The sequence below is a fragment of the Rhizobium sp. KNZ2-6A genome (genome assembly GCF_056755475.1).
The window spans coordinates 57,672-115,342 of sequence record NZ_JBNDIC010000018.1; the positions used below are offsets into that span (position 1 = coordinate 57,672).

Genomic DNA, 57,671 nt, shown 5'->3' on the forward strand with positions numbered 1-57,671 from the left:
GGTGCGGCGACACCGGCGCAGGCCGCGCGTCTGCTCGAGCATCTGAGCGACGAGACGACGTTCGGCGGCGATTTCGTGCTGCCGAATGCGACGCGCGACGACCCTGCCTTCGCCGATAACGTTTACTGGCGTGGCCGCATCTGGCCGAATGTCAATTACATGGTCTGGCTTGGCTTGCGGCGCTACGGCTTCATTGCGGAAGCGAGCAAGCTCGCAAGCCAGAGCTACGACCTCTTTATGAAATCCTGGCGCACGGATCGCATCGCCGCCGAAAACTATAATGCCTTAACGGGCGAGGCGATGGATCAGGGCGATACCGATCCCTTCTACATCTGGGCAGCAATGCTGCCGCTGATGGCGGCAGGCGAAATTGTCGATTTCGATCCATGGACAGGCTTTACCGTCCGTAACACGGGCCGCGATCTGGCGGTGGGGCCGATGGTTTCGCCGTTGGGAGCCTTGGATATGCGGGGCGAGGCTGGCCAGTTGTCTATGACGCTCAATGGTCGAGCAATGTTGCGGACGGACCTGCGAACGACGCTTTCGCGCATCGTGATGACCGATGGGCGGCTTTCCTGCACCGTCGCACCTGTCGATGCAGCCGGCTACATCGACCTGCCGGGCCTGGAGCCCGGCAACGTCCTTGCTGTCCGTCTCGACGGACATGATATCGGCTGTCGTGCAAGTGTTGACGGGCTGCGCCTCACGATTGCGGAGAGCGACGAAGAGCGCCGACTTGACGTCTATTTTTCCGCTGCGAACGCAAGCTGACGCAAGGTAGCGCTTGACACTTGTCAAATCGTCATTGATAGTTTGTGTGCAAATAAAAAAATAAAAGACTGATTGCGAAAATCAGAGGGTTTGAACTGAAGGTCTGCTGACAATCGAATGATTTAAGTGGAACTTTGTAGAAGCTGGGCGCTTTTGTATCGAATGCATGTTGATGTATCGCCTTTCGGCGGTGCAGGCTTTTGCTCGACCTGAAATCTTGCGCTTCGAGCATTCGATCTTCTCTGATTATAGTTTGTATACATACGTTTTGATGTGCGCTTAGCACGTCTTCCGTTTTCGGCTCTGCCGATCCGTTGAGGTCGCTGACCGCGGTCACGATCGTCCATAACCGTGTATGTTCCAGAGGGGTGCCACAATGACTGAACTCACCAGACGCAACACGATGAAGTTGATGTCCGCAGCGCTTGTCGCCGGCGTTAGTTTCTCCAGCCTGCCGCGCAAGGCTTTTTCGGCCGGCACCATCACTGTCCTGAATTGGCAGGGTTACGGCACGGACGAAGCCTGGTCCGTGAAGGCTTTCACCGAGAAGACCGGCATCGCGGTCGTTCACGACTACTACAGCTCGGAATCGGAAATGCTGACCAAGCTGCGCACCAATCCTGGCGCCTACGATCTCGTCGTTCTCAACGCCGCGCGCTGCGCCCAGGCCGTTGCCGAAGACCTGCTGCAGCCGATCGATTTCAGCAAGGTTCCGAACGTCTCGACCGTTGACGAGAACCTGCGCTCCAATCCGAATTTCAACAAGGAGGGCAAGGGTTACGCTGTTCCTTGGGTGTGGGGCATGACCTCGCTTGCCATCCGCGAAGGCATGCCGGTTCCAGACAGCTATGCTGTTCTGGCGGATCCCGCCTACAAGGGCCGCGTCGCGATGGACGACGATGCCATCATCAACATTGGTGTCGGCGCCCTGATGAGTGGCCAGGATATCAACGATCCGAAGGACCTTGCCGCGGTCACGGCCGCGCTGAAGTCGATCAAGCCGAACGTCAAGCTTCTCTGGTCCACCGAGGATCAGTGGAACAAGTCGTTCGCGGCCAAGGAATTCGACCTCTCCCTGTTCTGGTCGGGCGGTTCGGTGCGCTCCAAGCGCAACTCGAAGCTTCCTGTTCAGTTTGTTGTCCCCAAGGAAGGCGGCATCGGCTGGGTGGATGGCCTGGGCATCCCGGCTTCGGCTCCGAACGTCGAAGGCGCGCTCGCTTTCGCCAACTGGATGATCGATCCGACCTTCTACGTCGAATGGGCAACCAAGGTCGGCGCACCGGCTTCGTCGAACTCGGCCGCTCTCGGGGCGTTGCCGGCGGATGACTTGAGCCGCCAGGTGCACAAGCCTGAATACCTGAAGACCATGGGCATCGTCTCGGGCATTCCAGATGATCGCCGGGAAGCCTTCAACAACGTATGGCAGGAAGTGAAAGCCTTCTATGCACAGTGATCAAGCGACATTGGCGTCAGAGCGCGGACCTTCGGGTCCGCGCAGTCGGGGCGCACTCCCGTCTTGGGTTTCGGCGACCGCCTTGCTGCTTCCGACCTATGGTTGGTTGACGCTTGCAGTCTTCCTGCCGCTGCTGACAATGCTTGTGTTCAGCTTCATGTCGGCGACACCGATGGGCAAGGCTCCGATCGTCTTCACACTGAAGCAATATCGCGCTTTCATCGATCAGCCCTACCTGGTCGGCATCGGCATCACGTCGCTGTTGATCGGCTTCTGGACGACGCTGTTTTGCGCTGTTCTCGGTTTCCTGGCCGCCGTGGCGCTTGTCCGTTCGACCTTCGGCAAGACGCGCGAGATGCTGCTGATCCTTATTCTTCTACCATTCTGGACCAATGGCCTGGTGCGCGTCTTTTCGTGGACGATGGTGCTCCGGGAAAACGGTTTCCTCGACAATCTGCTGCACATGATCGCCCCGGATGTCGGCTCCATAGGCTTTCTCTATACGCGATATGCCATCGTGGTCGGTCTGGTTCATGGCTATCTGCCGTACATGATCCTGACCTGCTACATCGCCCTTGTCGCGATCGACGACGCGATAATCGAGGCCGCTGCAAGCCTTGGCGCGCGCTGGTGGACGATTCTGTTCAAGGTTCTGGTGCCGCTCGCCGCTCCCGGCCTCATTTCCGGGTCCGTTCTGATCTTCATCCCTGTCATCGGCTCGTTCATGGAGCCGCGCATCCTGGGTGGTCGTGTCGGGGTAACCATGGGCACGGTGATCGAGGACCAGTTCACGCAGGCCTTCAATTGGCCGCTGGGCGCCTCGCTCTCCTTCACGCTGCTCGCCGTCGTGCTTGCAATCTTCGCAACCTTCTCCGGCGTTCTGCGCCGTGGCACGACAGCTTGAGGAGAAGATCATGAAATCGCTTGGACGTGTCTATCTCATCGCGATCCTGATCTTCCTCTACACGCCCATTCTCGTGATGATGGCGATGGGCTTCAATGCCTCGCCGCTTTACGAACTGCCGTTCAGCTTCTCGCTGCGATGGTATCAGGCGCTGTGGAACAACTCCGTGCTCCTGACCGCAGGCCTGAACAGTATCATCATCGCCTCGATCACCGCCGTGCTGGCGACGGCGCTCGGCACCATGGCCTCGGTGGCGCTGTCGCGGCGGACGTTCCGCGGCAAGAGCTTCCTGCAGCTGATGCTGCTGCCGCCGATCGCCATTCCGTGGCTGATCACCGGCACCGCGATGCTGATCTTCTTCTATTGGAGCGGTATCGGGCGGGGTATGCATGCGCTGCTGATCGGCCACGTGGCGCTTGCGATCCCTTACGTGGTCCTTGTCGTCGGCACCGGTTTCAGGACCATTCGCGCGGACCTCGAAGAAGCGGCGATGAGCCTCGGCTCGACACCGGTTCATGCGTTCTTCTCGGTGACCTTGCCGCTGCTCTATCCGAGTATCCTTGGCGCCGCGCTGTTCGCATTTGCCGTGTCGCTCGACCAGTTCGTTATTTCGTACTTCCTCGCCACGCCCGGCTACACCACGCTGCCGGTGCAGATCTACTCCTCGATCCGCAAGGGCTTCACCCCTGAAATCAACGCGATCTCGACCGTCCTTCTCCTCGGTTCGATGACGATCATCCTGATTTTTGCGCGCTTCGCCAAGCCCGGAGACACCCGTGACAAACGTTAAAGTCAATTCCGTCGCCAAGACCTACGGCACCACGCCGGTCCTGTCCGATATCACCACCGAATTCCCGGAAGGCTCCTTCACCAGCCTTCTCGGCCCGTCGGGTTCCGGCAAGACCACGCTGCTGCGCATCATCGCGGGCTTCATCAAGCCGGACCAGGGCGTCGTGACCATCGGCAATAACGATGTCACCGACATCCCCGTCTGGGGCCGCAACATCGGCATGATGTTCCAGTCCTACGCGCTGTTCCCGCACATGACGATTGCCCAGAACGTGGCCTTCGGCCTCGAGCGCCGGGGCATCAAAGGCGCTGCCGCCCGCAAGGAGGTCGACCGCGCTCTCGATATGGTGCGGTTGCCCGGCTTTGGCGATCGCACGCCCAAGCAATTGTCCGGCGGCCAGCAGCAGCGCGTCGCGCTCGCCCGTGCCATCGTCATCAAGCCAAGCGTGCTTCTGCTAGACGAGCCACTGTCGGCGCTCGACCGCCGCCTTCGCCAGGAGATGCAGGTCGAACTACTACGCATACAGCGCGAGAGCGGCCTGACAACGATCTTCGTCACCCATGATCAGGAGGAAGCACTGACGCTATCCGACAAGGTGGCCATTCTCGACAAGGGCCGCATCGTCCAGATCGGCGACCCGGAAACCGTCTATGAACGTCCGCTGACACGCTTCGCGGCGGAATTCCTTGGCGATTCAAACTTCCTGTCGGGGACTGTCGAGAACGGCGCCGTGCGTCTTGCCGACGGCAAGCTGGTCAAGACTACGGGGACGTTGCCGCCAAGCGGCTCGAAAGTGACGCTCGCGGTCCGTCCGGAAAAGATGTCGATCGTGTCCGGCCCGACAGATGGCAATAGCCTGACGGCTCGGATCACGACGGTCATCTATGCAGGTCCCGTGCTTTCCTATCTGCTTGAGGGGCCTGGTGGGTTGCCATTGAAGTTGTTCGCGCAGAACCGCGACGGCAAGGTCCTGAGCGATGGCGACACCGTCACCCTGAGCTGGGGTCCGGAACACACCGTTCCGGTGGCAGACTGATCATGGCGCCCGCGCCGCTCTCCAAGAATACGTTGCATGTCGTCATCGACATGCAACGTCTGTTTGCCGAGGAAACGGCGTGGCATACACCAGCAATCGCCGATATTCTTCCGAACGTGCTGGCGCTCAGCCAAGCGCGCCCGTTCGACACGATCTTCGTCCGATTTATGGTTCCCCAGAACGCGGAAGATGCAAAAGGCCGCTGGAAGAACTACTATCGCCGCTGGTCATTGGTGACGCTCGATGAGCTCGACGCAACCGTGCTGGATCTGGTCGCGCCGCTGGCGGCGATCGCCGGTCCAGGCTCCATCGTCGACAAAGAAACCTATTCCGTCTTCGGTTCGCCTGGTTTCGCCGCCCGCTTGCAGAACTCGGGAACGGACACTCTGATTTTCTCGGGTGTCGAAACAGACGTCTGCGTCTACGCGAGCGTTCTCGATGCAGTGGACGCGGGCTACCGGGTCATCCTGGCCGAGGATGCGCTGGGAAGCGGTGACATGAAAGCGCACGCCATGGTAACCGAGATCTTGGTGCCGAGGCTTTCGGAGCAGATCGAGATCTTATCGACACAAGCCATCCTGAATTTATGGCGAGACTGAGTTCGACAATGCAATTGCCAATCACGACGAACAGGCAGATTTGAGAGATCCGATGGATGTTCCCTTCAAAGACAAGGGCGGCCGCAGGAAGGCGGCAGTGCCTAAGGTTCAAGGCCAGCAGGCCGAGTATGCGCTTGGCGAACAGATCGGCTTCTATCTGCGGCAGGCAAACCAGCGGCACGTGGCGATTTTTGCGAGCCTGATGGCGGAGAAACTGACCACGACCCAATGGGCAGCGCTGGTCAAGCTCAAGGAGCTGCAGCCCTGTTCGCAAGGCAATCTCGGCCGCGAAACCGCCATGGACATGGCGACAATCAAGGGGGTCGTCGATCGACTGGTGAAGCGCGGGCTGGTCCACACAGCACCTGACGCAACCGACGCACGGCGGCTGGTGCTGACGCTGACGCCGGACGGCGAGGCGATGGTCGATCGCAACCTGGCGGTCGCACTGCAGATTTCGCAGGAAACACTGAGCACCCTGACGCTTGCCGAGCGGATGATGCTGATGGAACTCCTTCAGAAAATCTGCTGACAGACGCCGGCTCGCCAAAATCGGAGAACCCTCATGTTCAACCCCAGCGACGACGAGATCCAGTCGCTTGTCGACCAGATGACGGCTGCCGAGAAGGTCGATCTTCTAAGTGGACGCGGCTTGTGGAAGACGGCGGCGATCGAAAGATTGGGCATTCCTTCGATTGTGATGACCGACGGCGCCTACGGTGTCCGGTACTCGACGACCCAGATCGATGCCGGCGATAACGACGAAGATAGTCTGCAGGCATTCCTAGACGTTGTGGGCCAACAGGGCGATGGATCGGGCGGCATGTTCGGTACCACCCGCCCGGCAACGTGTTTTCCGAACGGCAATCTGCTTGGCTGTTCGTGGGATGTCGATCTGGCCTACCGCATGGGAGCCGCATTGGCGGCCGAGTGCCAGGATTTCGGTGTTCACCTGCTGCTTGGGCCTGGCATCAACATCAGGCGCACGCCGCTGGCGGGCCGGGCCTACGAATATTACTCCGAAGATCCTGTCATCAGCGGCGATATCGCGGCTGCGGTCATTTCGGGACTGCAAGATAATGGCGTAGGTTCCTCGCTGAAGCATTTTGCCTGCAACAACTCCGAAATCGAGCGGACGACCACCAGCTCTGATGTCGACGAGCGGGCCCTGCGCGAAATCTACCTGGCGGGGTTCGAACGCGCGATCGAAAAGAGCGGACCGTGGTCGGTAATGAGCGCTTATAATCCGTTAAACGGCATCCAGGCTGCTGAACATCATTGGCTGCTCACATCGGTGCTGCGCGAGGAATGGGGCTATGACGGCCTGGTCATGTCCGACTGGCATGCGATCAAGGATCGTGGAGCCGCGCTCAATGCCGGCACCGATCTCGACATGCCGGAAAGCCGACCGCGCAAGGCGCGCCTGCTTACGGCGGTCGAAGTCGGGGATGTTCAGCCCGAGGTCATCGATGCCGCCTGCGTGAGGGTTCTGTCACTGGTCGCCAAATGCAAGACGCACGAGCAGCGCGGCATCACGGCGGACCTTGAGGCACACCATGCACTTGCGCGCGACATCGCAGCGGAATCGATCGTATTGCTGCGCAACGAAGGCAGGGCGCTGCCTCTTGATCCCGCTACCTTGGGCAATCTGCTGATCGTTGGTGATGGCGCAATTACTCCCGTCATCCAGGGGTCGGGCTCGGCCACCACGAATCCCTACAGGGTGGATAGTCCATTCACTCAGATCTCCGCGCGGGCGGGACAGGGCTTGAAGGTTCGGCACCTGCCTTTCTCATCATCCGCGCAAGTGGACTCGTCGGCTTCGGTCGACGCGATCGTCGACGCAGCATCGCACGCCGATGTCGTCGTGGTGTTGGCCGAGAACGAGCCAAGCCTGAATGGCGAAGGCAACGACCGTCACTCGCTGAAGCTTGCCCCTAGTCACGACGCTCTCATCGCGGCACTTTCGGCGACAGGTCGCAAGCTGATCGTCGTGCTCTCGATGCCGGACACGGTCGAGATGCCCTGGATCGAGCATGTCGACGCCGTGCTCGCCAGTTTCTACGCGGGGCAGGGCGGTGGCGAGGCACTGGCCCGCATCCTGTTCGGCGAGCAGAACCCTTGCGGCAAGCTATCGGCCAGTATGCCGGTTCGCATGCAGGACATTCCGGGATGGCACACCTATCCGGGCGAGCGAGGCCGTCATCTCTATAGCGAGGGCATTTTCGTCGGCTATCGGTTTTATGATCTGAAGGCGATTGCCCCGGCATTCCCCTTCGGACATGGGCTCAGCTACACCTCTTTCGTCTATGAGATGATCGAGATCGATCAGGACGAGATTGGCGCGGATACCGCGTGCACCGTGCGCGTCACCGTCCGCAACAGCGGTCCGGTCGCCGGCAAGGAAATCGTCCAGCTTTATGTGCGCCCGCATGCGCCAGGCCTGAGACGGCCGGTCCGCGAACTCAAGGCCTTCAGCAAGGTGGATCTGCAGCCGGGCGAGGCGAAGGCTGTGTGTTTCACGCTGACGTCGCGCGATTTCCGCCATTTCGACACGGCGCGCTCCGCCTGGGTTCTCGATGCCGAAGCCTTCGAGATCGAGGCCGCTGCTTCATCGCGCGATATCCGTCTGTCCGCCATCCTGACGTGTCGCTCTGAAGCCGCCGCACTGCCCGTCATCCTACCCAACTCGCCAACTGCGATCGTCTTCTCTCATCCGAAGGCGGAGGCTGCTCTTGTCGATTTCATGGTCTCGGCGCTTTCCATCTCGGAGGTCGAAGCCGCGGCGCTTCTCGCCAAGACGAAAGGGTCCTTCCTCGGCTTCTACGACACGCTGAGCTGGTATGTCGGAGATAGCGTCAAGGAGAGCGACATCGCCCGGATTTTCGCGCACTTAAACGACGACCATGACGCAGGCAGCTAAGGAAATCGCATTCTGACAGCGCAACAGGGGTGAGCTTTCAATCGACCTCTACGTTCGGCGCTGGCGGGATACGAACTCAATGCAGCTTTCTGCTTTCCGACAAGGGGTGAATTTTGGCCGCCGATTGACACGTCGGCTATTTTCCGGCGGACGATATCCGCTACTGGACTTTGGAAAAAGGGCTTTTGTTCACAACCAGGTCGTCGGTTCGGATCCCATCAAGAGCATTAATCATTCCAATTGCTCTCGAGCGAAATTGATCAAGCTTTCAATGTGGTCGGCCACGGCGAGGCGCGTTTGTCGGATATCGCTGTGCTCCAATGCTTCAATTATCAGCAGATGTTCTGTCGAATCCGGCTTGAGCCGGTCTTTCAGCCGATCGATCTCGAACAGGCGCGTGGTGGCGCGCAGTTCCCGCAAGACCTTCGCCATGACCGCGTTGGCGCAATGGTCGATGATGAGATTGTGCAGGTTGTCGTCCGATACCCAATGGGCATCCGTGTGATAGGCCGTTGCGTCGAGAAGATCGTTGATTTCACGCCTGACGACGATCAGTTGCCGGCGCGGGATGTTGGGGATTGCCAACACAGCTGCTTCAGGTTCAATCAAAAGTCGCAGGCGCAGGCTCTGCAGATATTCGCCAATATCGACACGGCGAACAACGTAGTTGCGGCCGTCTCCCTTGCGTACCGAGCCTTCACCTTCCAGCCGCTGCAGAGCTTCACGCAAAGGAGTCCGGGAAATGCCCAGGGCCTCGGCAAGCTTCGCCTCGACGATGACCTGGCCGCCTTTCAGCCGGCGATGGCGTATCATGTCCGACACGGCCTTATATGCGAGCGAGGCGAGATTGTGCTGTCCGCTAGTCGAAGTGGCATCCTGCAGGGTTGAAATGTCGCTCACCTTTTCCTCGCTCTGCGCATAGCCGACATCGCTGGCAACGAACGGCTTTCCTTGGCGCAATTGGTGTTACATAAGATAGCCGAACTCATGAAGAAGCAAAAAGGGGATACATGGACGACCGGATGGACGATGCGGCCGAGGAAAGCCTGGCTGAGGAAACCTATCGGCTGCTTCTGACGGAAATTCTCTCGGCTCGGCTTGCGGGCGGATCGGTGGTGCAGCAAAGGCGGCTGGCAAGTCGATATGCGGTATCCCGCTCGCCGATGCGCCATGCGCTCGGACGCCTCGAAGGCGAGGGGCTGCTTGTCCGCAACGACAAGGGCGTCCTGTGCGTGCGCGTGATTACCTTGAAGGATTATCTCGATAGTCTTGCGATGCGCATGTTGCTGGAACCCAGTGCGGCCGCGGTCGCGGCGGGGCGCATGCCGGCGACGACACTGCATTCGCTGGAAGCGATGCTCGATGCGATCGAGGCGGATGCCGAGCCGGATCCGGAATTTGTCTGGCAATTTGACGACGCCTTGCACATGTCGATCGCCGATGCGAGCGGCAATAGTTTCATGGCCGCCACGATCGGGGAAATGCGCCGCTATACTACGATCTTCGAGCGGCAGATGGCCGTCGTGCGGGCAAAACCCGGCGTTGCCGAGCATCGTTGCATTCTTGCAGCCGTGGCGGGCAGCGATCCCGAGGCCGCGCGTCAAGCGATGACACGTCATCTCGAGGCGGTTCGCCAAGGCGTTCTCACAAATTTCTGACGGCAATCGAGTCATCTCTTGCATCGACGGGAAAGTGTTGTATAAAACTGGGATCCCAGATGAATGCAAGTGTCTGGGCATAACAAAAATAACTCCAGAGGTCAGCATGTTTCGATTTTCAATGTCACGCGGCCTGCTCGCCGCTTCGCTTCTATCCTTGACGACATCAGTCGCTCTTGCCCAATCCTGCACGCCGAAGGTCGCGGCAGGTGATTTGATCACTCCCGGAAAACTCGTCATGTCGACGAACCCGACCTTGCCGCCCCTGCAATTCGTCGATTCCAGCGGCGATCTGAAAGGCATGCGCATCGAACTTGGCACCGAGATCGCTAAACGCCTCTGCCTTGAGCCCGAATATATTCGCATCGAGTTTTCGGCGATGGTGCCGGGCCTGCAGTCCGGGCGCTGGGATATGATCGATACCGGCATCTTCTTTACCGAAGAACGCGCCAAGATCATGCAGATGATCCCTTACGAGGATCAGGCGATCAGTGTCTCCATCGCGCCCGGTTACGACAAGAAGATCGCCGGCAAGGACGACCTGGCCGGTATGACGATCGGTGTGGAAATCGGTGGCTTCGAGGAAACCAAGACGCGCCTGCTCGACAAGGAACTGCGCGATGCGGGCAAACCGGGCCTGACGATCCAGGCCTTCGACAATTTTGCGCTCGCCTACCAGGCCCTTCGCGCCGGCCAGGTTCAAGGCGTAGTCTCGATCGATGCCGTCGCGAAGGACTACGATGCGCGCGGCGACTTCAAGCGCGCCGTGAGCGGCCTCTATCCTGCCCCTGTCGCTGTTGCCTTTAAAAGCCCCAAGCTTGCCGATGCCGTTTCGGCGACCTTGAAGGAGATGAAGGCTGATGGTTCGCTAAAGACGTTGTTCGACAAGTATGGCTTGCCGATGGTGACGGGCGACTATTCCGTGAAGGGACCCGGCCGCTGATTGGACTGATCGGTCCATCGGAAGGGCTGCGCGCGGCTTTGCCGCGCGCTTCGGAAGGAAGGTTACGTTCATGCAGCTTTGGAGCTGGTCGGGTTTCTTCGGATACCTCTTCAACCCCTTCATTCTCGGGGGTGTCTTCACCACTATATGGCTGACGGTGGTCTCGCTGAGTGCAGGCCTGATCCTCGGATTTGCCCTGGCATTGATGCGGCGTTCGAAGGCGCGTCTGGTTCAGCTGGTAGCCAAGGCCTACATCTGGCTTTTCCGTGGCACGCCGTTGCTCGTCCAACTGATCGCCATCTACACGGCATTACCGCAGTTCGGCATCCGCTTCTCGGTTGTCGAGGCGGCGCTGATCGGGCTCGCGCTCAACGAGGCGGCCTATCTGGCCGAGATCATTCGTGCCGGTATCGAAGCCGTCCCCGAAGGGCAGGCGAGAGCCGCTCGCGCGCTCGGCATGACCGAGCGTCAGATCATGCGTCATATCGTTATGCCGCAGGCCTTCAAGGTCATCATTCCGCCGCTTGGAAACTCAGTCAACGGCCTTCTCAAAACGACGTCGGTGACCTCGGTCATCTCCATGGAGGAACTTCTGCGCCGCACCCAGGTCCTCATCCAGGAGCGCTTCATGGTGCTGGAGCTCTTCTCGGTAGCCGCCATCTACTACCTCCTTTTGACCACGCTCTGGGACTTTTTCCAGAGCCACATCGAGAAACGCTTCGGTCAGGCAGACTCCCGGCTGTCCATGACGGAAAAGCGCTAGAAGCAGGATAATCGACATGACCAAGAAATTTCGCGGTGTCTATACCGTGATGATCACGCCGCTGAACGAGCATGGCGCGGTAGATCTGAAGGCGCTTGCCGCCTTCACTGATTGGCAGGTTCGCCAAGGCATCCACGGATTGATACCGTTGGGGTCGACAGGAGAGTTTCTCTCGCTCAGCGAAGACGAGCGCGATGGCGTTGCACGGACGGTGATCGAAACCGTAGCCGGCCGTGTGCCGGTCCTGATCGGCGCCGGCGCGGAGGACACGCGCGAATGCGTTCGTCTGAGCCGCAAGGCGGAAGCGATGGGCGCCGACGGCGTCATGATTATTCCGCCCTTTTATTCGACCCCGACCGACGACGAACTGGTGCATCACTATCGCACCATCGCGTCAGCGATCTCCATTCCCATCATGGTCTACAACAATCCCGCAACGGCCAATGTCGACCTGAAGCCGGAGCTGGTCGAACGGATCGCTGAAATCGACGGCTGTGACTATATCAAGGAGTCGACGCTGGAGGTGACGCGCGTGCGTGATATCATCCGGCTCGCAGGCGACAATATGACGGTTTTCGGCGGCATTCTCGGCTTCGAATCCTTCGTCATGGGCGCGCAGGGCTGGGTGGCGGTCGCTTCCAATATTGCTCCAGGGCCGATGGCGCGCATTTTCGAGCTTGTGGCCGACGAAAAAAAGATCGACGAGGCCCGCGCGCTCTATCTGCATTGGCTGCCGATCATTCAGGCCGTCGGTGGGCAGGCCTATGTCGCCGGTTCGAAGTCGCTGTTGCGGCATATGGGTTTTGGCGCCGGTGCGCCGCGCCCGCCGCGTCTGCCTTTACCTGCCGAACAGGATGCAGCCATGAAAAAACTGGTTCAGGATTTCGGCCTGAAATTCGAGGCCTGAGGATACCGTCCGTGTCAACTGCTCCTCGATCCACGGCTGAACCGACCATCGAATTCTTCGTCGATGGTCGTTCTCTTCATGCCGAGCGCGGAATGACGATTGCTTCAGCGATCGAGGCCGGCGGCCATCACGGATTTTCGCGCGGATTGAAGGGCGAGGCGCGGGGGCTTTTTTGCGGCATGGGCGCTTGTCATGATTGTCTCGTGACCGTCGACGGCAAAGTCAGCCAGCGCGCCTGTATGACTACCGTCGAGGCTGGCATGCATGTTCATAGGCCATCTTCGCGTCCGGCTATCGCGTCCGGACAAATTGCAGATCTCTGTGACGCCCCGATATCTCTCGCAACCATGGAGATCGATCTGCTGGTCATTGGCGCTGGACCAGCCGGCCTTGCCGCTGCGGAAGCGGCTGCTAGCGCCGGTGCGAAGGTAGCGATCGTTGATGAACGCAAGATCGCAGGCGGCCAATATTATAAACAGCCTGCGACGTCGACGGCCGTGGCGCAGCTGGAACACGACGCGCAGGCACGCGAAGGGCTGGACCTGATCCGAAGTGCCAGCAAGGCCGGTGTCACCCTGATCGGCGAAACGGTCGTCTGGGGCGCCGAAAACGGCGAAGGCGGCACCATCATTGCCTGCTATCGCCCATCGGGCGCATTCTATTGCAGGCCTCGAATGATCGTAATTGCAACCGGCGCCTACGAGCGACCATACCCGGTGCCTGGCTGGACGCGCGCGGGCGTCATGACGACCGGGGCAGCACAGACCCTCCTTAGAAGCTACGGTACCGTGCCTCACGGCAGGATCCTGATTGCCGGCAACGGGCCTCTCAACATCCAGGTTGCCAATGAGATCCGTAGGGCGGGCGGCACAGTGGTCGCGCTGGTCGAAGCCGCAGCGCCGCCATGGTCGAAACCTTTCGAGGCTTTGAGTTTATTGAAGCTCGGTGGCGGTCTTGCCGTTTACGGCGCACGGCAGCTCGCGGCTTTGCAGGCGGCCGGCATCTCGCTCCACTGGGAAAGCAAGATCACTTCAATCCATGGTTCCGCTCGCGTCGAGGCCGTCACCATATCCGGCCCAACGGGTGACAGGAGGCTCGATGCCGATACCGTCCTTATCGGCGGCGGCTTTGCTTCCTCGAATGAGCTTTCCCGTTTCCTCGGCTGCGGTCACGAGGTTGCCGGCGGCGAGCTGGTGGTTACGAGTGGTGATGATGGCGAGACTACGTTTTCTCACATTCACGTCGTTGGCGAGGCCGCGCGTTTCGGCGGCGCTCATATCGCCAAGGCGCAAGGCCGGCTGGCCGGGCTTGCGGTCGCGCGCAAACTGGGCCTTGGCGGAACACCCGATCGTGAAGCCGAACGCAGGCTTGCCCGCCATCGCGCCTTCCAGGCCAGTCTCTGGACGGCTTTCAAGCGGGCAACGGTTGATCGAGACGAGGCGCTTGCCGACGAGACGATCATCTGTCGCTGTGAAGGTATAACGGCCGGTACCCTAAAGGCGATCATTGCGAAAGGCGCAGCGGATATCGCCACGTTGAAGCGACTTTCGCGTGCTGGGATGGGGCGCTGCCAAAGCCGCTACTGTGGTCATATGCTGGCTAAGATCGCAGATGAGAGGCACAGCATTGGAGAGACCCACGGGTTTCTGGCGCCGCAAATGCCATTGCGTCCCATTCCTCTGGCCGCCCTTGCCGTTGAAAAACCAGAATGGGGAGGACACAAGCGCGCCATGCTGCCCGAGAAGCAGCCATTGCAGTCGGCCGAGCCCCTGCCGTTTTCACAAACATCGACGTTGGTGATCGGGGCAGGGATCGCCGGTCTGTCGACGGCGCTTTTTCTTGCAGGCGAAGGCGAGGAGGTTGCTGTTGTCGAGCGTGCCTTTGTCAATTCGCTTGCCTCCGGCGGAAATGCCGGAAGCCTGCATGCGCAGCTTCTATCCTTCGATCATGGCGCGCGCGCGGAAGTCGGCGGTGGGCCGGCGGCGCAAACGCTGCCTCTGCAGCGGGATTCCATCGCACTTTGGGGCGCCTTGCAGCAGGAGCTTGGTCGCGATTTCGAGATGAAGGTAACCGGTGGCCTGATGGTCGCCGAGACCGAGGCGCACATGCATTTCCTTGCCGAAAAGGTCGCTGTCGAGCAGCGCGCTGGCATTGATTGCCGGCTGATCGGTCGCGAGGAATTGCGCACTCTGGAGCCAGGATTATCGCCGGCTTTCCTCGGCGCCGCCTATTGCCCGCAGGAAGGCAAGATCAATCCGCTCGTTGCGACCCAACATATCCTCGAGGCCGCGCGCGCGAAAGGAGTCCGCATCATCGAGAAATGCGAGGTTGTCGCCATCGCTGCGGTCGCATCTGGTTTCGAGGTGCGGACATCACGCGGCATGATCAGAGCAAAACGTATTGTCAATGCGGCCGGCGCCTTTTCTTCGCGCATCGGTGCCATGCTCGGGGTCGACATTCCCGTCTTCGGCGCGCCGCTGCAGATGGTCGTCACGGAGGCGGCCGCCCCTTTGATTTCCTGTCTTGTTGCTCATGCCGATCGCCATCTGACATTGAAGCAGGCGGCCAACGGCAATTTCATCATCGGCGGCGGCTGGACGGCTGGTCTTGATCCGGTACATCAGCACCCCCGGCCGCTGCTGTCGAGCCTCGAGGGCAATCTCTGGGTGGCCCAGCATGTGGTTCCGGCGCTGCGCAAGCTGCATATCATCCGCAGCTGGGCGGCCATGAACATCAATATCGATGGCGCGCCGATCCTTGGCGAGCATCCCCAGCAACCCGGCTTCTTCAACGCCGTGACCTCCAACGGCTATACGCTCGGTCCGCTTCTCGGCCAACTCACCGCGCAGCTCATCCTGGGTCGGGAGACTGGACGAGCGCTGCAAGCCTTTTCCATCACTCGTTTCGCGAAAGGCCGCTCATGATCGAGATCAATGGCGTCTCCAAATTCTACGGCACCCATCCGGTTCTGAAGAACTGTACCGTTCAGGTGGCTCGGGGCGAGATCGTCGTGGTCTGTGGACCATCTGGCTCAGGCAAGTCGACCTTGATCAAGTGCGTCAATGGTCTCGAACCCTTCCAGGAAGGTTCAATCCGCGTCCACGGGATCGAGGTAGGCGATCCGAAAACGGATCTGCCGAACTTGCGCACGCGCGTCGGTATGGTCTTTCAGAATTTCGAGCTCTTTGCTCATCTCAGCATCCTCGATAACATCATGCTGGCCCAGAAGATCGTGCTTGGTCGCAGCCCCGTCATGGCGGAAACCAAGGCCATGCAACTGCTGGATCGTGTCGGTTTGACCGACCAAGCCAGAAAATTTCCGAGCCAGCTTTCCGGTGGCCAGCAGCAGCGCGTTGCCATAGCCCGCGCGCTCGCCATGGACCCCTTGGCGATGCTTTTCGACGAGCCGACGTCTGCGCTTGATCCGGAAATGGTGTCTGAAGTGCTTGATGTCATGACCGGCCTGGCAAGGGATGGAATGACGATGATGGTGGTGACCCATGAGATGGGTTTTGCCCGCCGTGTGGCCACCCGCGTCATCTTCATCGACCAAGGCGAGATTGTCGAAGATAGGCCGAGTGAAGAATTCTTCACCTCTGGTCACAATCCGAGAACGGAAGCCTTTCTCGGCAAGATCCTCCGGCATTGATGGATGCTCACGTGCGGTCGAAACCGCACCGCCTCCACCGGAACCGACCACAATAGAGACAACCGAAGCAAGAGAGAGTGGAATGAAACTGAAGATCACTGCCGGCCCATTTGAATTCGATGCCATGCTGGAGATGGTAAAGGCGCCCAAGACCTGCGAGGCCTTCCTGCAGGAGATACCTTTCGAAGGAAAAATCGTACACGTGCGCTGGTCGGGCGAGGGCGTGTGGATTCCGCTTGGGGAACAAGATTTCGGCGTCGCTTATGAGAACCATACCAGCCATCCTGCCCCGGGCCAGATCATTCTTTATCCCGGCGGCATCAGCGAAACCGAAATCCTGCTTGCCTACGGCGGCGTCGATTTCTCGTCAAAGATGGGACAGCTTGCCGGAAATCATTTCATCACGCTTACATCAAACCTCGACAAGTTGCCCGAGCTGGGGCGCCTAGTTCTATGGGAAGGTGCGCAAAACATCCGATTTGAGCAGGTTTCGGAATAATTCGACCCAAGGCGTTATCGCCCTTTTCAAAGGGTACCGCTCAGCTGATCTCTCAGTCACATCCACTTCATGCAGCTGTGACCGGAATTGTTGGGTGTGTGACCCAAACCCTGGTGATCTATCGATGGGTCGGTGAAACGGTTTCGTTATACCGCTCCGTCGTTGCGGCGATGTAATTGCGCCATCCACCATAATGCGTGATCTCCGTCGCGTTAGAGAGTGCCGCGGATTCGACGAGAAAGCCCTTGGCCGAGGTACCGTCCAACAGCATGATGGTGCCGATACCGAGCGGAGTTGGTATTGCCGCGACAAACTGGCCGAAGGCCGACGGGGTCAATTGCCAGACTTCGACATCGATCGAGTTGCCGGATCGGTCCGCAACGCGAATGAGGCCCGGCTTTGGCGGGGTCTGTCCCTGTAGCGCATAAAGCCGGTAGCAATCCGACGTTTGCGTCTTGCGCAGCAATTGGCCTCCAAGATCAAGAAGCTGTCCGTTCAAAGGCATGCCGGAGAGATGGGCTCCAACGACGACGACATCAATCAAGCCGTTCGTCGCAATTCCATCCGTCATTTTCGTGGTGGGCTGGGGCCAACCGGTGGCACCAAGCGTCGGGACACATTCCCGATGAATGTCGCGCGCGAGTGATGCGGCAAGGCCGTCTTTTCCAAGGGGCGAAAGTAGGGTGACGCTGGCTGGGCGACCATCGCCGCGTTCGCCTGTCGGCACCGCAATTCCGCAGAGATCAAGCAGATTGACGAAGTTCGTATAGGTGCCCAGGCGCGAGTTCTCGCGGATCGGCTCGGCTTCCAGCTCCGCGCGTGTGTAGTGGCGCGGGGCGGTCGGTACGCAGATGAGATCGACGGAGGCGATGATGGGCGCGAGCTTCCGCTTCAGCGCCTGCAGGGCATAGAAGCCGTTGAAGGCATCGGCCGCCGAAAGCGTCTTCGCGGCGCCATAGATCTCGCGCGTAACTGGATGGAAACTGGCTTCCTTGTGATCGAAAAACTCTTTCACGGCGGCATAGCGCTCCGCGACCCACGCGCCTTCGTAGAGCAGATCCGCCACCTTGTAGAAGTCGCCGAAGGGTATTTCCACCAGGCTGTGACCGAGGCCGGAAAGCATGGCAAGCGCGGCCTCGTAAGACCTCTGCATCGCGTCGTCGCCGAAGAAGCGGAGATCGCCCTTGGCGGGTACGCCGATCGTCAGCATCGCCGCGGTCGTGCCGAAGCCGGCAGCTGGGATCGTTCGCGAATAGTCATCGCTCGGGTCCGGCTGAGAGGAGATGGAAAAAACTTTCCAGGCATCATCCACCGTCAGCGCGAAGATCGACACGCAGTCGAGCGTACGGCAGGCGGGAATGACACCCGTGGTCGAAATCGCACCGACGGAGGGCTTCAGACCGACGATATTGTTAAGACCGGCCGGGATGCGCCCGGAGCCAGCCGTATCGGTGCCAAGCGCAAAGCTGACGACGCCCTGCGCGGTCGCAACCGCCGAGCCGGAGGAGGAGCCGCCAGGCACGAGATCCGGATCGATCGCATTGCGCGGGATCGGGTAGGGCGAGCGCACGCCGACAAGGCCGGTCGCGAACTGGTCGAGATTGGTCTTACCGATGACGAGCGCACCGGCCTCCTTCAACAGCCGGACAACGGTCGCGTCGGCTTTTGGCATATAGCTGTAGTCAGGGCAGGCGGCTGTGGTCGGCATGCCGGCGACGTCGATATTGTCCTTCACGGCAAAGGGAATGCCCCAAAGCGGTTTTGTCGCGGGGTCGAAGGTACCAAGCGCTTCAGTCTCAACCAGTAGATCTCGGATGTCGGCAAGATGGATGAAGATGCCCGGATCGTTTACTTCAGCAATGCGTGCAAAAACTGTGTGGATCATGCCGGTGGCCGTCAGACCGTTCTGATAGGCTGCGTGTAGGGAGGCGATATCGAAAGCTGGTTCCGCTCTCATGGTGTATCCTCATCGAGTATTTTGACGGGCCGGTCCCACTGGATGAGCACGACGCAGCCGGTGTCGCTCCAGACCGAATGTTCGGTGCCTGCGGTGTTCACCACATAACTGCCCTTGCCGTAGTCGCCGGCCTCGTCCGATTGGGTGCCCTCAAGCACCAGAATGGTTTCAAGCCCCTCGTGGCGATGGCGAGGCACCAAGGCTCCGGCCTCGTATTTCAGCAGCGCCACGCCCGGTTGGTCGCCTTCGAAAGGGCGGATCCAGTGGATTGTCACGTCGGGTCGGAAGGGGCCGAACTCCAGTTCCTTCCAGCCGCCAGACGTCAGGAGTTCGCGGGTAGTTTCAGGCATGAATCGCCTCCAATATGTCGTCCACATGCGCCGTCCAGCCGACGATCGCGCCTTGGGCGCGGATCATGGCGATGGCGGCAGCCTTGAATTCGGGAAAATAGCTCTCGGTCGCCTCCTCGGCGAGCAGGCATTCATAGCCGCGATCATTGGCCTCGCGCATGGTCGTTTGGACGCAGACTTCGGTCGTGACCCCGGCGAAGACGAGCTGGGTTATGCCGCGCCGTTTCAGTATGTCGCCGAGATCGGTGGCGTAGAACGCGCCCTTGCCGGGCTTCTCGATCACCACTTCATCGTCGATGGGTGCCAGCTCGGGCAGGATCGCCGTACCGGATTCGCCTGCTATGAGGATGCGGCCCATCGGGCCTTCGTCGCCGATGCGCAGCGAAGGATTGCCGCGTTCCCGCTTGGCGGGTGGCAGGTCGGAAAGATCGGGCCTATGGCATTCCATCGTGTGGATGACCGGCAGGCCCGCCTTGCGGAAGCCATCGATCAGCCGTTTCACGTCGGGCACGATTTTCGTGATGCGGCTGACATCGTTGCCGAGGCTTTCGCCGAAGCCGCCAGGCTCGGCGAAGTCCCGCTGCATGTCGATCACGATTAAGGCGATGTGATCTGTCTTCGCTGTAAAGGCGAAGGGTTCTGCCTTGATATCGATCATCAATGATGCCCCGCCATGTGGGCGCCGATCACGCCGATATCGGCCGACAATGCCGGCGTCTCGTAGACCAGCTTGCCCTCGGAAATGACCATGATGCGGTCGGACATCTCGAGCAGTTCGTCGAGATCCTCCGAGAGCAGCAGCACGGCGGCGCCGGCATTGCGGGCGCGCATGATACGGGCGCGGATCTCGGCGACGGCGGAGAAGTCGAGGCCGAAGCAGGGGTTTGAGACGATCAGAAGATCGACTTTGCCTGTCAGCTCGCGTGCTAGCACCGCGCGCTGGACATTCCCGCCCGAAAGCGCCGCTATCGGTGACGAAGATGAGACGGTCTTCACCTTGAAATTGGTGATCAATTCGGCGGCGCGCCTCTTCATCTTCCTCGAGTTCAGCCAAATCGCATCCTTGCCGTCTGATTTGACATCGAAGGTGCGGAAGGCGAGGTTTTCGCTGACCGTCATCTTCGGCGCGCAAGCATTCTGCAGCGGCTCCTCGGGAACGAAGCGGACATTGTTCCTGCGCGTCTCCGGCCTGGTCGCGCCGTAGACCTTGCCATTGACCATGACCCGGCCCGCATCCGTCGGACGCTGGCCGGCAAGGATTTCCGTCAGTTCCTTCTGGCCATTGCCGGAAATGCCGGCGATGCCGACAATCTCGCCGGAGCGCACCGTCAGCTTATCGATCTCGATGGTCTTCAGGCCGGAACGATCCGGCGCCTTTACCTGCTCGACATGCAGCACCGCTTTTACCGTATCCGTGACGGGGACGCGCGTGTCGAGCTCAGCGAGCTTGACGTCGCCGATCATCATCGCCGCCATGTCCGCCGTCGAAAGTTCGCCGACCTTACCGCCGCCGACAAGCTTGCCGCGGCGGAGGATGGATACCGCGTCGGCGAATTTCGTCACCTCGTGGAACTTGTGGCTGATCATCAGCACCGTCAGCTCGCCGCGCTCGGTCATGCCGCGCACCAGGCCGAGCATCTCGTCGGCCTCGGCAGGCGTCAGGACGGAAGTCGGCTCGTCGAGCACGAGGAAGGAGCGGCCGAGATAGAGCTGCTTGACGATCTCGAGTTTCTGCTTTTCGCCGGCGGCAAGCTCGCTGACCGGCCGTTCAAGCGGGATTTTGAATGGCATGTGCTCCATGAACGCGGCGAGGTCTCGGCGCTCTTTGGCCCAGTTGATCACAGCGGGCACTTGCGTGCGGCTGATGACGAGATTTTCGGCGCCCGTCAGCGAAGGCACCAGCGTGAAATGCTGATAGACCATGCCGAGGCCGTAGGTCGCAGCATCTCTCGGCGAGGCGATCGTCACCTCTCGACCATCGACCGAGAGCGAACCGGAGGTCGCGTGGTAGAAGCCCATGATGCATTTGACAAGCGTCGATTTGCCGGCGCCATTCTCGCCAAGTAGGGCGTGGAAACTGCCGGCCGGAATGTTGACTGAGACATTGTCGAGCGCGGTGAAGCTGCCGAAGCGCATCGTCATGTCGAGCGTGTCGATGCCGACGGCCTTGCCAGTTTGCGGAAGGGGCGTGTCGCGGATTATGCTCACTTCAATGCTCCTTTTCGACAATAATGGCGACGGGGCCGCCGCCAGGCGGTCCCTGATGTTCGGCGCCGCCGGAGACGAAGAGATCGGTGATGCCGAAAAAGCCGGCAAGCACTCCGCCGACGAAGGCGCGGGCATGGCGCGTGCCAGAAATATCGGAATCGTCCAGCATGGTGTGGCGTTTGCCACCCACCTTGCCGGAGGGGTCAGGTTCGGCTTTGGCGAGGACAGCGGCGAGGTGCCCGTTTGCCGGCAGACGCCCGCGCGCCTCGCGGATTGAGGTCGTATCAATAGCGTCACGCATCACCGCGTGGTCGATCGCCAGCGGCCCGGACCATTTGTCGCTCATGCCCAGTACGATGATTTCATGGTCGGTCAGTTCGACGCCGGCAGAAGTGGAAGCACAGCGCGAGAAAAGTTCATAACGGCTGCATATATCGGTGTCATTTATCGTTTCCGCGCTGATCTCGCCAAGCGCGACGGCTGCACCGAGTGCCGAGGCGCCGCGTGACAGGCCCATCGACTTTAGCGTGTCGCGGGTAGCAAGGGTCTTGCCTTCCGCTTCCAATCCGGCAATGCGATTGAGCGTAAGAAGTGGGCATTTGATCTGGACGAAATGCACGTCACCGGGGTCGTCAATACCTGCGTCGCGCATTGCCTCGCGGACGCCTTCAGCGACGAGTAGCATCTGTTCGCGTCGCCCAAGATGTTCTGGCGGCAGCGAAGGCGTACGTGCAACGCCGATCGCCAGCGCACGCTCGGCAGGCGCTTGCACTACCGCCCGGGCGAACACCGTCCAGTGCGGCGACAGCGCGCCCTCCGTCCCGCCCGACATAACAAGCGAGACGCCCTCGACGCCGTGCTTTTGAAAGAGTGTCTCGAAGCTGCGGGTTGCATAGCCGCGAGAGAAATCGTTGACGCAGCCGTTTCCCTCCGTCTTACCAAGCACGGCCACCACATTTTTTGCCGATAGGCCGCTGGCAAAAAGCGCCTCAACGCCGGAGATGTCGTCCGGTCCGTCGGCGGCTACACGAAAGATTTGCGCGCGCAGCGAGGGCATCAGGGCAGGGCCTCGATCAGCGCCTTGGAATTGGAAACGGAGCCGAAAACACCGCCCTGCATTTTCACCATCTTGATGGCGGCGAGGTGGTTGCCGTAATCGGTCGCGCCGCAACAGTCTTCGAGCAACAGACATTCGAAGCCGCGGTCGTTCGCCTCGCGCATGGTGGTGGAGACGCAGACGTCGGTCGTAATTCCGGCCAGGATGATGTTTTCGATGCGCTTCTGGTTGAGGATCAGCTCAAGGTCGGTCGCGCAGAAAGAGCCTTTGCCCGGCTTGTCGATAATCGACTCGCCTTCGATCGGATAGAGTTCGGGAATGATGTCCCAACCGGGTTCTCCGCGCACGAGAATACGGCCGCAGGGACCGCTGTCGCCGATGCCGGCGCCGATGCGCTGCGAGCGCCATCGCTTGTTGGCCGGCAGGTCGGCGAGATCCGGCCGATGGCCTTCCCGCGTGTGGAGGATATGATAGCCCCTGGCGCGCATGGCGGATAACACGGACTTGATCGGCGCGATCGGCGCCTGGACTAGAGACAGGTCGTAACCCATGTGGTCCACGTAGCCGCCTTTACCGCAGAAATCCGTCTGCATGTCGATGATAATGAGCGCGGTGTTGTCCGGCCGAAGATCGCCGTTATAGGGCCAGGGATAGGGATCGGCATCGATGTGGCTCAGCGACTGGCCGGCCAATTCCGCTTTGGGAAGGCTGTTCATGGCGGATCTCCTATTTGGTCAACGAAAGCGCGCTGGGCGCGCCCACAAGCGAGCGGGTCGACGATGACGTGGCGATAAGGATGACGAGTGTCAGCGCGTAAGGGGCGGCATAAAAGAGGTAGTAACCTTCGGTGACGCCGACCGATTGCAGAGCAGGACCAAGGGCGCCTGCGCCACCGAAAAGCAGAGCTGCCAGGAAGCAGCCGATCGGGTTCCAGCGCGCGAAGATAACGAGAGCAACCGCCATCAGGCCCTGACCGGATGAGATGCGCTCGTTCCAGGAGCCGGGATAGTAGAGCGACAGATAGGCGCCGCCGACCGCCGCAAGCGAGCCACCGACGGCGGTTGCGATCAGGCGGACGCGATCGGGGTGAATGCCCATGGCGCGGGCCGCGTCGGTGCTGTCGCCGACGACGCGGAGGATGAGGCCGATCCTGGTATTCCGGAAGGCCCACCAGAGCAGGATCGCGAGCGCGATGCCAATCAGAAAAAGAGCGTTGACATCGAGCGCGGCCCGCACGGGTGCAAGCGTCGACCAGAAGCCGAAGGGGATGGAGGGAAGGTGGGGTGCTGCCGGCTGAATGAAGGGCTTGCCGAGGAAGAAGGCAAGGCCGAGCCCGAATTGCATCATGGCGATGCCGATTGCGATATCATTCACCTTCGGCCATTTGCAGATCCAGCCGTGCACGGCGCCGAAGACGGCACCCGTTGCCATGGCGGCGAGAACACCGAGCCACGGGGAACTCGTCATGACATCGATGGCGTAAGCGGTCATGGCGCCGAATACCAGCGTGCCTTCGAGGCCGAGGTTGATGCGGCCGGAGCGCTCGGTGATGGTCTCGCCGAGGCTGACGAAAATGAAAGGCGTCGAAACCCGTATCGCGCCGGCCAGGATTGCAAGCGGGACACCCCAGATGCCGATGGTTGCGTCTTCCATCATGCTTCTCCCATTTTGAGGCCCCTGGTGTTCCAGAGATCGGGGTTGAAAATTCTGAACCGGCCGTAGAAGGTCTCGCAAAACAGGATGACGATGAAGAGGGTGCCCTGCAGAACGAGGACCGTTGCATCGGGCAGGCCCATGCGCCGCTGGATCAGTCCGCCAGCGGCATCGACGCCGCCGAGAAAGAAGGCGACGGGAATGATCGCCAGCGGATTGTGGCGCGCCAAGAAGGCGACGAGGATGCCGGTATAGCCGTAGCCAGCGGCGAGCGAGGCATTGGCACTGCCCTGGACGGCGGCGACCTCGACCATGCCGGCGAGACCCGCGAAACCGCCTGCGATCGCCGTCAGCCCGCCGATCAGCTTGCCGACCGGCAGACCCTGGATCTGGGCGGCGCGCACATTGCCGCCGGCGATGCGCGCCGCAAAGCCGAAGCTCGTCATTTCGATCAGCACCCATGAGAGGATGCAGGCGACAATTCCGATCACCAATCCCCAATGCACGTCCATGCCGGGAATGTTGCCGAGCATATAGTCCGCGGGAAGCGGCTTGGTCGAAGGCTTGTTCAGGCTGGCGGGATCGCGCAGCGGTCCTTCGACGAACTGGTTCATCAGGGCGATGGCGATATAGGCGAGCAAAAGCGAGGAAATGGTCTCGTTGACGCCGCGATAATGACGCAGCAGACCCGCGAGACTGATCCAGATACCGCCGACGACAAAGCCGGCTACGGCCATCAGGATCAAAACGACGAGGACCGGCGCCGTGCCGACGAGCGGCAGGGCGATCGCAGCCGCCGCGACGCCACCAAGAACGACGGCACCCTCGCCGCCGATGATGACCAGCCCAAGGCGGGCCGGCAGTGCGACGCAGAGTGCGGTCAGAAGCAGCGGCGAGGCGCGGCTCAGGCTGTTCTGGATGGAAAACCAGCTGCCGAAGCCGCCAGTATACATCAGCTGATAGAGCACGACCGGCGACTTGCCGAGCGCGAGAAGGAAGAGGGAGAAAAGCGTCAGGCCGGCGAGAATGCCGCCAAACGTGATGACGACAGGTTCGGCGCGCCGCGCCAGCCATTCCAGGACAGGGCGCAGCGATGTCCGCCTCGCGGTGGAAAGAGAGATTGCCGGATCATCGACCTTGACCGTCATGATGCTTCCCTCCCCTTGGGATCAGGCCGTGGACCCCACCACGCCTCCGACCAGGTAATCCATGCTTTCCAGCTCGATCGCGCCCTCGGCGTAGGTCTTGCCGCCATCGATGACCTGCTTGCCCTTGTTGTCCTTCAGCGGACCCTTGAAGACGGAGAAACCGCCGGCCATCATTTCGGCCTTCGTCGCCTCGAACTTCTTGCGGGCCTCGTCGGAAACTCCAGGACCAAGCGTGCTCATCTTGACGAAGCCGTCCTTCAGGCCGCCGCGAACAAAGTTCGGCAGGGCTTTGCCGGCCTGCGCTTGGCTGATGAAATTGCCGTAGACATTGCCCCAGGCCCATTCGGCGCCGGTCAGGTATTTTTCCGGTGCAAGCGGGCTCTGATTGGCGTGGTAGCCACAGACAAACGCGCCGCGGCCGGCGGCTGTTTGCACGACGACCTTGGGGCTGTCGACGTGGCAGGTGATGACGTCGGCGCCCTGGTCGACGAGCGCGTTGGTTGCCTCCGCCTCCTTGACGGCAAGCGACCACTCGCCGGTGAAGATCACTTGGCAGGTGATAGTTGGATCTACCGAGCGGGCGCCGAGCAGGAAGGCATTGATGTTCTGAAGGACCTGAGGGATAGGCTTTGCCGCGACGAAACCTATCTTCTTGCTTTTCGTCGCGTAGCCCGCCGCAATGCCGTTCAGATACTGGCCCTGGAAGATGTAGCCGAAGTAGGAGCCCGTATTCAGCGGGTGCTTGCCCTTCTGCCAGAGCCCGCCACAGTGGCGAAACTGGATGTCGGGGTATTTTGCAGCCATGGCCAGCATGTGCGGATCGAAATAGCCGAAGGACGTCGGGAAAAGCAGCTTGGCACCGTCGAGATTGATCATCGATTCCATGGTCTTTTGTACGTTGACCGTCTCTGGAACGTTTTCTTCCTCGACAACGGTGACGCCCGGCAGCGCCTTGATGGCGGCAGCGCCTTCCGCATGCGCCTGGTTATAGCCGTAATCATCCTTGGGACCGACATAGATGAAGCCGACGGTCAGTGCCGCCTGTGCGGAGGCACGAGTTGCCAAAAGCCCGGGCGCAAGGCCGACAAACATGCCGGCGGCGGATGTCTGAAGGAAATTGCGACGGTTCATTGAAAGGAGTTTGGTCATCACGATGCTCCTTGCGGCGAGGGGGGCCGGTTAGTGTGGGTGCATAAAAGTGTATGCAATAGCTATGCCAGACGATAGTTTATTGATTTTATTAGATTAAATATATTGCTACTGACATTTTTCTAGAAAGTGCATACAATTTAATTTCCATTCAGCTTAAAATATAAGCGAAGCCTATAAATAGAGCATAATGCGCGACCACAACATGCGGCCTTCTAAAATATTCCTGAGGCCAAAGAGTTTTCTGTGCTTGAAATCAATATGTTAAATCGAAGTTTGACTTTAGTTCCCAGGAAAGGCATCTGTATACAGAAGGCGAAAAGGCAGAATCAGTGTTGGGACAAGTCAGGCGCAGACAGGTCGTCCGGGCAGGAAAGACCGTCGAACAGATGGTACGGGCGATTGCCGATATGATCGTGACCGGGCAAATTGTGCCGGGCGAAAAGCTTGACGAAATATCGCTTGCGACACGTTTCGACGTATCACGCACACCCGTGCGCGAGGCGCTGCGCGAGCTGGGAGCAATGGGTCTTGTCGATCGAGAACCGAACCGTAGCGCGGTCGTTACCAACGTCACCGGAAGCTATCTGCACTCGATGTTTGAGGCGATGGCGGAGCTCGAGGGGATATGCGCGCGGCTTTCGGCAGAGCGCATGACTGTGGATGAGCGGCGTCTGCTGGAAATTGAGCATCGGGCTTCAGCCCGGCTCGTTCACAAAGGAGCGGACGAGGATTATGCCGCCTACAACGTCGAATTCCACACTCGGCTTTATCGAGGTGCGCACAATGAGCATATTTGTGAACTCGTGACGCAGAGCCGCGCGCGGCTTGCGCCTTTTCGTCGAGCGCAGTTCCGGCTGCCGGGCCGGTTGACGAGATCTTATGCCGAGCATGAAGAGATCGTGACGGCCATCATGCGGGCCGACGGGATGGCCGCGGCGCAGGCAGCCTATGCGCATGTCGAAATTGTGAGCGGCGTCAGCGCCATCTTTGCTAGCGCAGATGACAAATAACACTGCCTGCGGCCTTACGGTGGATTGGCCAAATTCTTTTTTGAATTCAAGAGCGAGAATGTCTGACGGATCCGGGATACGGTTCTTCGTCGTCAGTGGAAAGACTTTCGTCAATAGATCAATGCGTTACCGTGCTTCGGAACAATTGGATGCGAAGGTTGGCGATCCAAATCTCATCAAGGCGACAGAGGTAGCATCCTATCTTGCGAGCTATCCTCTCGACCGTTATACTGTTTTTGAAAAACAGTATAACGCCGGAGTCGAGCTTATGAAGCCCATCGACCTCATGTATCAGACGATGCTCGCCGAGCTAGGTCAACGCTCGCTTGACGCCGCTTGGACCGCCGATTTCCCTCCGGAGGGTCGGTTCACCCCGGCGAACATCAAGGGGCGCAAGTACTGGTATTTCGACATCCCGGATGGACATGGTGGTACAAAACGTCGTTACGTCGGTTCCGCTGAAGATCCGGTTGTCGCGCAGCGCGTAGCTGATCATAAGCGGGACAAGGACGATCTACGTGCTCGCAGGCGTTTGGCAAATACCCTGACCCGGGAAGGCGGTATGATCGCCCCTGACGCTATGTCGGGCGACATCGTCGAGGCTCTTGCCGATGGTGGTCTCTTTCGGCTCCGGGGTATTCTCATCGGCACAGTGGCCTTTCAGTGCTATTCAGGACTGCTGGGCGTCCGCCTTCCCATGGCTGCGATCCTGACCGGCGATGCGGACATCGCCCAGGACTATGCCATCAGTCGGGAGGTTGAAGATAGTCTGCCTCCGATCCTTGAGCTGCTGCAGGGCGTCGACGCCAGTTTCCGGCCAGTTCCACATCGATCGGGATCCGCGGCCTCGTCGGCGTTTCAGAATGCCGACGGCTACAAGGTTGAGTTCCTGACGTCGAACCGTGGTTCGGATGATTATATCGACCAGCCGGCGAAAATGCCCACCCTTGGCGGCGCCAGCGCGGATCCACTGCGCTTTCTCGACTTCCTCATAAGGGAACCCGTAAGGACCATGATGCTCCACCGAAGCGGTGTCCCAGTCGTCGTCCCTGATCCCTCCCGGTATGCGGTCCACAAGCTCATCGTCGCCAGCCGCCGAAACACTGACGGGCAAGGGCCGGCGAAGCGAGAGAAGGACCTTCGTCAAGCTGCGCTGCTCTTTGAAGCCCTGGAGCAGACAAGGCGATCTGCCGATTTGGCGCTCGTCTACAACGAAGCATGGGAGCGCGGGCCCGCATGGCAAGAAGGTATTCGAACCGGGGCGGGAATGCTGCCGGCACAGGATGCCGAGCGGCTCAACATGGTCCTGATCGAAGGCGCAAAAAGAAACCGCGAAGAAATTGAACTTCCGTTTGGAGGATAGACCGTCTTCCGCTTCGAAAGCCAAGCAGTTGATTATGCTTTGAAGTCGCAAAGACCCAAATATGGTGCCGAGAGTTCGAATCCGCTCAAGAGTGTAAAACGGCGAACGGCAGTGGACAGCTATCCCTTTATTCCCGCCGAAAGCATGATGGCGCCGGTGATTTGCCTTTGGAAGAGAAGGTAGAGAATAGCGACCGGCAAACCTGCCAATACCGCTGCAGCCATGTCTTTGGCGAAACGTACACCGAAGACGTCCTTAACCTGAGTGATACCAACGGGAATGGTGATTGTCGCATCCGACGTCGCCACTAGGAAAGGCCATAGGAAATTGTTCCATGCCGCGATAAATGTGGTGATGCCGAGCGCAGTGATAACACCCCAGTTCATCGGCACATAGATCTTCCAGAGCGTTCTCAAGTGCCCGGCATTATCGAGCATTGCCGCCTCGCGGAATTCCTTTGGGATCTGGTCGAAGAATTGCTTGAGGATAATGATGACCGATGGCACCACCAGCTGCGGCAGTACGATGCCGCCCCAGCTGTTGATGAGCCCGAACGTGTTCATCAGCACGAAATGGTTGATGATGAGCGCCTCGGCCGGCACCATCACCGAGGCGATCAGCGCCCCATAGATCACGCGGCGTCCAGGAAACTGGATTTGGCTGAGCGCATAGGCGCAGCAGAGGCTCATCGCAAGCACCAGAACCGCGACAATCGCCGAGGTACCGACCGAGTTTATATACCATTGGACGATGCTCGATCGCTCGATCACGTAGCGATAGGGCTCGAGCGTCGGTGCCTTCGGGAAGAGCCCGGGCGTGCGGCTGACCACTTCGGTGTCCGATTTGATCGACGTCATGACCGCCCAGTAGAGCGGAAAGAACCAGATGAGAGCGCCGAACGCCGTCAGGGCGGTCAGTGCGTGCCCGCTCCAGCCTCGGGAGGCGACATGGCTCTTTGCCGCGGTCAGGTCCGTTTGCGCCTTTGTGGTGAGAACACTCATCTTTCACCTCGCGCCCGCAGGAATTGATATTGGAGGACCGAGGCGATGAGAATGATGACGAACAGGATGGTCGCGACAGCCGCACCCTCGCCACCCTTGTTCTGCTTGAAGGCGAGATCGTAGATGACCGTCATGACTACGGCCTGCGCATCCGCCGGCGTATGGGCGAAATAGCCGAGCAGATAGGGCTGCGCGAAGATCTTGAACTGCGCAATTAGCTGCAGCGTCAGCACCAGCGCTGTGACCGGCCAGATGAGCGGCCATGTTATTCTCGTAAACACCCGCCAGCGCTTGGCGTTGTCGAGCGCGGCCGCTTCGTAGACGTCGGGCGAGATGCTGCGCAGTGCCGCGAGGAACAGAAGGATGTTGAAGCCGATCGTCCACCAGATCGTGACGATCGCGACGGAGGGCATGAAATAGGTTGGCGAACGCAGCACCGGAAGCGGCCGCCCGCCGGTAAACAGTCCGATAACAGTCTGGATTACGCCGTATTGCATGTTTGCGATCCAGGTCCAGATCTGCGTCACCACCGACACCGGCAGTATCGAGGGCAGGAAAAAGCAGGCGAGCACCAGCATCTGCATGCGTCCGCTTAAGCGGTTGATCCCCATGGCGATGAAAAGCGCGAGAAACGTGCCGGGGACAACGGTCAGGGCGATGAAATAGAGCGTATTCAGAAGTGCCTTCTGGAACTGGGGTGAGGAGAGCTGGCGCGCATAATTGTCGAGGCCAACCCATTCGCCGGGGCCGATCAGCGGCGCATTGGTCAGGCTCATCGCCACCATCCGCCATGTTGGATAGGCGAAGATCACCAGAAACGCGATGACCGCCGGTGCGACCAGCAGCGCTGCAACCACATTATCCTGCTTCCTGCTGCTGACGGCGGCCATCCCATCACCTCTCGTTCGTGCAGCCCCGAGACCGGGAGGAGTCCCGGAGCTGTAGAAGAAAACGTCACTGAGTGTTCATGTGATCGCGAAACTTCTCGAGCGTTTCCTTCACATCGCCTTCGCCGTTCAGCGGCCCTGACGCCATGTTCTGCCAATCGTCGTCGAATTTCGATGCTGCACCCGTCAGCCGCGTCTTCGGCATATAGAAGGCATTGAGCGCCATGGCGGCGTAGTCCGCCTGTGGCTTGAGTGCCTTGTAGGCGGCCGACGTGCTGACCGGCAGATAGGCCGGGATATGGCCGGCGGCGGCCCATTCCAGCGAGTTGACATTCATCCATCGGATGACCTCGAGAACCGCGGCGCGTTTTTCCGGGGTCATAGGCTTGCCGACATTGTTGGGGATCACGAAGGAATGAGAGTCCGACCAATTGGCGGGTTTGCCCATCCAGGCCGGAATGTTGACCATGCCGTAATCGAAGCCGTTGCCCTTGGCGACTTCGGTTTCCATGGTCGGCAGTTCCCAATTGCCGTTCAGGAAGAACGCGGATTGTCCGGCGAGAAAAGTGGGAGTGATGGTTTCGGTGTCGATATAGGGCTGCGCCCAGCCCTGCTTCACCCAATCGGCGACTTCATTGTAGGCTTTTTCCATCTTGTCGAAATTGTCGCCCTGCAGGAACTTGCCGTCGGCTGTCAGTTGGCCGCCCTGCTGGCCAAACAGGGTGTAGATATCGCGCAGATCGCCGTTGGATGAGGAGATGACGACGCCGTTCTTGCCGGCGTCCTTGGCCTTGGCCAGCACCGCGCGCCAGCCTTCGAGCGTGTCGATGCCGGTCGGCTTACCGTCGTTGCCCAATGCGCCGAGCTCTTTCAGTACAGTCTTGTTGTAGTAGAGCACTTCTCCGTGCACGTCGAAGGGGACGGCATAGCGGACATTATCGACCGTCGAGGCGGCGATTGCGTTCGGCGGATAGTCGCTATCCTTCAGGCCGACGGCCTCGAGCTCCTTCGGATCGATCGGCGAGATGGTCTTGGCCGCGACTGCGCCTGCCAGGCGAGACAGGTGGTAGGTGGCAATGTCAGGCCCCTGGCCGACGGCGGCGGATGTCTGCAGCTTTGTGTAGTAGGGGATACCCCATTCGAGCGTCGTGCCCGTGATCTGGATCTTGTCCTTGTGCTCATCGTTGAAACGCTGGATCAGCGCCTTCATGCGGACGCCGTCACCTCCGGACAGAAAGTCCCACCAGACGACATTTTCGACCGCGAATGCCGGAAAGGCAGTCATCAAGGCTAACGCCGCAATCGATGTTCTCAACAGGTTACGCATTTCTCTCCTCCAGGCTGTTTTGTTTTCCTCCCAGCCGCCCATTGGCGGGTGGCCCTTATGCTCTGCACCGCGGCGAACGAGCCGCGTGATATCTCGTGCCGGTCTATCCGGCTGCCGTCTCGATGATGCAGTCAAGCAAGGTCGCCGCCACCGGATCGACGCCTGCCGCCTCGCGCATCAGGCCGAAGGTCGTGGCGACGATGCGGCCGGCGCCAACCCGCCGTTCGGCAATGGTTGCGCATGGCTTGTGGATCCAGCCCACCATCGTGCCGGCATGGACCAGACCGTCGAAATGGATCGGCCGGAAGCCGGTGATGACGCGGTTTGGATTAACGCCGACGAAAGAGAGATCGGTCAACGGGCCGCCTGGTATGCGCTCGAATTTTCCCGAACGCTTCACCCAGCTGAAGCCGGTGACCCAATTGCCTTTCCAGATGGTGCCGTTGCGTTCGGTGACGCGCATCTGCGGCATGGATTGCCCACGATCGCCCCCGGTCGGGTAGTTCCAGTTCGGTTGATCGTTGCGCAGATTGCCGAATGGCAGCGGCGCCACATCGGCAAGCGACACATAATGGGCGCCGTGCTCCATGGCGTTGATATCGGACTGGCTGAGGGAAGACGCAACCCGCACATCCGCCTTGACGGCCTCGACAACCTTATAGCCAAGCGCAGTCAGATAGTGCGCGATCTCGGGTTCGGCCGAGAAGACTGAAAGGGATGGCTTGGAGCGGCTGCCATAGACGCTGACCTCGAGGCTGTTGCGCGCAATCTCCTTGCCGCCCGCGGTGATCGTAAACTGGACACTGACCTGCCTGCCGGCCATGGCCGCGGCAAAGGGCAGAGAAAGTGCCGGCAGATGATGCACCGACGTCGCGTTTATGGTTGGGATTGCCATCTTTCCGGCCGCCGCACCATCGATGCTCCAGCTTAGTTCGGCTGTAGGGATCGCCTTGCCGCCGGTCGAGATTTCGAGCGCCACGCTCGCTGTATCGCCTGCCCAGGCTGCATAATGCTGCATGCGCGGGATGATGACGACATCGGTATTAATTTCGTGGAAGCGGTGGTGATAGGCGCGCGTATTGCGCTGCATGTCCATCAGGCCATTGGCTTCCCAGTGCAGATCGGTCAGCTCGGTGATGACGTAACCCTGGATGGAGGCATGGCGGCGCATCTCCTCGATTTCGAACTTGAGGGCATTGAACTGATGCCATTGAGTGTCCTGGATGAAGGAGCCGAAGGACGGAAAGACCTTGTCGAACTGATAGGTGCGGAAGCGCTGTTCGACACCATGCGGATAGGTCGCACCGTCGCTGTCCCACTCCAGGCCGTTGATGAACCAGAAGGGCTCCTTGCCGTCCTGTTTCAGCTTGTCGGGATGCGGAAGACCCCAGACACCGAACTCGGAGACGACCAGCGGCTCGTCGCCGCGCCGCTTCGCATCGCCGTTCGGCGAATAGGACCAGTCGGGCCGCTTGGCGAAGGCCGATACCCAGTCAGTCCATTCGCGCGCCATTTCGGGAACCGAGGCGTAATAATGGTAGTCGTCGATATCAGAGACGACATGGAAATTCGGGATGCAGGCGGAGTTGTCGACGACCGGCCGCGCCGGATCCTTCTTCTTTAGCCAGTGATAGGCGTTTTCCAGCCAGGCTCGCTGGTCCGCGCTTTCGACAAGGCGCGTCCCCCAATCCTCGTTGATGATGGTCCAGATCACGATGGAGGGGTGGTTGCCGTCGCGGCGCAGGATGCCTTCCATCGTGTCGAGCAGACGTTTGGCCGACTTCTCGGTGAAGGTCTGAATGTTGGGGATTTCCGACCAGACCAGCAGGCCAAACCGATCGGCGACATCATAGTAGCGCGGATCGGGAACCTTGATGTGGCAGCGCAGGAGGTTGAGGCCGAGCTCCTTCGCCTTGCGCGCTTGATCTTCCAGGAACTCCAGCGACGGCGGCGTGTAGATGCCCTCGGGATAATAATCCTGGTCGAGTGCGCCGCGCATGTAGAACGGCCGCCCGTTCAGGAAGAACTTTCCATCTCTCGCCTCGAAGGTGCGAAAGCCGAAATTCTGCTCGGCGGCATCGATAACGGCGTCACCCTCGGACAGCTCGGCAACGGCCCGATAAAGCGCGGGATCATCGAGCGACCACGCCTCCACATTGGCGACTTTAAGCGCGACCGAAGCGCGGGCCTCCTTGTTGAGCGGAAGTTCGGCCGAAGCTGCGACTGAACCGTTGCGGTCCAGAAGTGTGATCTTCAAGGCGCCGGCAAAGGCCGCGGCCAGCTCTACATCGATGGCGACGTCGCCCGTGGCGAGATCGGCGCCGATGGTCTGGTGGGTGATATGGGCCTCGTTGCGGCATTCGAGCCAGACCGATTGCCAGATACCACCCAGCATTCCATACCAGCTCTGCTTGCCGTGCGGGATCTCGTCGAACGGAAAATCCGGGAAGGCCCGGGCATCGGCGCTCGGCAGCGTAACCTTCACATCCAGACGCAATTCGCCGGCAAGCAGATCGGCGGGAATGACAAATTCAAACGGCAGATAGCCGCCTTCATGAGAGCCGAGCGCGTGGCCGTTGACTGACACTTCGGCAAAATAATTCACGGCACCGAAATGCACGATGACCTGACGGCCGAGCCACTCCTGTGGCACGTTGAAGCCACGGGAATAGGTTGCCACGCCAGCTGTCGCCCGCAGATCCGGAAAATGCGCTTGCCAGGGTGCGGGCACGGCAATCGTCGTCGGCGCTTTTCCTTCCAGCTGAAAGTCCCAGGTTCCGTCGAGAGACAGGCGCGCACGCGGCCCGGAACGGGTGTCGGCGAAACGGCGGGAAGCGATGGTCATAGCCGCAAGCTTTCTGGTTTGAATAAGTCACAAAATAAGTTACAAGTAAGTTTCGTAACTTATAAGCATAACTTCCGCAAGGGCCGCAGCTTCACATTGTCCGTCAGATTTTCTAACGTGCGTGTAGAGTACCCTTGAGTCCGAGAAAGAAACCGAGTGAACGACAAGACGACGAAACGACCGACCATGTCCGATATCGCCTCGCAGGTCGGCGTTTCGCATGCGACGGTTTCGCTGGTGCTGAACGAGGCGCCCGGCAAGAGGGTATCGGAGAAAGTGCGCGAGCGGGTATTGGCTGTCGCCGAGGAGCTCGGCTACCAGAAGGCTGCGCCGGCCAGTGACCCGATCGGCGGGATCATCGTTCTCCTGATCGACGATCTCATGGCCTCGCAGCATGCCGCGCCGCTGATAGAAGGTGTCCGGAGCGCGGCGGAAGAGCAGGGCTTGGCGGCACTCACCGTCGTGACCGGCGGACAGGTCGAATTCGCCGAATCCATCCTCGACTATCTCGGACGGCGCCCGATCGTCGGCGTAATTTATGCCACACTTATCACCCAGCTGGCGCCGGTGCTGCCCTCCAAGCTTGGCAACTATCCGGCCGTCCTTCTGAATTGCCACCAGCAGCGAGCCGAGTTCTCTTCGATCATTCCGGGCGATCATGCCGGCGGCTATGCGGCAACGGAAGCCTTGATCAAGGCCGGCCATCGCCGCATAGCCATGATCGACGCAGGCAGGCAGAGGCTTGAAGCGGCTCGGGACCGTCTGAGCGGTTATCGCCAGGCGCTGACGACCTACGATATCGCCGTCGATCCGGAATTAATCCTTTCGGGAGCCTGGTCGCTCGATCTCGGCCGGGAAAAGATGCAGCAGCTTCTCGATCTGCCGTTGCCGCCGACGGCGGTATTCTGCTTTTCCGACCGCGTGGCGATGGGTGCCTATGATGCGATCAGAATGCGCGGCCTGAAAATCCCCGACGATATTTCCGTCGTCGGCTTTGACGATGAAAGCCTGGCTCGAAAAATCCTGCCGCCTCTTACAACTTTGAAGCTGCCCCATGAGGAAATGGGCCGCTGGGCGGTCGCCGAGCTTCTGGAAAGGGTGATGCAACCAAAAAAGCCGCCAGTGCGACTGAAAATGGAGTGCCAGCTAATCCGACGCGGTTCGATTGCTCCACCACGTTAAGGGGCGCGCGGTTCTGATAAACGAATGTGAATGGCGGGAACTGAGAGGGCATCTCTCCGTAGGCATGAATTGCCGGATCGCAGGTTCCGATCTCTTCAAGAGCTTCGAAAACTGCTCGGCGTTGGTCACAGGGGGAGCCAATACCCGGTGCTTGCGTTGCTCATCCGGCCGATATAGGCGAATTGGCCGCAGCAAGGACGGTCAGATTCGGCCCATGGCGCCGAATGTCTTCGATCGGACGCAGCTGTGCCCGTAACCAGGGGTTATATCAAGCGCGCAGCAGAGACGAGAAGTTTGCCTGCGAGAGCGTCATGTTTTCTATTATAGTTGCGGTCGCGATGCCATTAGCGCTTGGCGAATGCGCGCAGAAAGGTCTTCGTTGCCTCTTCTGCCATACGGTGGACCTCTTCCTCTTGAGTTGGACGGCCGATCTGTTGGTTGATCCGCAGATCTGTTGCGAGCAACGCCATGTACTGGCGCGCGGCAAGTGCCGGATCCTCTATGTCGAGATGGCCAGCCAGCGCGAGCTGCGCCAGGCGAGCCGCGATGGCGGGATATTTCTTGCCCGGTCCATATTCCTTCCAGGTCTCAAACAGTTCGGGAAATCTGCCGCCTTCGGTCTCGAGGAGCTTGCGTAGCCAGCGACCATTCGGATCGCAGACCGCCTTGCGCAGGAGAAGCGCTGAAAATTCGGTCAGTTCCTTTTCGAGATTGATAGGCGCCACGGGAAATGTGTCCAACACCCGAAAGAAATCGGCGCTCGACTTCTCGGTGATGGACGATCCAGCAGCGCCGCCCGTGCTCGGGCCGCTTGCCGAACAGGAAATCCTCTATCGCCTGCTCGCCGGTCCGGATGGTGCCAGGATGCGCCAGATCACTTCCAGCCAGGGGCGGGTGGCCCAGGTCGGCCGCGCCATCGCCCGGATCGGGAAGAACTTCCGGGAACGGCTCAGCATCGAGCGGCTTGCCGGAGAAGTTGGCATGAGTCCGTCGAGCCTGCACGAGCATTTTCGCGCCGTGACAGCGATAACGCCGCTGCAATTCCAGAAGCTGCTAAGGCTGCAGGATGCGCGCAGCCTGATGCTTGTCAATGATATCGACGCCACGACTGCCGCCTTCCGTGTGGGCTACGAAAGCCCGTCGCAGTTCACTCGCGAATATAGCCGCCACTTTGGAGAACCGCCGGCGCGCGACATTGCCCGCTTGCGCGCCTCGCCAAGCTTGGCGGTAGCAGCTTGAGTTCAGCTTACCGGCGAGCGTAGGTGTAAGGCACTTCTCCTTTTTTCACTAACGTCTCCGAAGCCTGTCGTTTTGTTCGGGACGCCTGTTTACGCCCCTGCGGAGAAACCTACATAGACGGGTACGTGACACCTGGTTTTCATTAAGCCGGAACCAGGGATAGGGATGAATACCGGCCACCCGTCCTAGCCGCTCATGCGATAAGTGCCGTCCCCAGCTCGAATTAGCGGGATCGACGGGTCTGATCTCTTTAACTGCAAACCCAATTGCCGGACGGCATTTTGGAGGCCCCAATGCAAACCGCAGAGTTTCAAATCGATATTGGCGATGATGCCCTTGATGATTTGCGCCGTCGCATCACTCAAACCAAATGGCCTGCCTCCATCGACCCAGAGGGTTGGGATGACGGAAGCAGCCTGCGCTTCATGCGTGAGCTCGTTGACTATTGGCAAGGCGAATTCGATTGGCGGGCTCAAGAAGCACGCCTGAACCTGTTGCCGCATTTCGTTGCCGAGATCGATGGTTTCAAAATTCACTACATCCATGTCAAAGGCCGGGGACCGTCACCAACTCCACTGATCATGACTCATGGCTGGCCGGGGTCTTTCCTGGAGATGGAGCGCGTCATCCCGTTATTGACAGATCCTGGCGCACATGGCGGCGATCCCAAGGATGCATTCGACCTCGTTATTCCTGCGCTTCCCGGCTACGCCTTTTCATCGGCGCCACCCAAAGCCGGCGTCAGCCCATTTGAGATAGCGGGCCTCTGGCGCAAGCTCATGCTTGGATTAGGATACGCAAATTTCGGTGCTCAGGGCGGCGATATCGGCGCGGCTGTTTCCAGCTGGCTTGCCTTCCGGTTTCCAAAGGACGTGGTCGGCATTCACCTGAACTACATTTCTGGCAGCTTCAGCCCACCCATTGGAGATGGTCTGCCGCCTCTTACTACTGAGGAAGCGGAGTTCAGGAAAGTTGCGGCGGAGTGGACGGACAAAGAGGGCGCTTATGCGCATGTCCAAGGCACCAAGCCGCAGACGCTGGCCTATGGATTGTCCGATTCACCCGTCGGATTGGCTGCCTGGATCGTTGAGAAATTCCGATCGTGGAGCGATTGCGAGGGCAATGTCCTCGACGTCTTCAGCATGGATACTCTGCTGACCGAGATCAGCCTCTATTGGTTCAGCGGCTCGCTCGACGCCTCATTCAGGCTCTACAAGGAGAGCCGTGGGCATCCTCTGTCATTCGAAAAAGGACAGAGGATTCTTCCCCCCGCCGCCATCTCGCACTTTGCCAAGGAGCTGCCGCAGCCGCCTCGGTCTTGGGTTGAACGGGTCTACAATGTTGTCCGCTGGAGCGAGCATGCCGCGGGCGGCCATTTTGCCGCGATGGAAAAGCCGAGCGAGCTGGTCGCGGATATCAGGTCACATTTTCGCGCCTTGCCTCGGTAAATGCGCTTGCGCCTTGCCAGTTTGAAAGGCAGCCGCTTGCCGTAAACGGACCGCTTTGGCGCATCGACGCGGCCATAGCTCGTGACGACATCCGAGCGGCAATACGGGTCATCGACTTCAATTCGGACAAAGCCGACGCGGAGCTCCACCCGCCAGACGGCGTTTTGGATGAAGGTCTGGCCAGCTTTTTGTTCCATTGGTGCGCCGGGTCGCAGTGTCAGCTAGGCTGAGACATTGGAATTCTACGACGAGGGTCAGCTGCTCCCATTCCCATTGATGACCTCAGAGCCGGTCACACTGATGCCGACTTGCAGTCCGGACGGTCGGCATATAAATTATCCCAATGCTTGATCGTTCATCCCAGTCTCCGACGCAAATTCCTACGGACGCACTAAGCGAAGTTCTACAGGACTTTCGCCTGAGTGGAGTCAACTACGGCCGCTGCGAGCTGCGTCATCCATGGAGCATCGCCTTTCCGCAGCAACAGCTGCTTCGCTTTCATTTCGTTAGCGAGGGGCCATGCTGGATCCATACCGAAGCCCAAGGATGGCAGGAGTTGCAGGACGGCGATCTGGCGTTGTTGCCACAAGGTGTCGAACACCGACTGGCCAGTAAGCCTGATGTTGTCGGGGACTCGCTTAAGAGCTGCCAGGTAACCAAGTTGGGGGGCAATGTCTGCGAAGTGGTGCACGAAGGAACAGGAGCGACGAGCACCTTGTTCTGCGGTTCCATGGCATTGGGTGCGAATGCCCTCAACCCGCTGATCGCTCTGATGCCACCGGTTATCAAGGGTTGTGATGTTGCTGGCAATGATCCGATCGTCGGCCCCCTCCTCGCCGCCATGACGGCAGAGGCGTCGCAGCCCCAGATAGGCAGCGCCACGGTCTTGTCACGCATGGCGGACGTACTCGTCGCGCGGCTTATTCGCTGCTGGGTCAATTGCAGCGGAGCCTCGACCAGCGGCTGGCTCGCCGCGATCCGTGATCCCCATATCGGTCGTGCGCTGGCAGCCATGCACCGAGATCCCGGCCATGACTGGACACTTGAGACCCTTGCTGGCGTGGCAGGTCAATCGCGCTCGATCTTCGCGGAACGGTTCAGCGCCATCTTAGGGGAAGGCGCGGCACGGTATCTGGCCCGTCTGCGCATGCAGCTTGCACGAGAGTTGCTCGGTCAAAACATGTCGGTTGCCGCGGTTGCTTCTCAAATGGGCTATGAATCTGAAGCTTCTTTCGCTCGCGCCTTCAAGCGCATCACCAGCGTTTCACCTGGCGTTGTGCGCCGCACTATTTCCGGACGAACGGACATAGAATTCGGACTTTAGGACACATATCATCCTGGAAGACTCCGTTATTAAGACCTCTAAACCTTGGAGGTACTTCAATGACGGACACAGCATCACAACTTGACGGCCCCGCGATTGGCCTCGATTCTACCGTTCCGAGTACATGGAGCGCCACGACCTGGTTTGCCGTTATTTCAATGGCGGCCACAAGCTTTGCCCTGGTGTCAGCTGAATTCCTGCCGGCAGGTCTGTTGACGCCAATGGCGCGTGACCTTGGCGTCAGCGAGGGAACCGCCGGTCAGGTTGTCACCGCCACCGCGTCTGTTGGCGCGGTGACGGCCTTGTTGAGCAATGTTCTCATCGGCAAACTGAACCGGAAGACTGTCCTGGTTGGCCTAAGTGCCTTGGCTATCGCCTCCAATCTCGTGGCTGCGCTCGCGACGGATTTTTGGCTATTGTTGTTGGGCCGAGCCGGGCTGGGCATCGCGCTCAGTGGTTTCTGGGCGCTTTCAGTTGCCGTCGTGGCGAGATTGGTTGGCACCAATGCGACAGGTCGGGGTATGGCGATAGTCACCCTCGGCGTCTCTCTCGCCACCATAGCTGCACCATCTATGGGTGCCTTGATTAGCGATTGGCTCGGCTGGCGTGCCGCCACGGCCATCACTGCAGGGCTCGCAGCGATTGCGATGCTGCTGCAGATACTCAGCTTGCCGACGCTACCCGCAAGCACAAGCAATAGTCTTTCCGACGTCTTCCGCCTGACGAAACGGCGCACTGTTCAACTTGGAATGCTTGCCATCCTCTTGCTGATGACGGGACATTTTGCCGGCTCGGTCTATGTGCGACCCTTCCTCGAACAAGTAACGCTCCTTGGCACCGGGCCGATTGCCTTGGCGCTCCTCGGGTTTGGCATCGCCGCTGTGATCGGCAATGTCGCCGGCGGCCGACTGGCAGACGCAAATATCCGGATGGCGCTCGCTGTCACCGGCGTAGTTATGGCGTTTTCGGCGTTTGCTCTCGTACTCTGGGGTGCATATAGCGGCATCGCGTTTGCCCTGGTTACACTTTGGGGTTTCGCTTTTGGGATGGCTCCGGTGGTACTTCCTACCAACTTGTCCCGGGGCGCCTCGGACGCCTTGGAGGCTGCTGGCAGCCTGATGGTCGTTTCGTTCCAGGTCGCCATCAGCATCGGTGCACTGTTCGGCGGCTATGTGGTCGATCACTTTGGTGCCTCCGCGCCATTGACATTTACAGCCGTCTTGGCGGCATCGACTATCGTTCTGGCGTTGCTTCAGCCCCGCAGCTGACTCTTTGAGCTCCGATCCGACACTAACTGGTCCGAGTTTTAGAGCAATTCCAGGAAAAGTGCATAGCGGTTTTCCGTCCGGAATTGTGGAAAAACAAAAAGATAGAGCCTTTTCGCGATTCGAAGAAAAGCGGAAACGCTCTAGGGGTATCGGTTACGATGCCGATCAGCGCAATAAACAATTGTTTTTTACTACGTGACTGGGTCATCGCGCGGAATTTGCTTACACCGATCGTGACTGCATTCTCATATGTATTTGTTTTTTCTCAATAAACTCGCTGCGTTTTGCGCCGCTGCGGATTTTGAAACCCTTCAACGCATTCTCGGCTGGGGCTAAGAAGCTAATAGTAACTTCTGTTCGCCAGTTGTCCGCGTTCGAATGGCCCCCTTTTAATCTCCCACTGCCAAGTCGTATTCAATTTCGCCCGCGAGGTGGCAGGCGACCTTGCCGCCGCCGGTGCGGACACGCGGCATCGGTGCGGACGTTCTGCAAATAGCTTGTGCCAGCGGACAGCGCGGGTGAAATGTGCATCCCGCCGGCGGGTTGAGAGGGCTGGGGGGCTCGCCCCCCATCAGCGTGCGCGCCCTGTTTGGCGCCAGCACATCGGGTATCGTCTGAAGGAGAAGCTGCGTGTAGGGATGTTGTGGATTGGCAAAGAGCGCTTCCGTTTCCGCCTCCTCGACAATACGGCCCAGATACATCACGGCAATTCTGTCGGCCATGTGACGCACGACGGCAAGATTGTGGCTGATGAAAAGATAGGTCAGTCCGAGTTCGTCCTGAAGTCGGCGCATTAGATTGAGAATTTGCGCCTGGACGGAAACATCCAGCGCGGAGGTGGGCTCGTCGCAGACAAGGAATTCCGGCTCGCCGGCCAATGCGCGGGCAATCGAAATTCTCTGTCGCTGGCCACCCGAAAACTCGTGTGGATACCGCCTGGCGTCATCGGGCGAAAGCCCGACGATGCGCAGCAGCTGCGATACTCTTTCGGTAATCTCGGCAGTCGACTTTCTCAGTTTGAACTCACGGATCGGCTCGGCGATGATATCGCCCACGCGCCATCGGGGATTGAGGCTCGCATGAGGGTCCTGGAAGATCATCTGCGCTTCCATTGGCTTGCCGCCGGCAGAGCTGCCGAAGACAATCGCGCCTTCCGTCGGCTCATGCAGTCCTGTCACCAGACGCGCGACAGTCGACTTGCCGCAACCGGATTCGCCGACAAGCGCAAGGCACTTGCCCTTTTTCACGGTGAAGGTCACGTCTTGAACGGCTTGCAGATATCGTCTGGGCTTGCGCTCGATCACCCGGTTCAGCCATGGAGCCGAGACCTCAAACACACGGGTCAACTGGTCGACTTCGAGAGCGTTTTCGATATCTCTCATTGGGCACCTCCTTCGATCAGCCAGCAGGCGGCAGCACCATGCTCATCCGTCTCGGCGAGCGATGGTCGTTCGACGCGACAGCGCGGCATGACATCCCGACAGCGCGGATTGAACGCACATCCGGCGGGCATGGCATTCAGGCGCGGCATGGCGCCATCGATCTGTGCAAGTGTCTCAAGCCGAGCGCCAAGCGCCGGGATCGAAGCCATGAGCCCACGCGTATAGGGGTGCTTGGGGCGTGCGAGGACTTCCGCCACGGGGCCGATCTCAACGACGCGACCGGCGTACATCACCGCAACGCGGTCGGCGGTCTCTGCAATGACGCCCATGTCGTGGGTGATCAACATGACCCCCACCCCCTGTTCGACGCAAAGGCGACGCAGCAATGCTGTGATCTGCGCCTGGATCGAAACGTCCAGCGCCGTTGTCGGCTCGTCGGCGATGATCAGTCGAGGGTTGCCCGCCAAAGCCAGTGCAATAACAACGCGCTGGCGCATTCCGCCCGAAAACTGATGCGGATAGTGGTCCACCCGTTCTTCCGCGCCGGGAATGCCGACATGCTTCAGCAGTTCGATAGCCCGAAGCCGAGCGGCGGCTTTTTCAATGTCGCAATGCAATCGAACGGTTTCGACGATCTGCTGTCCGACGGAAAAGAGAGGGTTGAGCGATGTCAGAGGGTCCTGGAAGATGGCTCCCACCTTGCGTCCCCGAACCTTCTCCATCTGCCTCTCGTTCAGGCTATCGGTGCGCTGCCCGGCAATGCTGATTTCGCCGGCGATGACGCGACCCGGCGGTTCCAGCAGGCCCAACACCGCCATCCCTGTCATCGATTTGCCTGCCCCGGATTCGCCGACGACGCCGAGAATTTCTCCAGGAGCGATCGTCAACGAGACATCGGACAAAGCGGCAAGCGTTCCCCGCCGAGTCGGAAATTCGACCGAGAGTCCGGATACCACAAGTGCTGGTTCATGAGCCGTTTGAATCTGAGCCGTTTGGGTCATTGCTGTTCCAGGGCTGGGTAGCTTGGTGGGAAGATAGAATTGACCGGCGGGTGTCGATAGGTTCGCTCCGGATATCGGGAGACCAGGCCGTCGAATTGGGCCTGCGCTCTGGCGCGCGCAGTCGCCAGATCCATTCCGGCAACTGCGCCATCGCGCATCGAGATGCGCCCGTCGACAATCGTCGCCTTGGTGACGCGGCCGGTCGCTCCATAGATCAGCGTCTGGACTGGATCGATGCGGGGCGCGATCATGGCGTCGCTCATGTCGAAAACGGCGATATCGGCCTTTGCGCCGGGTGCAATTCGCCCGAGATCGGGGCGCTTCAGCGCATCGGCGCCGGCAATTGTTGCCGAGTCATAGAATTCGGATGCGGATGCAGCGTCACCTTTGCCCTCGGTGATGCGATTGGCCATCAGGCCGACGGCAAGGTTCAAGACCATGTCCGGCGGCGCAGTGTCGGTGCCCATGCCGATACGGATGCCCATCGCCTTGAGGCGCGAATAGGATTTGAGCGCCGATCCGTGGCGTGCCGACACAAGCGGACAGTGCGCGACCGTTACGCCATTTTCGGCATAGAGGGCGAGATCCTCATCCGTAGCAACCGTTGCGTGCGGCGCGATCAGGCGAGAGGAAAGCAATCCGAGATCGGCGAGCCAGCGGGGTGCCGTGACGCCGTGCAGTCTTTGCACGGTCTGGAGTTCCATTTCGCCCTGGGCCATATGCAGTCGTACCGGCAAGTCGAGGTCGTCCGCTCGGGCGAATGTCTGCCTGAGCAGGCTTTCCGTGCACGTCTCGACTCTGTCGGGTGCAAACATGCCCGAGATGAGACCATCCGCATGGCCATGGATACGGCGGGCAAAGTCTGTGGCTTCAGTGAGTTCCGCAAGGCCTCGGGCTTCATCGAAGACCGTCTGCATGGTGCCGGCCTCGTCGAGGACCACGCCGCCGCTGCGATAGGCCGGCCCTAGCCAGACACGCAGCCCGAGATCGTCGGCTGCCTGAGCGGCGGCTTCGAATTCGGCAACGGTCTCTCCCCAGGCCCGGTAGAAAAGCGATGCGATCGGCAGCGCGGACGTGATCCCGTTCAGCAAAAGTTGTGCGAAGGCATAGCGTTTCTGGAATGCCAGTTCTTCGGCGGTGTACATCTCGCGGGATTGCGCCGCATAATCGGCGGGCCAGACCCGCCCTTTCTTCCAGCCCGGCTGGTTGTCCATGGCAAGCACGGTGGTATCGAGGTCGGAAAGCGCGTCGAGATCCACGAAGCCAGGGCCAATCAGGGCCTCCCCCATGTCATATCTGGCTGCAAGCTCACCCGCGAAGCGGTGTCCGGCCCAGATGACACGATCCCGCTCGATGACGACTTCGCCGTTCTCGATCAGCCGCCGCCCGTCTGGGGTGTCCGCGATGACAAATCGCGCTGCCAGCGCCCAGCGTCCTTGCGGACGGTGCCCGAGTGGAAGATCTGACCAGCTCATGGGCGTTCTCGCAGGCTTTTGCCATCACGGGCGACGACGTTTCCGGCGGTGATGACCAGTTTTCGCGGAGCATGGGTGACGATTGTCTCGGCAAGCGTTTCCCCTTCGACCAGCACGATGTCACCACGTCCGCCCGAGGCGATTTCATGGCCGGCCCTCCCCATCACAACGCCGCCGCCGGTTGTGCAGACATGCAAGGCCAGCGGGAGTTCGTCATCGCGGCGCAGATTGTTTTTCATGCCGAGAAGCATGGCGCGCTCAAGCATGTCGCCGTTGCCATAGGGACCCCAGGTGTCGCGGAAGCCGTCGACGCCGGCGCCAAAGCGGACGCCTGCCGCCAGAAGCCGCTTCAGGGATGGCGTCTCGCGGGATGGCGGCGCCGTTGTTAGGATCGGGATGTCGAGTTCGGCGCATGTATCGATCAGCCCCTGCGTCATGTTCCAATCCGGGTGGCCGAGGCAGAAGGCGTGGCTGACGGCGACCTTGCCCTGCAGCCCGAGCGCGCGGACGCGTTCGAAAATCATCTCCATGGAAAAAGCGCCGAGTTCGCCGGACTCGTGCAGATGAATGTCGATACCCTTGCCATGCCTTTCCGCGATGGCGAAGATCGCATCGAGATGGCCCTTGGGGTCCTTATCCATGCCGCAAGGGTCAAGGCCGCCGACAAGATCCGCACCCATTGCCATCGCCCGATCCAGCAACTCAGCCGTGCCTTGTCGGCGCATCAGCCCTGACTGGGGAAATGCAACGATCTCGATTTCGACAGTGCCGGCAAGCTGCCTGCGGGTCTCCATGACGCCTTCCAGCGCAATGAGGCCCTGGTCGGTGTCAATATCGACATGGGTCCGGATCAGAGTGGTGCCGTAGCCGACGGACTGCAGCGACTGGCGCATGGACTGGATGTGGGCATCCAGCCCGAGATCACGTTTGACCTGGCGCTCGTTGTCGATCTTGTCGATCAGCCGCGGCCCGACTTCGTTGACATACCAGGGATAGCCGAGCAGTGACTTGTCGAGATGGGTATGGGCATCGACGAGGCCGGGAATGGCGATGCGCCCGCGGGCATCCTCGACCGTTGTACCCTCGGCTGCGATGTTCTGGCCGACAGCGGCAATACGACCGTCCACGATCAGGATATCGGCGAGGTCCTTGCCCATCGGGCGCGTGTTGGTGATGAGAAGCTTGTTCATGTGACGTCCTCAGCGCAGTTTGGGGTTGAGTGCATCGCGCAGCCAATCCCCCAGGATATTGATCGAGACAACCAGCAAGCAGAGCTGAATGGCCGGGAAAAGGACGATCCACCACAGTCCCGAGAACAGGTATTCGTTGCCGATGCGGATCAAGGTGCCGAGCGATGGCTGCTCGACGGGCATGCCGACACCAAGGAAGGAAAGTGTCGCCTCGATGAGAATACCGAAGCCGAAATTGAGCGTTGCGGTTACCAGCAGCGGCGTTGTGGTATTCGGAAGGATATGCCTCAGCATGATCCGCCGCGCCGGCACGCGGATCAACCGGGCCGCCTGCACATACTCCTTGTTGCGCTCGACCATCGTCAGGGCGCGCACGGTGCGGGCATATTGCACCCAGGCCGAAAGCGAAATGGCAAACACGATCACTGACGATGCGCCGGCGTCGCGCAGTCCGGGCGGCAGCATCTGGCGCGCCATGGCCGAAACTAGGATGGCGATCAGCATCGTCGGCATCGAAAGAAGGACGTCGCCCGCCCGCATCAGCAAACCGTCGGCCCACTTTCCATAATAGCCGGCGATGAGACCGAGCGTGGCCCCGACCGCCAGCGAAACGGCGACGGAGGCCGCGCCGATCACGATCGAGGCACGAGATCCATAGAGGATTGCCGAAAGTACATCGCGGCCTTGAAGATCCGTGCCCAACAGGTAGGGCCACTGGCCATCTGCGCTCCAGATCGGCGGCAACTGGGCGTTCAGCAGATCGAGAGATGCCAGATCATACGGATTCTGCGGTGCGATCCATGGTGCCAGAAATGCCGATGCCAGCAGCAAAGCCAGGACAACGGTGGCAACGATGGCGGAGGTATGCTTCTTGAAGCTCCACCACAGATCCGTATCGGCGATGCGGCGAAGGAGAGAGGGGCGCCGGGACACGGGTTTCGTCGGATTGGCCGTTTCGATGCCGCTCATGGGGTGTTCCTCTCGGTCAGGCTTTGCGCAGACGCGGATCGACGACGGCATAGGCGACATCGACGACTGTGTTCAGGACGACAAAGATGAAGGCCACGATGCAGAGATAGGCGGCCATCACAGGGATATCGACGAAGGTGACTGCCTGCATGAACAGCATGCCCATGCCGGGCCACTGGAACACGGTCTCGGTGACCAGGGCAAAGGCGATGAGATTGCCGATCTGCATTGCCGTCAAAGTGATGACCGGCATCAGACAGTTTTTCAGCGCATGACGAAACCACAGCGACCGGCGCCGAATGCCGCGGGCGCGGGCGAACTTGATGAAGTCCGAACGAAGGGTTTCCAGCATCTCGGCGCGAACAAGGCGCATGACAAGCGTGATCTGAAAGAGCGATAACGAGAGTGCCGGCAGCACCAGCGCGGCGCGCCCGGAAGAGGTGAGCAGACCCGTGGACCACCAGCCGATTTGGACAATATCGCCGCGCCCATAGCCGGGTAACCATCCAAGAGACACGGAAAACACCAGGATCAAGAGAATGCCGACAAGAAAGCTCGGCAGGGAAATTCCAATTACGGAGGTGAATTGAAGTCCTTCCGCCCACCATCTTCCGCGCCCGATGGCGGTGAAGACACCAAGCGGAATACCGACGACAAGCGAGATGATCGTGGCGATCAGCACAAGCTCGAATGTTGCTGGAAACCGTTCGCCGATCAGCTTGATGACATCCTGCTGGTTTCGATAGGAAAGCCCGAATTCGCCCTGCGACGCTTTGACGACGAAGCGGGCATATTGCGTCAGGAATCCGTCGTTCAAGCCGAGCCTGGTGCGCAGTTCGTCATGTTCGGCCTGCGTGGCACTTTCATTCATCATCATTTCAACGGGGTCGCCGACGAAGCGGAAAATCATGAAAGCGATGAAGGTGACGGTCAACATCACGAGGATCGCATTGCCGATGCGCTTTACGAGGAAGGCGATCATTGCGCTTTACGTCCCTGGTTTTGCTCGAGCTCGATTTTTCGTGAGGAAGGCCCGCCGCCATAGGGTGCGGCGAGCCCGATCGCATCGTTACTTCTTCACGAGCCATAGACGGGGAAGGTTGTCGGCAAAGAGCGGCAGGTCTGCAACCTTGTTCGTCGTCGCCCAGGTCAAGGGCTGCTGGTGCAACGGGATCATCAGCACATGCTCCTTGGCAACTTTGAGGGATGCCGCTTCAAGTGCCAGGCGCTTGGTTTGATCGAGTTCGATTGCCGAGGCCTCCGTCAGTCTGTCGAATTCGCTGTCCGACCAGCCGCCCCAGTTAAAGATGCCATAGGTGCCGCCCTTTGTGTGGAGGACCTGCGAGGTGAGGCTGTAGGTGTCGAGCATCGGCAGCGTCGCCCAGCCGAGCGTGTAGACATCGACCTGCCCATTCGAGCGCTTCGGCGTCTGGACGGCGCGGGGTCCTTGGTCAAGCTTCGGCTTCAGCCCTATACGTGACCACATGGAAGCCACGGCCTGACAGATCTGCTCTTCGTTGACGAGCGTGTCGGCGCAGTTGAAGTCGAAGGCGAAATCCGCGGCGCCCGCCTCCTTCAGGAGCGCCTTTGCCTTTTCCAAGTCGACCTGCAGCGGCGTATCGAGAGCGGCAGCGTAGCCCGGAATCTGTGGTGCCACAAGCGTGCCGGCGTTGCGGGACTTTCCACGCATGACCTTCTTCTTGATGAGGTCAAGGTCGATCGCGAGCTGCATCGCCTGACGAACGCGCATGTCTTTCATCGGGTTGGGAGCGCCGGAAAGGAGCGTGTCGCGCTGGCTGAAGCCGATCATGACCGTGCGCAGGTCGGTGCCCTCGAGAAGCTTGACGTTCGGCGAAGCCTGCAGGCGAGGGATGTCCTGAACGGGCGCCTTGTCCGTGAAGTCGATGTCGCCGGCCAACAGCGCCGCCACGCGTGTCGCGTCGGAGGCAACCGGTGTGAACTCAATCCGGTCGATATTGTGCTGTGGCTTGTCCCACCAGCCATCGAATTTGACAAAAACGGTCTTGGCGTCGGGCTGTCGGCTCTCGATTTTGAAGGGACCGGTGCCGTTGGCATGATAGGTCGCGTAGCCTTCGACGCCCGATCCGACGTCGGTCGGGGCCTCGGTATTGTTGTCCTTCAGCCAGCCGGCATCGAAGATGTAGATTGTCGTCAGGTCATTGAGAAGGAGAGGGTAGTTCGGCGTGACATCGATTTCGATCGTATGGGCGTCGATGACCCGCGATCCCTTATAGGCAGGAATGTTGCCCTTGAGCGGTGATTTCGGATCGCTGGCGCGCACCAGCGACGCCTGAACGTCTTCCGCCGTAAAATCGGCGCCGTTGTGAAACTTGACGCCGTCGCGCAGCTTGAAGCGCCAGGTCGTCGGCGAAACAACTTCCCAGGATGTGGCAAGTGCAGGCTCGATCTTCAGGTTACGATCGTAGCGCACCAAGCCTTCGTATACGTGATTGAGTACTCCGAGCGTAAAACTGTCGCCATAGGAATCGGGATCAAGCGAACCCAGATCGCGTGATGCGCCCCAGCGAAATGTCTCTGCTCCAGCTGGCATGGCCAGGCCGAGTAGCAAGGCTCCGGCGAGAAGTAGTCTTCCAGTTCTGATCATACTGTTCCCTGTTCTTTATATTGTATGCAATATTTGCTAGAAATCCGCGCGGATTTCCTAACGAATGAGGCTTAATCGCACCAAAGTCGACATCGGTATTCTGGCGATAATCTTAATTCGCTTGCAGATCGTATTAAAATTCGTATTCGAGATCGTATTCAATATCAACATAAATTTGCATGCGATTTTTATCGTTTATGGAAGACAAAAATTGTGCATATAGAAGCGCAATGAAAAGCGTCGCCAAACCACGGGATGGAGAGCTCTATGTCCACGAACCAGACGCGCAGTGATGCCATTTACGCTTCCCTGAGACGGGCGATCCTTGAACAGGCGCTGAAGCCTGGGGTTAAGTTGCCGGAGGATTCCATCGGCGACACGTTCGGCGTCAGCCGTACGAGCGCTCGCAATGCGCTTGTGCGCCTGGTTTCCGACGGTCTGGTCGAGATCAAGCCCAACCGGGGTGCTTCGGTTGCCATGCCGACATTGGAGGAGGCACATGAGGTCTTCGCACTACGTCGTTGCCTGGAGCGCGAGGTCATCGAGCGGCTCTGCACGCGCATGCCGAAAGACGGGATTGATGCACTGATATCGCATGTCCGAGAAGAGGAGCGCGCGCTGCGGTCGTCCTCGCCGCGGTCGATCCGGCTGGCCGGAGAGTTTCACATTCTGCTGGCCGAACTGACCGATTCGAAGCTGTTGATCGACTTCATCAGCCGGGTCGTGTCCCGCTCCTCACTCATTCTTGCCCGGTTCGGCCGACCCCATTCCGCCGAATGCGGCATCGACGAGCACATCCAGCTTATTGAGGCTCTGAAGCAGCTCGATCGCGCGCGCGCTACGGAAATCATGGATCACCACCTCCACGCCGTCGAAGACCGCGCGCGTGTCGATGAGGATGATGCGCCCGATGTCGGGGAGATATTGAGCCGTTATCTGGCGGTTTCCGACTAACGACAAAGACATCTCGGCATCGTTGTAAAAGTGGGCCATGCCGGAGACGACAAGGAAAATATGACAATGATGGTTCCCGCCGGAGGTATAGGCGTCAGGGTTCATGTCGAGAGTAAAGCCCTGCGTTTGTGGATTGAGATACGGCAGCACCCCGGGGATCGTCGATGAAGATATCGACGTCGAAACTCTCACGGGTGGCCGATCTGAAGCATCAGCGCAGTGCCACCGCCGAAACTCCAGCTGTCGAGAACAGTGAGCTTTGAATTGGCTTGGCTTCGCTGGTTCGATTGCTTTCAACTGCAAGGGCCTTGCGTCGAATGAAGGTCGCCTTGGATTCTGTTCCCAGGCGCGAAAACGCCTGTGATCAGCGACATACTGGCGCACTGCGGATCTAGCAAATCTCAACGCGAGGGCGCTGAGTGTCGCCCGGAATGCGGCGGCGCGCGGCGTTAACAGCGAACTTCGGTTGGCCACCGTTACGCCTCTCTAGTTTCGCCGCGAGCAATTGAATGGGATTGACGAATACAAATGACGGGTTGCCGGCGGTCGGTTAGTGCCTATTTTGCCCTTCGACATTTCGCGCCAGGAAAGAATGGATCTGCGCGATGACGGCCGCTCCCTCACCGACGGCGGCGGCGACCCGCTTAACGGAGCCGGCGCGCACGTCTCCAATAGCAAAGATGCCAGCGCAGCTCGTTTCCAGCGGTAGCCGATCGCCGTCGCCGACGCGTTCTCCTGTAAGAACGAAACCCTTTCCATCGATCGCGACGCAGCCGTCGAGCCAGCCGGTGTAAGGATCGGCGCCGATGAACAGAAAGAGGTGGCGCGAGGCACATTCCTCGATCTCTCCGGTTCGAACGTCACGGAAGATGGCACCGGTCAGACCTGTCTCTTGGTCACCATGCAAGCCCATAATCTCGATACCCACATGGAGTTCGACATTGGGCAATGCCGCTATCCGGTCGATCAGATATTGGGACATGGTCTGTTCGAGCGGTCGCCGGACCACGAGGTGCAGGCGGCTTACCTGCGGTGCGAGATAAGCAACGGCCTGGCCAGCTGAGTTTCCGCCGCCGACCAGAGTGACTTCCTCTCCGGCACAGAGGCGGGCCTCAATCGGAGATGCCCAGTAGGAGACGCCGGCCCCCTCCAATTCTTCGACATTGGGAATATTGGGCCGACGGTAGCGCGCTCCTGACGCGATCACAATGGAACGCGCGCGTGCAGCATATCCATTGCTAAGCTCAAGGGAGAATGGAGCTGCCGAATCGGTTCCATGACAGCAAAGCTTTCCGACGGTCAGCGGGATCGCAACTTCGGCGCCGAATTTCGTCGCCTGATTGAAAGCCCGACCTGCAAGAGCCTGTCCCGAGATGCCCGTGGGAAAGCCAAGATAATTTTCGATCCGGGCGGATGCACCCGCCTGGCCGCCGAAGGCCCGCGAATCGAGAACGAGAACAGACAGTCCCTCGGATGCTCCATAGACGGCAGTGGCCAGCCCAGCCGGTCCTGCCCCGACAACTGCCACGTCATAGACATTCGTTGGATCGAGATCCGGCATGATGCCGAGACAAGACGCCGCATCGGCGTCGCTCGGGTTTCTGAGCAATGTGCCGTTTGGACAGATCATCAATGGCAGTTCTTCTGGTGCGATGCCGAGCCGTTCGACCAGTTCGCGCCCCTCGGCCTCGCATGCGGCGATTAGGGCGTGGGGATAGCCGTTGCGCGTGAGAAATCCAGACAATCTCACGATACCGGGGGCATCCCGGCGCCCAACCAGAACGGACCCCGCGCCACCAATCCGCCCTTCTTCGATCAGCGAAACGCGACGGAGGATAAAGGCGCGCATGATCGCTTCACCAACATCCGCCGATCCGATCACAAGCGCGCGAAGATGTGGCGCATCGAAGGGTATCGCCAATACGCCCTTATCGCCCGCGACCACCGATGCTAGGGTTGCGTGACCAGACAATTGATTGGTCTCGCCGGTGAACTGACCGGGGCCGTAGGTGCCGATCACGGACGACCTCCCAGTCGCGCCACCCTGAATTGCATCGGCCGAGCCCTCTAGAACCAGCCAAGCGGGGACGTTGCGAGTGCCAATCTCATAGAGCACCTCACCTGGGCCGAAGCGGTTCGGCTCACCACTGGCAAAGCGCCGCGCGACACTGATTTGAAGAGCCGAAAGTGTTGGATATGTTTGCTCCCGCCGAGCTTCGCTGATCGCCATGATGTGAACTCCGTATCGGCCTACACTTGTATGACAACATCCGGAACAGTTCGCCAGTCTTCAGTCTACATTTCGCACCATCAAAGCCAACTCTTTCGAGGGGCCACTGCCAACCGATATTCACACGCATTGCATGATGGATCATGCTGGGGCAAGTCGAGGTTTCCTCCGCAAAGTGAGTAGCTTCCCAGCGTGGAATAGGATTCTCCTCGGTCTGATGCCGATTGGGCAAGATCATTCACTCCGTTCGCCATCACTCAACCGAGCCTCGTCATAACAATCGTTGCCTTCCAATCAATCTACGGCAGTCCGCCAAACAATGCGTGACGGCAAACTGTCTTGCGCGACCGATGCGCCGAACGTCGCTGGACTACCTAATCTCGCCTCTAAAAATTATAGGCCCCAGGGTTCGGGTCCCTTCAAGGCGCGGGATTGATATCGTCGGTTTCCGGACATTTGATTTCCGCACGCACTTTCCGAACATGTCGACAAGAACAGGCTGAACGCTGATCTTCTGGCATTCCTTCGCGGCTAACGCCGTGCATCATTTGAAGTGGGGAACGGTGCCCATCCCGATCGCCCGTCCTCAGCGGAAATTCATTGGGAGGCGTTCAAAGTGGCCGTTGCGATTGAGCCGCTTTCCCGAGGAAAGGATTATGCTTCAGCGCCGCCAGCACGGCCCATGCCGTCGCCCCTATGTGAGGCAGGCGGTAGTACTTGAAATCGCCGGGTTCCGAGGTCGGGCCGACCTGAAGGCCGGTGGAAAGCTGTCCCTGGTCGGTCGCATAGACCAGGCCATCCGGTGCGATCTGCGTAGAGATCGTCTCGAACAGCGGTCCTGCCTTGTCCTCCTGGCCGACGAGACGGAAGACAAGCGCAGCCTGCGCGGTGCCTTCCAGCCAGATGCCGTCGCGATCATCGTTGAAATCGAAACCGCCGGCGACACCATGATTGCGCTCGGTCCATTCCAGCACCCGGCGGGCTTTGTCCGCATAGGCCGGAACTGCGATCAGCGGCCATAGTTCGGAATCGAGGCCCGACGTGCTGGTATTCCGCGCGTTGCTGCCGGGCACGCTGCCGATGTAAAAATGACCGGCCGCCTCATCCCACATTGCGTCCAGGAACAAGCGGGCGACTTCGGCATGGCGCTTCCAGTCGCCGCTGGGATCAAGGGCGGCAAGCCAACGGTTTGCGGCATAGACGTCGAGATTATGCTCGGTGGATTTCCATGTCATGCGATCGGGCGTGGGCTCTCCGCCGAAGAAGCCGCCGAAATAACCGACATTGTCGGGATCCGCGGTATTTTCATTAACCCACGCCATGACCGCGCGCGCAGAGTCGAGATAGGCCGGATCGTTGGTTTCGTCGTAGGCGGTGAGCAGCGCCAGCGCGCCCCACGCCGTGCTGCCCGTGGCACTGCCGACCTGATATCCATCCTCGAGCCAGGCATTTTTCGCAGCGCTCCAATAACCGGGCAGCAGCATGCCGTTCGTACCCGCGATAACGACGCCGGAGCGATACGCATTCCGCAGCCGGCCGTCGCGATAATAGCGGTCGGTATACAGAGCCAGCACCAATGCGTCGGCAACGCGTTTTGCCTCAGGCCTTCGGCCGCAGGCGTAAAGCGCCACGATCACCAGCGCGTTGTCGTAGGTGAACCCGGTATTCTCGAGCGCCGGATGCAGCGCCGAATTTTCGTCGAAAGGCTCGAAACTGCGGAAGATAAAGGGCTGCGCGGGGTCACCGATCATACGCGCGACAAGGCCGTCGCAGAGCTTGGCCGCAAGCTTCGCATGCGGGTCCTCACCACCGGCCCTTGAGCCTGAAATCCCAAGAGCAATAAGCGTGCCGAACACCAGAAGCCACCTCGCAACAGCGATCATCAGACCTCCTTTGACGATGCTTTGGCCGACCTCAAGAGAAGGCTCGCGAAAGCAGCATCTGAACCGATCGCCTGAGATCGCCCTTTTCCGCGACATTGTCTGGCGCGGTCCTGAAGAGCAGTCTCAGGATGGCATTGTGCTGATCCGGCGTCGGCGACAGGGATAATTGCGTGGAAGGCATCGGGCTCAGGCCTATCAGAACCCAGCCGACCTCCGGGATGAACATCGCCTCGTCCTCCGCGCCGCAGGCGATCAGTCCGGGGACAGAAGCCCCCTCTGTGGACAAGGCCGATATCGTAACGTCCTCGATCCGACCGTTGGCCCGATATTTCGCGGGGATCGTCATCTCGATGGGCTCTTCCTGGCCAAATCTTGGAAGCTCGATGCAGCAGATCAAGCTGGTGAACGCAATCAGCATCGCCACCGACGACCAGATCAGATTGAGGCATTCGCGCGCCGAAAATTCCACCGGCGCGTCCCAATCGTAAACCGCCCGGATGACGGAGAAGGCGGACATGGCGGCGACGAAGCCGAAAAACAAAGCCGTTGGCCGGTGAATGCGGATCGTCGACCGGTCTCCGCCCTTCTCGGTTACCTTGAAAGGCCGGCCGAAGGGTTTACGGATCGCCTGGAACAGACTGATGGTGATCGGCACCGCCGTCAATGCATGGGTGACCTCGGTAAAGAGCGGCAGCGTCCGTCCTTCCGAGATCCAGGTCGAATAGGCCCAGAAGATGAAGAGCGAGCTCAGCCCATATTTCATGAACAGCAGTTCGTCGGCCTGCAGCACCGAGACTCCGGTCAGCCAGTAGATCGAAGGTGCGAGCAAGAGGCAGAGGATGAACGGCTTCGACAGCCAGCAAAAGAGACCGTGCAGGTAGTGTAATCGCTGCGCCAGCGTGAAATTGCCGCGCCAGAGCGGCCCGTTGCGCAGCAGTCCGATCTGGATCGTGCCGAGGCACCAGCGAGTTCTCTGCGTGATATATTCGGGAATACCTTCCGCCGAGAGCCCGACGCTCAGTTTCTCGTTGAGCCAGCGTGTCACGTAGCCTCGCTCCATCAAGCGATAGGTCAAGAGCATATCCTCGGACAGCGCATCGTGTGGGAAACCACCGATCTCGTTGACCGCTTCCCGGCGCACGACAAAGCTCGTGCCGACACAGAATGCGCAGCCGACGGCATCCTTGGCCGGCTGGAAAGTGTCGAAGAAGACCCGCTGATCGTCAACGAAGGAGCGCCTTATGCCGAGATTGTGCTGGATGGGATCGCTGTTGAAATAGAATTGGGGCGTCTGTACGACGGCGATCTTGCGATCGCTGAAGAGACCGACCACCCGGTTGAGGAAATTCGCCTGCGGGGCAAAGTCAGCATCGAGAACCATGATAAAATCCGAAATCTCGGAGAGGGCGTTCGTATGGTTCAGGGCATTGTTCAGATTTCCGGCCTTGGCGTGCTTATTGTCAGGCCGTGTCAGATAACTCACCCCGATCCGCTCGCAATAGGCCCGGATCTCGGATCGGCGCGTATCGTCGCAGACGAAGACCCGCAGATTGCGATAGTTCAGTGCCTGGGCTGAAATGACCGATTTTTCCAGGATGTTGAGCGGCTCGTTGTAGGTGCAGATGAAGACGTCGACCAAAGGAACCCGGATAGCAGCGGCCAGCTCCTGCTCCCCGCGGTCGGCATCGCGAGACCAGTCCGTCGTTCGCAGCAGGATCACGACCGAGCCGATGGCATAGACAACCGAGATCGCCTCGAAGAGGAAGTAGACATAGTTCCAGACCACATCGGGTGAGAGATCGAAGGGAGGAAGCGTGTCGAGGGCGCGCCATGAGATGTAGAGCCCGAGGGAGGCCAGCATCAGCAGGCTGAACACGGCCCTATCGAATGTCCGTTTCGGATCGGCAAGCAAAGCGAAAAGGATCGCACAGACGGCAATCACGACATCGAAGGTGAGGACGTCGGACAGGTCGTCGCCGGAGCTGAAAAACATGGTTGCTGCCCTTCTCGGTCTTGGTTCGATGGATTGGGCATACTGTCGCTGGCGGCATGTCTGCGGCCGCCGAGTTCGTCGGAAATAGTCGATGTCTGGATCATGTCGGCAAACGGCGGTCCGAGCGGCCGTCAGCCCTTCCGCGGCAGAATTCCCATCCGGTCGTTCAGCAGATCGATGGCATTTTCGTCCGCATGGCCGATCTGGATACGATCGCGATCAACCACAGGCTGCCCATTTCGCCGGCTCTTACTGCGCTGATCCACGGACGCCATCAGGCCGACCCGCTCGGCCGATTGCCGGACCATGCCGCTCAACTCGGCTCGCGCTGCCGGCCATTGTGCGGCCGATGCCTGCGCAATGCCCAGCAGCGATGTCGATGCCTCGCGGATGTAATCCTCGGTCCGCTGCACCCACTCATGGGGCATGGTCACGTCGACCCATGTGCCGACCGAGCAGAACTGCTTGCTCTGGACGGCCGACCGAGCGAATTCGGTCAGTCGGATATAAGCGTACAGCTCGCGCCGTTCCGTCGGCGGAAAGGGTACGGCATAGTCGAGGTCGACCCTCTCGGTCGTGCGCGGAATCAGCCGCTCGACGACACCATCGACCGGCTGCTCCCAATCCTCCGCGCTAACCTGGACCTTGGAGCTA

At 59.7% G+C, this 57,671-nt stretch carries 49 protein-coding genes (2 of these 49 cut by a window edge); 23 read left to right on the forward strand and 26 right to left on the reverse strand.

All coding sequences use genetic code 11. The annotated features are described in order from the left end of the window. From ACPYOP_RS14700 to ACPYOP_RS14735, 8 genes are all read left to right on the forward strand, one after another. Positions 1 to 771, forward strand: partial view of an MGH1-like glycoside hydrolase domain-containing protein gene (locus tag ACPYOP_RS14700; protein WP_481411101.1) — the end only. Its footprint begins 1,467 nt before the window's first position; only the last 771 of its 2,238 coding nucleotides appear in the window; the start codon falls outside the window, past its left edge; it ends in the stop codon at positions 769 to 771. Positions 772 to 1,147: 376 nt separating this feature from the next. Further along, positions 1,148 to 2,224: an ABC transporter substrate-binding protein gene (locus tag ACPYOP_RS14705; protein WP_481411102.1), complete on the forward strand. Its 1,077-nt coding sequence runs from the start codon at positions 1,148 to 1,150 to the stop codon at positions 2,222 to 2,224. Then, complete coding sequence (locus ACPYOP_RS14710) at positions 2,214 to 3,128, forward strand: ABC transporter permease (protein ID WP_481411103.1); 915 nt, start codon at positions 2,214 to 2,216, stop codon at positions 3,126 to 3,128. Before ACPYOP_RS14705 ends, ACPYOP_RS14710 begins: the two co-directional genes overlap by 11 nt. A gap of 10 nt (positions 3,129 to 3,138) precedes the next feature. After that, positions 3,139 to 3,918, forward strand: coding sequence for an ABC transporter permease (locus tag ACPYOP_RS14715; protein WP_481411104.1), 780 nt, complete (start codon positions 3,139 to 3,141; stop codon positions 3,916 to 3,918). After that, positions 3,905 to 4,954: an ABC transporter ATP-binding protein gene (locus ACPYOP_RS14720; RefSeq protein WP_481411105.1), complete on the forward strand. Its 1,050-nt coding sequence runs from the start codon at positions 3,905 to 3,907 to the stop codon at positions 4,952 to 4,954. Before ACPYOP_RS14715 ends, ACPYOP_RS14720 begins: the two co-directional genes overlap by 14 nt. A gap of 2 nt (positions 4,955 to 4,956) precedes the next feature. Next, positions 4,957 to 5,553, forward strand: a complete 597-nt coding sequence (locus tag ACPYOP_RS14725; RefSeq protein WP_481411106.1) for a cysteine hydrolase family protein — start codon at positions 4,957 to 4,959, stop codon at positions 5,551 to 5,553. Between the two features lie 52 nt (positions 5,554 to 5,605). Next, entirely contained in the window at positions 5,606 to 6,085 is a 480-nt protein-coding gene (locus tag ACPYOP_RS14730) for a MarR family winged helix-turn-helix transcriptional regulator (RefSeq protein WP_481411107.1), read from the forward strand. A 33-nt stretch (positions 6,086 to 6,118) separates the two neighbouring features. After that, the gene (locus ACPYOP_RS14735) at positions 6,119 to 8,476 is read left to right on the forward strand and encodes a beta-glucosidase family protein (RefSeq protein ID WP_481411108.1); all 2,358 of its coding nucleotides are present in this window, start codon (positions 6,119 to 6,121) and stop codon (positions 8,474 to 8,476) included. Between the two features lie 231 nt (positions 8,477 to 8,707). On the opposite strand, the gene ACPYOP_RS14740 is transcribed toward ACPYOP_RS14735, so the two are convergent. Beyond that, positions 8,708 to 9,376, reverse strand: coding sequence for a GntR family transcriptional regulator (locus ACPYOP_RS14740; protein WP_481411148.1), 669 nt, complete (start codon positions 9,374 to 9,376; stop codon positions 8,708 to 8,710). A 110-nt stretch (positions 9,377 to 9,486) separates the two neighbouring features. On the opposite strand from ACPYOP_RS14740, the gene ACPYOP_RS14745 reads away from it, so the two are divergent. From ACPYOP_RS14745 to ACPYOP_RS14775, 7 genes are all read left to right on the forward strand, one after another. Beyond that, a complete protein-coding gene (locus tag ACPYOP_RS14745; protein WP_481411109.1) occupies positions 9,487 to 10,134 on the forward strand; it encodes a GntR family transcriptional regulator in 648 nt (215 codons plus the stop codon). Positions 10,135 to 10,240: 106 nt separating this feature from the next. Then, complete coding sequence (locus ACPYOP_RS14750; RefSeq protein ID WP_481411110.1) at positions 10,241 to 11,077, forward strand: ABC transporter substrate-binding protein; 837 nt, start codon at positions 10,241 to 10,243, stop codon at positions 11,075 to 11,077. Positions 11,078 to 11,147: 70 nt separating this feature from the next. Continuing rightward, positions 11,148 to 11,840, forward strand: a complete 693-nt coding sequence (locus tag ACPYOP_RS14755) for an amino acid ABC transporter permease (RefSeq protein WP_075854636.1) — start codon at positions 11,148 to 11,150, stop codon at positions 11,838 to 11,840. A 16-nt stretch (positions 11,841 to 11,856) separates the two neighbouring features. Further along, entirely contained in the window at positions 11,857 to 12,747 is an 891-nt protein-coding gene (locus tag ACPYOP_RS14760) for a dihydrodipicolinate synthase family protein (protein ID WP_481411111.1), read from the forward strand. An 11-nt stretch (positions 12,748 to 12,758) separates the two neighbouring features. Next, the gene (locus ACPYOP_RS14765; RefSeq protein WP_481411112.1) at positions 12,759 to 15,671 is read left to right on the forward strand and encodes an FAD-dependent oxidoreductase; all 2,913 of its coding nucleotides are present in this window, start codon (positions 12,759 to 12,761) and stop codon (positions 15,669 to 15,671) included. Then, a complete protein-coding gene (locus ACPYOP_RS14770) occupies positions 15,668 to 16,396 on the forward strand; it encodes an amino acid ABC transporter ATP-binding protein (RefSeq protein WP_481411113.1) in 729 nt (242 codons plus the stop codon). The genes ACPYOP_RS14765 and ACPYOP_RS14770 overlap by 4 nt, the downstream gene beginning before the upstream one ends. An 82-nt stretch (positions 16,397 to 16,478) precedes the next feature. Beyond that, entirely contained in the window at positions 16,479 to 16,895 is a 417-nt protein-coding gene (locus tag ACPYOP_RS14775) for a DUF3830 family protein (protein ID WP_481411114.1), read from the forward strand. 118 nt (positions 16,896 to 17,013) lie between these two features. Here ACPYOP_RS14775 and atzF read toward each other — a convergent pair whose 3' ends face one another. From atzF to ACPYOP_RS14820, 9 genes are read right to left on the reverse strand one after another with little or no spacing between them, the layout of a single operon-like run. Further along, positions 17,014 to 18,852, reverse strand: a complete 1,839-nt coding sequence (gene atzF, locus ACPYOP_RS14780; protein WP_481411115.1) for an allophanate hydrolase — start codon at positions 18,850 to 18,852, stop codon at positions 17,014 to 17,016. Next, positions 18,849 to 19,202, reverse strand: coding sequence for a cupin domain-containing protein (locus ACPYOP_RS14785; protein WP_481411116.1), 354 nt, complete (start codon positions 19,200 to 19,202; stop codon positions 18,849 to 18,851). The genes atzF and ACPYOP_RS14785 overlap by 4 nt, the downstream gene beginning before the upstream one ends. Next, positions 19,195 to 19,860: a cysteine hydrolase family protein gene (locus ACPYOP_RS14790; RefSeq protein WP_481411117.1), complete on the reverse strand. Its 666-nt coding sequence runs from the start codon at positions 19,858 to 19,860 to the stop codon at positions 19,195 to 19,197. The genes ACPYOP_RS14785 and ACPYOP_RS14790 overlap by 8 nt, the downstream gene beginning before the upstream one ends. Then, on the reverse strand, positions 19,860 to 21,410 hold the full coding sequence (locus ACPYOP_RS14795) for an ABC transporter ATP-binding protein (RefSeq protein WP_481411118.1): 1,551 nt from the start codon (positions 21,408 to 21,410) through the stop codon (positions 19,860 to 19,862). Before ACPYOP_RS14795 ends, ACPYOP_RS14790 begins: the two co-directional genes overlap by 1 nt. A gap of 1 nt (position 21,411) precedes the next feature. Then, a complete protein-coding gene (gene atzD / locus ACPYOP_RS14800) occupies positions 21,412 to 22,467 on the reverse strand; it encodes a cyanuric acid amidohydrolase (protein WP_481411119.1) in 1,056 nt (351 codons plus the stop codon). Beyond that, positions 22,467 to 23,183 carry a biuret amidohydrolase gene (gene biuH / locus ACPYOP_RS14805; RefSeq protein WP_481411120.1) on the reverse strand — a complete coding sequence of 239 codons (717 nt, stop codon included), beginning with the start codon at positions 23,181 to 23,183 and terminating at the stop codon, positions 22,467 to 22,469. Before biuH ends, atzD begins: the two co-directional genes overlap by 1 nt. A 10-nt stretch (positions 23,184 to 23,193) precedes the next feature. Beyond that, complete coding sequence (locus ACPYOP_RS14810; RefSeq protein WP_481411121.1) at positions 23,194 to 24,120, reverse strand: ABC transporter permease; 927 nt, start codon at positions 24,118 to 24,120, stop codon at positions 23,194 to 23,196. Next, complete coding sequence (locus ACPYOP_RS14815) at positions 24,120 to 25,268, reverse strand: ABC transporter permease (protein WP_481411122.1); 1,149 nt, start codon at positions 25,266 to 25,268, stop codon at positions 24,120 to 24,122. Before ACPYOP_RS14815 ends, ACPYOP_RS14810 begins: the two co-directional genes overlap by 1 nt. Positions 25,269 to 25,289: 21 nt before the next feature. Continuing rightward, positions 25,290 to 26,417, reverse strand: a complete 1,128-nt coding sequence (locus ACPYOP_RS14820; protein ID WP_481411123.1) for a BMP family ABC transporter substrate-binding protein — start codon at positions 26,415 to 26,417, stop codon at positions 25,290 to 25,292. 389 nt (positions 26,418 to 26,806) lie between these two features. Between ACPYOP_RS14820 and ACPYOP_RS14825 the strand changes: the two genes are divergently transcribed. Together ACPYOP_RS14825 and ACPYOP_RS14830 are read left to right on the forward strand one after the other, a co-directional pair. Then, positions 26,807 to 27,430, forward strand: coding sequence for a GntR family transcriptional regulator (locus ACPYOP_RS14825; RefSeq protein WP_481411124.1), 624 nt, complete (start codon positions 26,807 to 26,809; stop codon positions 27,428 to 27,430). A gap of 268 nt (positions 27,431 to 27,698) precedes the next feature. Beyond that, entirely contained in the window at positions 27,699 to 28,793 is a 1,095-nt protein-coding gene (locus ACPYOP_RS14830; RefSeq protein ID WP_481411149.1) for a nucleotidyltransferase family protein, read from the forward strand. A gap of 119 nt (positions 28,794 to 28,912) precedes the next feature. On the opposite strand, the gene ACPYOP_RS14835 is transcribed toward ACPYOP_RS14830, so the two are convergent. From ACPYOP_RS14835 to ACPYOP_RS14850, 4 genes are all read right to left on the reverse strand, one after another. Continuing rightward, positions 28,913 to 29,650 carry a carbohydrate ABC transporter permease gene (locus ACPYOP_RS14835; protein ID WP_481411150.1) on the reverse strand — a complete coding sequence of 246 codons (738 nt, stop codon included), beginning with the start codon at positions 29,648 to 29,650 and terminating at the stop codon, positions 28,913 to 28,915. Between the two features lie 140 nt (positions 29,651 to 29,790). Continuing rightward, positions 29,791 to 30,684, reverse strand: coding sequence for a carbohydrate ABC transporter permease (locus ACPYOP_RS14840; protein WP_481411125.1), 894 nt, complete (start codon positions 30,682 to 30,684; stop codon positions 29,791 to 29,793). Positions 30,685 to 30,748: 64 nt separating this feature from the next. Further along, on the reverse strand, positions 30,749 to 32,008 hold the full coding sequence (locus ACPYOP_RS14845) for an extracellular solute-binding protein (protein ID WP_481411126.1): 1,260 nt from the start codon (positions 32,006 to 32,008) through the stop codon (positions 30,749 to 30,751). A 103-nt stretch (positions 32,009 to 32,111) separates the two neighbouring features. Next, on the reverse strand, positions 32,112 to 34,853 hold the full coding sequence (locus ACPYOP_RS14850) for a glycoside hydrolase family 2 protein (RefSeq protein WP_481411127.1): 2,742 nt from the start codon (positions 34,851 to 34,853) through the stop codon (positions 32,112 to 32,114). Between the two features lie 156 nt (positions 34,854 to 35,009). Here ACPYOP_RS14850 and ACPYOP_RS14855 point away from each other — a divergent pair, with 156 nt between their 5' ends. Further along, entirely contained in the window at positions 35,010 to 36,035 is a 1,026-nt protein-coding gene (locus ACPYOP_RS14855) for a LacI family DNA-binding transcriptional regulator (RefSeq protein ID WP_481411128.1), read from the forward strand. A 344-nt stretch (positions 36,036 to 36,379) separates the two neighbouring features. Here ACPYOP_RS14855 and ACPYOP_RS14860 read toward each other — a convergent pair whose 3' ends face one another. After that, positions 36,380 to 36,760 (reverse strand): TetR/AcrR family transcriptional regulator C-terminal domain-containing protein, encoded by a 381-nt coding sequence (locus tag ACPYOP_RS14860; protein ID WP_481411129.1) that lies wholly within the window; start codon positions 36,758 to 36,760, stop codon positions 36,380 to 36,382. A gap of 7 nt (positions 36,761 to 36,767) precedes the next feature. On the opposite strand from ACPYOP_RS14860, the gene ACPYOP_RS14865 reads away from it, so the two are divergent. The 4 genes from ACPYOP_RS14865 to ACPYOP_RS14880 all read left to right on the forward strand — a co-directional run bounded on the left by ACPYOP_RS14865 (position 36,768) and on the right by ACPYOP_RS14880 (position 41,314). Continuing rightward, a complete protein-coding gene (locus tag ACPYOP_RS14865) occupies positions 36,768 to 37,274 on the forward strand; it encodes a helix-turn-helix transcriptional regulator (protein ID WP_481411130.1) in 507 nt (168 codons plus the stop codon). Positions 37,275 to 37,567: 293 nt separating this feature from the next. Beyond that, positions 37,568 to 38,722 (forward strand): epoxide hydrolase family protein, encoded by a 1,155-nt coding sequence (locus ACPYOP_RS14870; protein WP_481411131.1) that lies wholly within the window; start codon positions 37,568 to 37,570, stop codon positions 38,720 to 38,722. Positions 38,723 to 39,065: 343 nt separating this feature from the next. Beyond that, entirely contained in the window at positions 39,066 to 40,046 is a 981-nt protein-coding gene (locus tag ACPYOP_RS14875; RefSeq protein ID WP_481411132.1) for a cupin domain-containing protein, read from the forward strand. 59 nt (positions 40,047 to 40,105) lie between these two features. Continuing rightward, a complete protein-coding gene (locus ACPYOP_RS14880) occupies positions 40,106 to 41,314 on the forward strand; it encodes an MFS transporter (protein WP_481411133.1) in 1,209 nt (402 codons plus the stop codon). 389 nt (positions 41,315 to 41,703) lie between these two features. On the opposite strand, the gene ACPYOP_RS14885 is transcribed toward ACPYOP_RS14880, so the two are convergent. The 7 genes from ACPYOP_RS14885 to ACPYOP_RS14915 form a co-directional block, all read right to left on the reverse strand. Then, positions 41,704 to 42,696 carry an ABC transporter ATP-binding protein gene (locus ACPYOP_RS14885; RefSeq protein WP_481411134.1) on the reverse strand — a complete coding sequence of 331 codons (993 nt, stop codon included), beginning with the start codon at positions 42,694 to 42,696 and terminating at the stop codon, positions 41,704 to 41,706. Next, the gene (locus ACPYOP_RS14890) at positions 42,693 to 43,697 is read right to left on the reverse strand and encodes an ABC transporter ATP-binding protein (RefSeq protein WP_481411135.1); all 1,005 of its coding nucleotides are present in this window, start codon (positions 43,695 to 43,697) and stop codon (positions 42,693 to 42,695) included. The genes ACPYOP_RS14885 and ACPYOP_RS14890 overlap by 4 nt, the downstream gene beginning before the upstream one ends. Then, positions 43,694 to 45,172 (reverse strand): amidohydrolase family protein, encoded by a 1,479-nt coding sequence (locus ACPYOP_RS14895; RefSeq protein ID WP_481411136.1) that lies wholly within the window; start codon positions 45,170 to 45,172, stop codon positions 43,694 to 43,696. The genes ACPYOP_RS14890 and ACPYOP_RS14895 overlap by 4 nt, the downstream gene beginning before the upstream one ends. Further along, positions 45,169 to 46,362: an amidohydrolase family protein gene (locus ACPYOP_RS14900; protein ID WP_481411137.1), complete on the reverse strand. Its 1,194-nt coding sequence runs from the start codon at positions 46,360 to 46,362 to the stop codon at positions 45,169 to 45,171. The genes ACPYOP_RS14895 and ACPYOP_RS14900 overlap by 4 nt, the downstream gene beginning before the upstream one ends. Before the next feature lie 9 nt (positions 46,363 to 46,371). After that, entirely contained in the window at positions 46,372 to 47,331 is a 960-nt protein-coding gene (locus ACPYOP_RS14905) for an ABC transporter permease (protein WP_481411138.1), read from the reverse strand. A gap of 16 nt (positions 47,332 to 47,347) precedes the next feature. After that, positions 47,348 to 48,313 carry an ABC transporter permease gene (locus ACPYOP_RS14910; protein ID WP_481411139.1) on the reverse strand — a complete coding sequence of 322 codons (966 nt, stop codon included), beginning with the start codon at positions 48,311 to 48,313 and terminating at the stop codon, positions 47,348 to 47,350. 87 nt (positions 48,314 to 48,400) lie between these two features. Then, positions 48,401 to 49,957, reverse strand: a complete 1,557-nt coding sequence (locus tag ACPYOP_RS14915) for an ABC transporter substrate-binding protein (RefSeq protein WP_481411140.1) — start codon at positions 49,955 to 49,957, stop codon at positions 48,401 to 48,403. 267 nt (positions 49,958 to 50,224) lie between these two features. Between ACPYOP_RS14915 and ACPYOP_RS14920 the strand changes: the two genes are divergently transcribed. Beyond that, complete coding sequence (locus ACPYOP_RS14920) at positions 50,225 to 50,911, forward strand: GntR family transcriptional regulator (RefSeq protein ID WP_051696709.1); 687 nt, start codon at positions 50,225 to 50,227, stop codon at positions 50,909 to 50,911. Between the two features lie 550 nt (positions 50,912 to 51,461). Here the strand turns inward: ACPYOP_RS14920 and ACPYOP_RS14925 are convergent. The 4 genes from ACPYOP_RS14925 to ACPYOP_RS14940 all read right to left on the reverse strand — a co-directional run. Next, a complete protein-coding gene (locus ACPYOP_RS14925; protein ID WP_481411141.1) occupies positions 51,462 to 53,141 on the reverse strand; it encodes an FAD-dependent oxidoreductase in 1,680 nt (559 codons plus the stop codon). 611 nt (positions 53,142 to 53,752) lie between these two features. Beyond that, the gene (locus ACPYOP_RS14930) at positions 53,753 to 55,024 is read right to left on the reverse strand and encodes a hypothetical protein (RefSeq protein ID WP_481411142.1); all 1,272 of its coding nucleotides are present in this window, start codon (positions 55,022 to 55,024) and stop codon (positions 53,753 to 53,755) included. Positions 55,025 to 55,055: 31 nt separating this feature from the next. Next, positions 55,056 to 57,017: a glycosyltransferase family 2 protein gene (locus tag ACPYOP_RS14935; RefSeq protein ID WP_481411143.1), complete on the reverse strand. Its 1,962-nt coding sequence runs from the start codon at positions 57,015 to 57,017 to the stop codon at positions 55,056 to 55,058. Between the two features lie 131 nt (positions 57,018 to 57,148). Beyond that, positions 57,149 to 57,671 carry the 3' portion of an HlyD family secretion protein gene (locus ACPYOP_RS14940; protein WP_481411144.1) on the reverse strand. It continues 869 nt past the right edge of the window, so only the last 523 of its 1,392 coding nucleotides appear in the window; its start codon lies beyond the right edge, outside the window — the gene reads right to left on this strand; the stop codon is at positions 57,149 to 57,151.

What these genes read in the sequence shown, in the direction of transcription:
- ACPYOP_RS14890 (WP_481411135.1), bottom strand. Translation starts at nt 43,697, where the DNA reads ATGACCCAAACGGCTCAGATTCAAACGGCTCATGAACCAGCACTTGTG.
- ACPYOP_RS14920 (WP_051696709.1), top strand. Translation starts at nt 50,225, where the DNA reads ATGTCCACGAACCAGACGCGCAGTGATGCCATTTACGCTTCCCTGAGA.
- ACPYOP_RS14775 (WP_481411114.1), top strand. Translation starts at nt 16,479, where the DNA reads ATGAAACTGAAGATCACTGCCGGCCCATTTGAATTCGATGCCATGCTG.
- ACPYOP_RS14730 (WP_481411107.1), top strand. Translation starts at nt 5,606, where the DNA reads ATGGATGTTCCCTTCAAAGACAAGGGCGGCCGCAGGAAGGCGGCAGTG.
- biuH (WP_481411120.1), bottom strand. Translation starts at nt 23,183, where the DNA reads ATGAACAGCCTTCCCAAAGCGGAATTGGCCGGCCAGTCGCTGAGCCAC.
- ACPYOP_RS14735 (WP_481411108.1), top strand. Translation starts at nt 6,119, where the DNA reads ATGTTCAACCCCAGCGACGACGAGATCCAGTCGCTTGTCGACCAGATG.
- ACPYOP_RS14710 (WP_481411103.1), top strand. Translation starts at nt 2,214, where the DNA reads ATGCACAGTGATCAAGCGACATTGGCGTCAGAGCGCGGACCTTCGGGT.
- ACPYOP_RS14790 (WP_481411117.1), bottom strand. Translation starts at nt 19,860, where the DNA reads ATGATCGATATCAAGGCAGAACCCTTCGCCTTTACAGCGAAGACAGAT.
- ACPYOP_RS14770 (WP_481411113.1), top strand. Translation starts at nt 15,668, where the DNA reads ATGATCGAGATCAATGGCGTCTCCAAATTCTACGGCACCCATCCGGTT.
- ACPYOP_RS14930 (WP_481411142.1), bottom strand. Translation starts at nt 55,024, where the DNA reads ATGATCGCTGTTGCGAGGTGGCTTCTGGTGTTCGGCACGCTTATTGCT.
- ACPYOP_RS14835 (WP_481411150.1), bottom strand. Translation starts at nt 29,650, where the DNA reads ATGACGTCGATCAAATCGGACACCGAAGTGGTCAGCCGCACGCCCGGG.
- ACPYOP_RS14910 (WP_481411139.1), bottom strand. Translation starts at nt 48,313, where the DNA reads ATGATCGCCTTCCTCGTAAAGCGCATCGGCAATGCGATCCTCGTGATG.
- ACPYOP_RS14935 (WP_481411143.1), bottom strand. Translation starts at nt 57,017, where the DNA reads ATGTTTTTCAGCTCCGGCGACGACCTGTCCGACGTCCTCACCTTCGAT.
- ACPYOP_RS14785 (WP_481411116.1), bottom strand. Translation starts at nt 19,202, where the DNA reads ATGCCTGAAACTACCCGCGAACTCCTGACGTCTGGCGGCTGGAAGGAA.
- ACPYOP_RS14870 (WP_481411131.1), top strand. Translation starts at nt 37,568, where the DNA reads ATGCAAACCGCAGAGTTTCAAATCGATATTGGCGATGATGCCCTTGAT.
- ACPYOP_RS14905 (WP_481411138.1), bottom strand. Translation starts at nt 47,331, where the DNA reads ATGAGCGGCATCGAAACGGCCAATCCGACGAAACCCGTGTCCCGGCGC.
- ACPYOP_RS14815 (WP_481411122.1), bottom strand. Translation starts at nt 25,268, where the DNA reads ATGACGGTCAAGGTCGATGATCCGGCAATCTCTCTTTCCACCGCGAGG.
- ACPYOP_RS14880 (WP_481411133.1), top strand. Translation starts at nt 40,106, where the DNA reads ATGACGGACACAGCATCACAACTTGACGGCCCCGCGATTGGCCTCGAT.
- ACPYOP_RS14850 (WP_481411127.1), bottom strand. Translation starts at nt 34,853, where the DNA reads ATGACCATCGCTTCCCGCCGTTTCGCCGACACCCGTTCCGGGCCGCGT.
- ACPYOP_RS14895 (WP_481411136.1), bottom strand. Translation starts at nt 45,172, where the DNA reads ATGAGCTGGTCAGATCTTCCACTCGGGCACCGTCCGCAAGGACGCTGG.
- ACPYOP_RS14825 (WP_481411124.1), top strand. Translation starts at nt 26,807, where the DNA reads ATGGTACGGGCGATTGCCGATATGATCGTGACCGGGCAAATTGTGCCG.
- ACPYOP_RS14715 (WP_481411104.1), top strand. Translation starts at nt 3,139, where the DNA reads ATGAAATCGCTTGGACGTGTCTATCTCATCGCGATCCTGATCTTCCTC.
- ACPYOP_RS14925 (WP_481411141.1), bottom strand. Translation starts at nt 53,141, where the DNA reads ATGGCGATCAGCGAAGCTCGGCGGGAGCAAACATATCCAACACTTTCG.
- atzF (WP_481411115.1), bottom strand. Translation starts at nt 18,852, where the DNA reads ATGAGAGCGGAACCAGCTTTCGATATCGCCTCCCTACACGCAGCCTAT.
- ACPYOP_RS14830 (WP_481411149.1), top strand. Translation starts at nt 27,699, where the DNA reads ATGAAGCCCATCGACCTCATGTATCAGACGATGCTCGCCGAGCTAGGT.
- ACPYOP_RS14820 (WP_481411123.1), bottom strand. Translation starts at nt 26,417, where the DNA reads ATGACCAAACTCCTTTCAATGAACCGTCGCAATTTCCTTCAGACATCC.
- ACPYOP_RS14755 (WP_075854636.1), top strand. Translation starts at nt 11,148, where the DNA reads ATGCAGCTTTGGAGCTGGTCGGGTTTCTTCGGATACCTCTTCAACCCC.
- ACPYOP_RS14725 (WP_481411106.1), top strand. Translation starts at nt 4,957, where the DNA reads ATGGCGCCCGCGCCGCTCTCCAAGAATACGTTGCATGTCGTCATCGAC.
- ACPYOP_RS14875 (WP_481411132.1), top strand. Translation starts at nt 39,066, where the DNA reads ATGCTTGATCGTTCATCCCAGTCTCCGACGCAAATTCCTACGGACGCA.
- ACPYOP_RS14810 (WP_481411121.1), bottom strand. Translation starts at nt 24,120, where the DNA reads ATGGAAGACGCAACCATCGGCATCTGGGGTGTCCCGCTTGCAATCCTG.
- ACPYOP_RS14845 (WP_481411126.1), bottom strand. Translation starts at nt 32,008, where the DNA reads ATGCGTAACCTGTTGAGAACATCGATTGCGGCGTTAGCCTTGATGACT.
- ACPYOP_RS14705 (WP_481411102.1), top strand. Translation starts at nt 1,148, where the DNA reads ATGACTGAACTCACCAGACGCAACACGATGAAGTTGATGTCCGCAGCG.
- ACPYOP_RS14840 (WP_481411125.1), bottom strand. Translation starts at nt 30,684, where the DNA reads ATGGCCGCCGTCAGCAGCAGGAAGCAGGATAATGTGGTTGCAGCGCTG.
- ACPYOP_RS14745 (WP_481411109.1), top strand. Translation starts at nt 9,487, where the DNA reads ATGGACGACCGGATGGACGATGCGGCCGAGGAAAGCCTGGCTGAGGAA.
- ACPYOP_RS14750 (WP_481411110.1), top strand. Translation starts at nt 10,241, where the DNA reads ATGTTTCGATTTTCAATGTCACGCGGCCTGCTCGCCGCTTCGCTTCTA.
- ACPYOP_RS14885 (WP_481411134.1), bottom strand. Translation starts at nt 42,696, where the DNA reads ATGAGAGATATCGAAAACGCTCTCGAAGTCGACCAGTTGACCCGTGTG.
- ACPYOP_RS14760 (WP_481411111.1), top strand. Translation starts at nt 11,857, where the DNA reads ATGACCAAGAAATTTCGCGGTGTCTATACCGTGATGATCACGCCGCTG.
- ACPYOP_RS14900 (WP_481411137.1), bottom strand. Translation starts at nt 46,362, where the DNA reads ATGAACAAGCTTCTCATCACCAACACGCGCCCGATGGGCAAGGACCTC.
- ACPYOP_RS14915 (WP_481411140.1), bottom strand. Translation starts at nt 49,957, where the DNA reads ATGATCAGAACTGGAAGACTACTTCTCGCCGGAGCCTTGCTACTCGGC.
- atzD (WP_481411119.1), bottom strand. Translation starts at nt 22,467, where the DNA reads ATGCCCTCGCTGCGCGCGCAAATCTTTCGTGTAGCCGCCGACGGACCG.